At 63.8% G+C, this 56,318-nt stretch carries 48 protein-coding genes, 1 tRNA gene and 1 pseudogene; 30 read left to right on the plus strand and 20 right to left on the minus strand.

Going from position 1 to position 56,318, the window contains the following annotated elements; genetic code table 11:
- The first annotated feature begins 159 nt into the window (after nucleotides 1–159).
- Entirely contained in the window at nucleotides 160–402 is a 243-nt protein-coding gene (tusA, locus tag RR51_RS16465; protein ID WP_003248727.1) for a sulfurtransferase TusA, read from the plus strand.
- A 60-nt stretch (nucleotides 403–462) separates the two neighbouring features.
- Nucleotides 463–1,605 (plus strand): 4-phosphoerythronate dehydrogenase PdxB, encoded by a 1,143-nt coding sequence (gene pdxB, locus RR51_RS16470; protein ID WP_039614117.1) that lies wholly within the window; start codon nucleotides 463–465, stop codon nucleotides 1,603–1,605.
- A 176-nt stretch (nucleotides 1,606–1,781) separates the two neighbouring features.
- Here pdxB and RR51_RS31255 read toward each other — a convergent pair whose 3' ends face one another.
- The gene (locus tag RR51_RS31255) at nucleotides 1,782–1,955 is read right to left on the minus strand and encodes a PA1571 family protein (RefSeq protein WP_170978823.1); all 174 of its coding nucleotides are present in this window, start codon (nucleotides 1,953–1,955) and stop codon (nucleotides 1,782–1,784) included.
- 212 nt (nucleotides 1,956–2,167) lie between these two features.
- Between RR51_RS31255 and RR51_RS16475 the strand changes: the two genes are divergently transcribed.
- From RR51_RS16475 to mqo, 4 genes and pseudogenes are all read left to right on the plus strand, one after another.
- On the plus strand, nucleotides 2,168–3,931 hold the full coding sequence (locus tag RR51_RS16475; RefSeq protein ID WP_039614176.1) for an ABC transporter transmembrane domain-containing protein: 1,764 nt from the start codon (nucleotides 2,168–2,170) through the stop codon (nucleotides 3,929–3,931).
- Nucleotides 3,932–4,696: 765 nt separating this feature from the next.
- A pseudogene (locus RR51_RS31955) lies at nucleotides 4,697–4,807 on the plus strand (hypothetical protein); the annotation flags it as partial.
- 228 nt (nucleotides 4,808–5,035) lie between these two features.
- Nucleotides 5,036–5,740 (plus strand): methyl-accepting chemotaxis protein, encoded by a 705-nt coding sequence (locus RR51_RS31960; protein WP_371053073.1) that lies wholly within the window; start codon nucleotides 5,036–5,038, stop codon nucleotides 5,738–5,740.
- A 192-nt stretch (nucleotides 5,741–5,932) separates the two neighbouring features.
- Nucleotides 5,933–7,507 carry a malate dehydrogenase (quinone) gene (gene mqo, locus RR51_RS16485; RefSeq protein WP_039614119.1) on the plus strand — a complete coding sequence of 525 codons (1,575 nt, stop codon included), beginning with the start codon at nucleotides 5,933–5,935 and terminating at the stop codon, nucleotides 7,505–7,507.
- Nucleotides 7,508–7,646: 139 nt separating this feature from the next.
- Here the strand turns inward: mqo and RR51_RS16490 are convergent.
- Together RR51_RS16490 and RR51_RS16495 are read right to left on the minus strand one after the other, a co-directional pair.
- Nucleotides 7,647–7,723, minus strand: a tRNA-Pro gene (locus RR51_RS16490).
- An 80-nt stretch (nucleotides 7,724–7,803) separates the two neighbouring features.
- The gene (locus RR51_RS16495; protein WP_013971697.1) at nucleotides 7,804–8,025 is read right to left on the minus strand and encodes a YgdI/YgdR family lipoprotein; all 222 of its coding nucleotides are present in this window, start codon (nucleotides 8,023–8,025) and stop codon (nucleotides 7,804–7,806) included.
- Nucleotides 8,026–8,213: 188 nt separating this feature from the next.
- Between RR51_RS16495 and moaB the strand changes: the two genes are divergently transcribed.
- The gene (gene moaB / locus RR51_RS16500) at nucleotides 8,214–8,753 is read left to right on the plus strand and encodes a molybdenum cofactor biosynthesis protein B (RefSeq protein ID WP_013971698.1); all 540 of its coding nucleotides are present in this window, start codon (nucleotides 8,214–8,216) and stop codon (nucleotides 8,751–8,753) included.
- A 22-nt stretch (nucleotides 8,754–8,775) separates the two neighbouring features.
- Entirely contained in the window at nucleotides 8,776–9,963 is a 1,188-nt protein-coding gene (locus RR51_RS16505; protein WP_052261074.1) for a molybdopterin molybdotransferase MoeA, read from the plus strand.
- Here RR51_RS16505 and RR51_RS16510 read toward each other — a convergent pair.
- Nucleotides 9,952–11,199, minus strand: coding sequence for a glycosyltransferase family 4 protein (locus tag RR51_RS16510; protein WP_039614121.1), 1,248 nt, complete (start codon nucleotides 11,197–11,199; stop codon nucleotides 9,952–9,954). The genes RR51_RS16505 and RR51_RS16510 overlap by 12 nt on opposite strands.
- A gap of 405 nt (nucleotides 11,200–11,604) precedes the next feature.
- Between RR51_RS16510 and yegS the strand changes: the two genes are divergently transcribed.
- Nucleotides 11,605–12,492, plus strand: a complete 888-nt coding sequence (gene yegS, locus RR51_RS16515; protein WP_039614122.1) for a lipid kinase YegS — start codon at nucleotides 11,605–11,607, stop codon at nucleotides 12,490–12,492.
- Here yegS and RR51_RS16520 read toward each other — a convergent pair.
- From RR51_RS16520 to RR51_RS16535, 3 genes are all read right to left on the minus strand, one after another.
- The gene (locus tag RR51_RS16520) at nucleotides 12,476–13,135 is read right to left on the minus strand and encodes a response regulator (protein ID WP_039614123.1); all 660 of its coding nucleotides are present in this window, start codon (nucleotides 13,133–13,135) and stop codon (nucleotides 12,476–12,478) included. The genes yegS and RR51_RS16520 overlap by 17 nt on opposite strands.
- Nucleotides 13,125–14,021 (minus strand): sensor histidine kinase, encoded by an 897-nt coding sequence (locus RR51_RS16525; RefSeq protein ID WP_039614124.1) that lies wholly within the window; start codon nucleotides 14,019–14,021, stop codon nucleotides 13,125–13,127. The genes RR51_RS16520 and RR51_RS16525 overlap by 11 nt, the downstream gene beginning before the upstream one ends.
- Before the next feature lie 375 nt (nucleotides 14,022–14,396).
- A complete protein-coding gene (locus RR51_RS16535; protein ID WP_039614126.1) occupies nucleotides 14,397–14,906 on the minus strand; it encodes a hypothetical protein in 510 nt (169 codons plus the stop codon).
- Between the two features lie 350 nt (nucleotides 14,907–15,256).
- Here RR51_RS16535 and RR51_RS16540 point away from each other — a divergent pair, with 350 nt between their 5' ends.
- Together RR51_RS16540 and RR51_RS16545 are read left to right on the plus strand one after the other, a co-directional pair.
- Nucleotides 15,257–16,192 carry a chemotaxis protein CheV gene (locus tag RR51_RS16540; RefSeq protein WP_015269524.1) on the plus strand — a complete coding sequence of 312 codons (936 nt, stop codon included), beginning with the start codon at nucleotides 15,257–15,259 and terminating at the stop codon, nucleotides 16,190–16,192.
- 56 nt (nucleotides 16,193–16,248) lie between these two features.
- The gene (locus RR51_RS16545) at nucleotides 16,249–17,052 is read left to right on the plus strand and encodes an MOSC domain-containing protein (protein WP_039614127.1); all 804 of its coding nucleotides are present in this window, start codon (nucleotides 16,249–16,251) and stop codon (nucleotides 17,050–17,052) included.
- Nucleotides 17,053–17,181: 129 nt separating this feature from the next.
- On the opposite strand, the gene RR51_RS16550 is transcribed toward RR51_RS16545, so the two are convergent.
- A complete protein-coding gene (locus tag RR51_RS16550; protein WP_015269526.1) occupies nucleotides 17,182–19,107 on the minus strand; it encodes a transglycosylase SLT domain-containing protein in 1,926 nt (641 codons plus the stop codon).
- Nucleotides 19,108–19,328: 221 nt separating this feature from the next.
- Between RR51_RS16550 and RR51_RS16555 the strand changes: the two genes are divergently transcribed.
- Nucleotides 19,329–21,257 carry an ATP-binding cassette domain-containing protein gene (locus RR51_RS16555; RefSeq protein WP_024086579.1) on the plus strand — a complete coding sequence of 643 codons (1,929 nt, stop codon included), beginning with the start codon at nucleotides 19,329–19,331 and terminating at the stop codon, nucleotides 21,255–21,257.
- A gap of 125 nt (nucleotides 21,258–21,382) precedes the next feature.
- On the opposite strand, the gene RR51_RS16560 is transcribed toward RR51_RS16555, so the two are convergent.
- On the minus strand, nucleotides 21,383–21,823 hold the full coding sequence (locus RR51_RS16560) for a universal stress protein (protein ID WP_013971709.1): 441 nt from the start codon (nucleotides 21,821–21,823) through the stop codon (nucleotides 21,383–21,385).
- Nucleotides 21,824–21,933: 110 nt separating this feature from the next.
- Between RR51_RS16560 and RR51_RS16565 the strand changes: the two genes are divergently transcribed.
- The 7 genes from RR51_RS16565 (at nucleotide 21,934) to RR51_RS16595 (ending at nucleotide 30,386) form a co-directional block, all read left to right on the plus strand.
- Entirely contained in the window at nucleotides 21,934–22,371 is a 438-nt protein-coding gene (locus RR51_RS16565) for a hypothetical protein (RefSeq protein WP_039614128.1), read from the plus strand.
- A gap of 635 nt (nucleotides 22,372–23,006) precedes the next feature.
- Nucleotides 23,007–25,154: a fatty acid oxidation complex subunit alpha FadB gene (gene fadB, locus RR51_RS16570; protein WP_039614129.1), complete on the plus strand. Its 2,148-nt coding sequence runs from the start codon at nucleotides 23,007–23,009 to the stop codon at nucleotides 25,152–25,154.
- 31 nt (nucleotides 25,155–25,185) lie between these two features.
- A complete protein-coding gene (gene fadA, locus RR51_RS16575; RefSeq protein WP_013971712.1) occupies nucleotides 25,186–26,361 on the plus strand; it encodes an acetyl-CoA C-acyltransferase FadA in 1,176 nt (391 codons plus the stop codon).
- A gap of 77 nt (nucleotides 26,362–26,438) precedes the next feature.
- Nucleotides 26,439–26,690 (plus strand): DUF1653 domain-containing protein, encoded by a 252-nt coding sequence (locus tag RR51_RS16580; protein WP_039614130.1) that lies wholly within the window; start codon nucleotides 26,439–26,441, stop codon nucleotides 26,688–26,690.
- Between the two features lie 100 nt (nucleotides 26,691–26,790).
- Entirely contained in the window at nucleotides 26,791–29,400 is a 2,610-nt protein-coding gene (gene topA, locus RR51_RS16585) for a type I DNA topoisomerase (protein WP_013971714.1), read from the plus strand.
- A 186-nt stretch (nucleotides 29,401–29,586) separates the two neighbouring features.
- Nucleotides 29,587–30,102: a DUF6586 family protein gene (locus RR51_RS16590; protein ID WP_013971715.1), complete on the plus strand. Its 516-nt coding sequence runs from the start codon at nucleotides 29,587–29,589 to the stop codon at nucleotides 30,100–30,102.
- Between the two features lie 50 nt (nucleotides 30,103–30,152).
- Nucleotides 30,153–30,386 (plus strand): hypothetical protein, encoded by a 234-nt coding sequence (locus tag RR51_RS16595; protein WP_004376430.1) that lies wholly within the window; start codon nucleotides 30,153–30,155, stop codon nucleotides 30,384–30,386.
- A 49-nt stretch (nucleotides 30,387–30,435) separates the two neighbouring features.
- On the opposite strand, the gene sulA is transcribed toward RR51_RS16595, so the two are convergent.
- Nucleotides 30,436–30,912: an SOS-induced cell division inhibitor SulA gene (gene sulA / locus RR51_RS16600; RefSeq protein WP_039614131.1), complete on the minus strand. Its 477-nt coding sequence runs from the start codon at nucleotides 30,910–30,912 to the stop codon at nucleotides 30,436–30,438.
- A gap of 13 nt (nucleotides 30,913–30,925) precedes the next feature.
- Entirely contained in the window at nucleotides 30,926–31,534 is a 609-nt protein-coding gene (gene lexA / locus RR51_RS16605; protein WP_004376420.1) for a transcriptional repressor LexA, read from the minus strand.
- Between the two features lie 215 nt (nucleotides 31,535–31,749).
- Here lexA and RR51_RS16610 point away from each other — a divergent pair, with 215 nt between their 5' ends.
- The 4 genes from RR51_RS16610 to nagZ (RR51_RS16625) all read left to right on the plus strand — a co-directional run bounded on the left by RR51_RS16610 (nucleotide 31,750) and on the right by nagZ (RR51_RS16625) (nucleotide 35,242).
- On the plus strand, nucleotides 31,750–32,463 hold the full coding sequence (locus tag RR51_RS16610; RefSeq protein ID WP_013971718.1) for a TetR/AcrR family transcriptional regulator: 714 nt from the start codon (nucleotides 31,750–31,752) through the stop codon (nucleotides 32,461–32,463).
- Between the two features lie 40 nt (nucleotides 32,464–32,503).
- The gene (locus tag RR51_RS16615) at nucleotides 32,504–33,028 is read left to right on the plus strand and encodes a L,D-transpeptidase (RefSeq protein ID WP_039614132.1); all 525 of its coding nucleotides are present in this window, start codon (nucleotides 32,504–32,506) and stop codon (nucleotides 33,026–33,028) included.
- Nucleotides 33,029–33,050: 22 nt separating this feature from the next.
- Nucleotides 33,051–34,049, plus strand: a complete 999-nt coding sequence (gene nagZ / locus RR51_RS16620; protein WP_177328668.1) for a beta-N-acetylhexosaminidase — start codon at nucleotides 33,051–33,053, stop codon at nucleotides 34,047–34,049.
- A 194-nt stretch (nucleotides 34,050–34,243) separates the two neighbouring features.
- Nucleotides 34,244–35,242, plus strand: coding sequence for a beta-N-acetylhexosaminidase (gene nagZ, locus RR51_RS16625; RefSeq protein WP_161795748.1), 999 nt, complete (start codon nucleotides 34,244–34,246; stop codon nucleotides 35,240–35,242).
- A 126-nt stretch (nucleotides 35,243–35,368) separates the two neighbouring features.
- Here the strand turns inward: nagZ (RR51_RS16625) and RR51_RS16630 are convergent, their stop codons facing one another.
- The 3 genes from RR51_RS16630 to mfd are packed head-to-tail and all read right to left on the minus strand — an operon-like array spanning nucleotide 35,369 to nucleotide 42,713.
- Complete coding sequence (locus RR51_RS16630) at nucleotides 35,369–38,677, minus strand: DEAD/DEAH box helicase (RefSeq protein WP_082044711.1); 3,309 nt, start codon at nucleotides 38,675–38,677, stop codon at nucleotides 35,369–35,371.
- A gap of 4 nt (nucleotides 38,678–38,681) precedes the next feature.
- Nucleotides 38,682–39,254 (minus strand): CsiV family protein, encoded by a 573-nt coding sequence (locus RR51_RS16635; RefSeq protein WP_039614135.1) that lies wholly within the window; start codon nucleotides 39,252–39,254, stop codon nucleotides 38,682–38,684.
- 9 nt (nucleotides 39,255–39,263) lie between these two features.
- A complete protein-coding gene (gene mfd / locus RR51_RS16640) occupies nucleotides 39,264–42,713 on the minus strand; it encodes a transcription-repair coupling factor (RefSeq protein WP_039614136.1) in 3,450 nt (1,149 codons plus the stop codon).
- A gap of 167 nt (nucleotides 42,714–42,880) precedes the next feature.
- Between mfd and RR51_RS16645 the strand changes: the two genes are divergently transcribed.
- The 3 genes from RR51_RS16645 (at nucleotide 42,881) to sthA (ending at nucleotide 47,135) form a co-directional block, all read left to right on the plus strand.
- Nucleotides 42,881–44,344 (plus strand): glyceraldehyde-3-phosphate dehydrogenase, encoded by a 1,464-nt coding sequence (locus tag RR51_RS16645; protein WP_031324543.1) that lies wholly within the window; start codon nucleotides 42,881–42,883, stop codon nucleotides 44,342–44,344.
- A 195-nt stretch (nucleotides 44,345–44,539) separates the two neighbouring features.
- Nucleotides 44,540–45,538, plus strand: coding sequence for an FAD:protein FMN transferase (locus RR51_RS16650; RefSeq protein WP_039614137.1), 999 nt, complete (start codon nucleotides 44,540–44,542; stop codon nucleotides 45,536–45,538).
- Between the two features lie 202 nt (nucleotides 45,539–45,740).
- Entirely contained in the window at nucleotides 45,741–47,135 is a 1,395-nt protein-coding gene (sthA, locus tag RR51_RS16655; RefSeq protein WP_013971726.1) for a Si-specific NAD(P)(+) transhydrogenase, read from the plus strand.
- A 42-nt stretch (nucleotides 47,136–47,177) separates the two neighbouring features.
- Here the strand turns inward: sthA and RR51_RS16660 are convergent, their stop codons facing one another.
- Complete coding sequence (locus RR51_RS16660) at nucleotides 47,178–47,900, minus strand: glycerophosphodiester phosphodiesterase (protein WP_013971727.1); 723 nt, start codon at nucleotides 47,898–47,900, stop codon at nucleotides 47,178–47,180.
- 31 nt (nucleotides 47,901–47,931) lie between these two features.
- Entirely contained in the window at nucleotides 47,932–48,516 is a 585-nt protein-coding gene (locus RR51_RS16665) for a PilZ domain-containing protein (protein ID WP_004376405.1), read from the minus strand.
- Between the two features lie 93 nt (nucleotides 48,517–48,609).
- Between RR51_RS16665 and RR51_RS16670 the strand changes: the two genes are divergently transcribed.
- The 3 genes from RR51_RS16670 (at nucleotide 48,610) to RR51_RS16680 (ending at nucleotide 51,854) form a co-directional block, all read left to right on the plus strand.
- Nucleotides 48,610–49,860, plus strand: coding sequence for a lipoprotein-releasing ABC transporter permease subunit (locus RR51_RS16670; protein WP_015269543.1), 1,251 nt, complete (start codon nucleotides 48,610–48,612; stop codon nucleotides 49,858–49,860).
- A gap of 7 nt (nucleotides 49,861–49,867) precedes the next feature.
- Entirely contained in the window at nucleotides 49,868–50,551 is a 684-nt protein-coding gene (gene lolD / locus RR51_RS16675; protein ID WP_169774647.1) for a lipoprotein-releasing ABC transporter ATP-binding protein LolD, read from the plus strand.
- A 61-nt stretch (nucleotides 50,552–50,612) separates the two neighbouring features.
- A complete protein-coding gene (locus RR51_RS16680) occupies nucleotides 50,613–51,854 on the plus strand; it encodes a lipoprotein-releasing ABC transporter permease subunit (RefSeq protein WP_013971731.1) in 1,242 nt (413 codons plus the stop codon).
- 134 nt (nucleotides 51,855–51,988) lie between these two features.
- Here RR51_RS16680 and RR51_RS16685 read toward each other — a convergent pair whose 3' ends face one another.
- Both RR51_RS16685 and cinR read right to left on the minus strand, forming a co-directional pair.
- Nucleotides 51,989–53,341, minus strand: coding sequence for a heavy metal sensor histidine kinase (locus RR51_RS16685; protein WP_039614138.1), 1,353 nt, complete (start codon nucleotides 53,339–53,341; stop codon nucleotides 51,989–51,991).
- Nucleotides 53,338–54,018 carry a two-component system response regulator CinR gene (cinR, locus tag RR51_RS16690; protein ID WP_039614139.1) on the minus strand — a complete coding sequence of 227 codons (681 nt, stop codon included), beginning with the start codon at nucleotides 54,016–54,018 and terminating at the stop codon, nucleotides 53,338–53,340. Before cinR ends, RR51_RS16685 begins: the two co-directional genes overlap by 4 nt.
- 264 nt (nucleotides 54,019–54,282) lie before the next feature.
- Between cinR and queF the strand changes: the two genes are divergently transcribed.
- Complete coding sequence (gene queF, locus RR51_RS16695; protein WP_039614140.1) at nucleotides 54,283–55,113, plus strand: NADPH-dependent 7-cyano-7-deazaguanine reductase QueF; 831 nt, start codon at nucleotides 54,283–54,285, stop codon at nucleotides 55,111–55,113.
- A gap of 125 nt (nucleotides 55,114–55,238) precedes the next feature.
- Here queF and RR51_RS16700 read toward each other — a convergent pair whose 3' ends face one another.
- On the minus strand, nucleotides 55,239–55,502 hold the full coding sequence (locus tag RR51_RS16700; protein ID WP_039614141.1) for a DUF4404 family protein: 264 nt from the start codon (nucleotides 55,500–55,502) through the stop codon (nucleotides 55,239–55,241).
- Between the two features lie 122 nt (nucleotides 55,503–55,624).
- A complete protein-coding gene (locus RR51_RS16705; protein ID WP_039614142.1) occupies nucleotides 55,625–56,188 on the minus strand; it encodes a phosphonoacetaldehyde phosphohydrolase-related protein in 564 nt (187 codons plus the stop codon).
- Nucleotides 56,189–56,318 lie beyond the last annotated feature (130 nt).

Genomic DNA, 56,318 nt, shown 5'->3' on the forward strand with positions numbered 1-56,318 from the left:
CCTCCCTCCGCAAGACCTCTGCTCGGCCTCCTGAAGTCGCGAAGATCAAGATCAAGATCAAGATCAAGATCAAGAGCAAGAGCAGGGCTTGTCTTCACAGGCGGTGCTTGGACCACGTCGCGCGATGCGCGACAATAGCGATCATTTGCGGAGTCCCCCATGACCGATTTCACCCCTGACGCCATCCTCGACGCCACCGGCCTGAACTGCCCGGAACCGGTAATGATGCTGCACCAGCACGTGCGCAACCTGGCCGCTGGCGGCCTGCTCAAGGTCATCGCCACCGACCCCTCGACCCGCCGCGATATCCCCAAGTTCTGCAACTTCCTCGGCCACGAACTGCTGCAGCAGCAGGAAGACGCCGGTACCTTCCTGTACTGGATCCGCAAGAAAGCCGACTGAACCGCTCTGGAACACGCCCGGCGTTGCGCCTACACTGCGTTCCCCAGACAGGAGAGCGCCATGCTGATAGTTGCCGACGAGAACATCCCGCTGCTCGATGCCTTCTTCCAGGGTTTCGGCGAAATCCGCCGTTACCCCGGCCGAAGCCTCGATGCCGCCAGCGTAAGGGACGCCGAGATTCTACTGGTGCGCTCGGTGACCAAGGTCGACCGCCAGTTGCTCGAAGGCAGCCGCGTGCGCTTCGTCGGCACCTGCACCATCGGCACCGACCACCTCGACCTGAACTACTTTGCCGAAGCCGGCATCCACTGGAGCAGCGCACCGGGCTGCAATGCCCGCGGCGTGGTCGATTACGTGCTGGGCTGCCTGCTGACCCTGGCAGAACTGGATGGCGTCGCACTGCCCGAGCGCGTGTATGGCGTGGTGGGCGCGGGTGAGGTGGGTGGCCGCCTGGTGCGGGTGCTGCACGGCCTGGGCTGGAAGGTACTGGTATGCGACCCGCTGCGCCAGGCCGCCGAGGGCGGTGACTACGTCAGCCTCGAGACCATCCTGCAACAGTGCGATGTCATCAGCCTGCACACCCCCTTGCAGCGTGGCGGCGAGCACCCGACCTGGCACCTTCTGGGCCAGGCGCAGCTGGCGCAGTTGCGCCCCGGTGCCTGGCTGGTCAACGCCAGCCGTGGCCCTGTAGTGGACAACGCCGCCCTGCGCGAATTGCTGCTGGACCGCGAAGACCTGCATGCGGTGCTGGATGTGTGGGAGGGTGAGCCGCAGGTCGACCTGCAACTGGCCGACCTGTGCACATTGGCTTCGCCGCACATTGCCGGCTACAGCCTCGACGGCCGCCAGCGTGGTACGGCGCAGATCTACCAGGCGCTGTGCCGCTTCCTCGGTGTGGATGAACAGGTGCAACTGGCCGACCTGCTGCCCCGGCCGCCGCTGGCGCAGATCGAACTGGATGCCAGCACCGACCCGGCCTGGGCCTTGGCCACCCTTTGCCGCGCAGTGTACGACCCACGCCGCGACGATGCCGATTTCCGCCGCAGCCTCAGCGACGACCCGCAGCAGCAGCGTGCAGCGTTCGACCAGTTGCGCAAGCAGTACCCGCCACGGCGCGAGATCGAGGGGCTGGCGGTGCGCTTGCGCGGGGAGTCGCCGCAGTTGGCGCAGCTGGTCAGTGCCTTGGGTGGGGTGTTGGTCTGACAGCCTTTTGAAAGCTGTGCCGGCCTCTTCGCGGGTAAACCCGCTCCCACAGGTAGCCCGCTGACCTCAAGGCTTGTGTTGTCCCTGTGGGAGCGGGTTTACCCGCGAAAGGGCCGGTACAGGATTCAGGCAAATAAAAACCCGGCGCAAGCGCCGGGTTGCAAGGAATTCGCCGATCAACCTTTACGTACGCGCTCTACCCGGCTTTCTTCCAGGGCCTTGCAGGCCTTCTGGATCATCTGCTCGGTGATCGGTACTTCGCGCCCCTGGGCATCGATGATCGAACCGCACACCTGCGGCTGAGGGGTAGTCCGGGGCTTCTGGTTGTCGCTGCCATGCTGCAAGCTCATGTATTGTCTCCTCATCAGGTTCAAGCGCAGGTTAACCCTGTGCCGTGACTGGCCTGTGACAGTACCTGCAGGGTCACGGCAGGCACAGTCCAACAGAAACGGCAGTAAAGCTCCATAGCCTGGTTAGACCGATAGGCTATAGCAACCCTGCAAGGGTTCCACAGGCGCGGATGAGTGGTAGGCTGCGGTTTCCCACCATTGTGGTCAGCGCCATGCCCGAATCGGTTTCCCCACGTCAACGCCGCGCCTTGCGCCTGGGTTGGCAGTTTGTCCGTCCTTACCGTCGCCAGGTGCTGCTGGCCTTGCTGGCCCTGGTAGTCACCGCCGCCATCACCCTGTCCATGGGCCAGGGCATCCGCCTGCTGGTGGACCAGGGCTTCATGACCCGCTCCGCGCATCAGCTCAACCAGACCATCGGCCTGTTCCTGCTGCTGGTGTTGGCCCTGGCGGTGGGTACCTTCAGCCGCTTCTACCTGGTGTCGTGGATCGGCGAGCGCTGCGTGGCCGATATCCGTCGAGCCGTATTCGACCACCTGATCGGCTTGCATCCCGGGTTTTTCGAAGACAACCGCAGCTCCGAGATCCAGTCGCGCCTGACCGCCGACACCACCTTGCTGCAATCGGTAATCGGCTCTTCGCTGTCGATGTTCCTGCGCAACGCGCTGATGGTCATCGGTGGTGTGGTGTTGCTGTTTATCACCAATCCCAAGCTCACCAGCATCGTGGTGGTGGCCCTGCCGCTGGTGCTGGCGCCGATTCTGCTGTTTGGCCGCCGGGTACGCAGCCTGTCGCGGCAGAGCCAGGACCGGGTGGCCGATGTGGGCAGCTATGTGGCCGAGACCCTCGGGCAGATCAAGACCGTGCAGGCCTACAACCACCAGGCGCATGACCGCCAGCTGTTCGCCGGCACGGTCGAAGCGGCGTTTGCCGTGGCCCGGCAGCGGATTGCCCAACGTGCCTGGCTTATCACCCTGGTGATCGTGCTGGTACTGGGAGCGGTAGGGGTGATGTTGTGGGTTGGCGGCATGGACGTGATCGCCGGGCGCATTTCCGCCGGCGAACTGGCCGCCTTCGTGTTCTACAGCCTGATCGTAGGCAGCGCTTTCGGCACCCTCAGCGAGGTGATCGGCGAGTTGCAAAGGGCGGCGGGCGCCGCCGAGCGCATTGCCGAACTGTTGGCGGCGCGCAGTGCAATCCTGCCGCCCGCCGTGGCGCAGGTGCTGCCGCAGCAGCGGGCCAGTGGGCGTATCGAACTGCAGCAGTTGGTGTTCGCCTACCCGTCACGGCCCTCGGTGGCGGCTGTCGATGGCCTGAGCCTGACCATCGAGCCGGGGCAGACCGTGGCACTGGTGGGCCCGTCGGGGGCGGGCAAGTCGACCTTGTTCGATTTGTTGCTGCGCTTCTACGACCCCCAGCAGGGGTGCATCCTTCTCGATGGCAAGGCGATCACCGAACTTGACCCCGATCACCTGCGCCAGCAGTTCGCCCTGGTGGCACAGAACCCCTCGCTGTTTCGCGGCACGGTCGAGGCCAACATCCGCTATGGCCGGCCCGAGGCGACCCTGGCCGAGGTCGAGGCAGCCGCCCGGGGTGCCCATGCCGACGCATTCATCCGGCAATTGCCGCAGGGCTACCAGACGCCGCTGGGCGAGGGCGGCATCGGCTTGTCCGGCGGGCAGCGGCAGCGCCTGGCCATTGCCCGTGCGTTGCTGGTCGATGCGCCGATCCTGTTGCTGGACGAAGCCACCAGCGCACTCGACGCACAAAGCGAACACCTGATCCAGCAGGCGCTGCCCAGCCTGATGGCCGGGCGCACCACACTGGTGATCGCCCATCGTCTGGCTACAGTCCAGCATGCCGACCGTATCGCGGTCATCGACAAGGGCCGGCTGGTGGCGGTGGGGACGCATCGCCAGTTGATCGAAGAGAGCCCGCTTTATGCGCGGCTGGCGGCCTTGCAGTTCAACACGGGGTAGCTTGCAGTGGCCTTGTAACATTTCTGTAGTATTTGCCTGAGAGTATCTAGCTCAACTGTTGCGTAAGTGCTCGACCTGGCTGCCATTGCTTGATGGCAGCCTTTTTTTGGCCTGCCCGCAATCGGGCTGCGTTGCGCCTTGTTGCCAGCTTGCGCGGCCCTCCGGTCTTCCTCCTGCTTTCCGAGATCCAAGATGTTGCGTAAATCCCTCAGAGTGCAAATTCTCTCCCTGCTCGGCGGCAGTCTGGTGGCGATGTTGCTGATCGCCCTGGTGTGCTTCCAGTTCCTTTCGTCCAGCGTGCGCGGCTATGCCGAGTTGGTCGATGGGCCGCTGCGGGCCTCGCAATTGATCGACGAAGCCAACCTGCAGTTCAAGATCCAGGTGCAGGAATGGAAGAATGTGCTGTTGCGCGGGCGCCAGCCGACTGACATGGACAAGTACTGGCAGCAGTTCCAGGCTCGCGAGCAGCAGGTGCAGCAACTGCTCGGGCAATTGATCGACAGCAGCGACGCCAGGCTCAAGGCGCCGCTGCAGCAACTGCGTGACAGCCACCGGCAGTTGGGCCAGGCCTATGCGCAGGGTCGCCAGGCATTCCTGGCGGCGGGCGGCGACCCGGTGGCCGGCGACCAGGCGGTCAAGGGCGTGGACCGCGCCGTCAGCGAGCAGATGAGCGAACTGGTCGAGCAACTGCGTGCCGAAGCCCGTCAGCACGCCGCCAGCCTGAGTGCCGGTGCCGAGCGCACGGTATGGCTGGGTCTGCTGGTGATGCTGGCTTCGGCCGTGTTGGTGGGGCTGCTCAGCCTGTGGCTGGTCAACCGCAGCCTGATCGAACCGATCCGCCAGTTGATCGAGTATGTCGCGCAGCTGAGCCAGGGCCGCTTTGCCGCCCGGGTAGACAGCCGCCGTGAGGACGAACTGGGCCGCCTGGCGCGGGCCGCCAACACCCTGCGCGATTTCCTCGCCGACACGGTCGGCCGGCTGCAGGACAACGCCCAGGAACTGGAAGGGGCCAGCGGCCAGCTGCGCAGCATCGCCGGCGACATGGCCCGTGGTACCCACGACCAGTTTCAGCGCACCGACCAGGTGGCCACGGCCATGCACGAGATGTCCGCCACCGCCCAGGAAGTCGCCCGCCACGCCGCCGAGGCCGCCCGCGCGGCGGACGATGCCGACCACAGTGCCCAGGCGGGCGAGCAGGTGATGCAGCAGACCATCGACATCATCGGCGCGGTCAACCGCGAAATTGCCGGCACGGCGGCGGTGATTCGCGACCTTGAGCATGACAGCGCGCGCATTGGCAAAGTCCTTGAAGTGATCCGCGGCATTGCCGAGCAGACCAACCTGCTGGCGCTCAACGCGGCCATCGAAGCGGCCCGTGCCGGCGAGGCCGGGCGAGGTTTTGCGGTCGTCGCCGATGAAGTGCGCAGCCTGGCCCAGCGCACGGCGGCGTCGATCGCCGAGATCCACCAGATCATCGAGGCGGTGCAGTCGGGGGCGGTGGAGGCGGTCAAGGCCATCGAAAGCGGCCAGCAGCGCAGCGAGGAGGGTGCCGAGCAGGTGCAGCAGGCCGGGCAGATGCTGCAGCGCATCACCCTGGCAGTGGAAGCGATCCGCGACATGAACCGGCAGATCGCCACGGCGGCCGAAGAGCAGACCAGCGTGGCCGAGGACATCTCCTGCAACCTGATCGAAATCACCCGCATCGCCACGGCCAACCAGCAGGCGGTGCAGCATACCGAACAGGCGGGGCAGCGCCTGCATGGGTTGTCGGGGCAGCTGGGTGAAGTCACCTCCCGCCTCAGCGCCTGACGCGGCTCTTGTGGGAGCGGCGCCAGGTTGGCTACTGGGGAAACCCGCCACTTCCACTGCTTCATTCCATGCTCTCTGGCGGATTGCCGCCATCTACCCCGTCGCCCGCCCCCTGTATTCACTGCTCCAGTCCCAGTTGGCACGTTCCCTGCTCAAGGCGGCGCGCGTGTATACAACAACTGGATAACATCAATGAAGAAATTCCTGCTGACGTTCCTCTGCCTGGGCGTCATCGGCTGCTCCAAACCCGCGGAACCGGAAAAGACCGTCGACGTGCTGCTGATCGGCGGTGGCATCATGAGTGCCAGCCTGGGTACCTACCTCACCGAGCTGGAGCCCTCCTGGAAGATCGACGTCTACGAGCGCCTGGACCAGGTGGCCGAAGAAAGCTCCAATGCCTGGAACAACGCCGGCACCGGTCACTCCGCGTTCTGCGAGTTGAACTACACCAGTGTGGGCAAGGACGGCAATATCGATATCAGCAAGGCCGTGGGGGTCAACGAGCAGTTCGAGGTTTCCAAGCAGTTCTGGGCCTACCAGGTCGAGCAGGGCGTGCTGAGCAACCCGAAGTCGTTCATCAACAACGTGCCGCACATGAGTTTTGTCTGGGGTGACGACAACGTCGCCTTCCTGCACAAGCGCGTCGACGCCCTGCAGCACAGCTCGCTGTTCCGCGGCATGGAAATCTCCGAAGACCACGAGCAGATCCGCAAGTGGGCGCCGTTGGTGATGGAGGGCCGGGACCCGGGGCAGAAGGTCGCCGCCACGCGCATGGCCATCGGTACCGACGTGAACTTTGGCGAAATCACCCGCCAGTTGTTCGCGGCGATGACCCGCAACCCCAATGTGTCGCTGAACCTGCGCCATGAGGTGCGTGACATCGTGCGCAACGACGACGGCACCTGGCATGTGCGGGTGGCCGATCTGGCCAACGGCGGCGAGGAAAAGGCCGTCAACGCCCGCTTCGTGTTCATCGGTGCCGGTGGTGGCGCGCTGAAGCTGCTGCAGAAGTCGGGCATCCCTGAAGCCGAAGGCTATGCCGGCTTCCCGGTCGGTGGTCAGTTCCTGATGACCGACAACCCCGACCTGGTCGCCCGCCACCAGGCCAAGCTGTACGGCAAGGCCTCGGTTGGCGCGCCGCCGATGTCGGTACCGCACCTGGACACGCGGATGATCGATGGCAAGCAGGTGCTGCTGTTCGGCCCGTTCGCCACCTTCTCCACCAAGTACCTCAAGCACGGCTCGCTGCTGGACATGTTCGCCTCGCTGAACAGCCACAACGTGCTGCCGATGGTCAATGCCGGTATCGACAACATCGACCTCAGCACCTACCTGATGGGGCAGCTGATGCTCAGTTTCGATGACCGCATGAACGCGCTGCGCGAGTACTTCCCCAACGCCAAGAACGAAGACTGGAAGCTGCTGCAGGCCGGCCAGCGGGTGCAGGTGATCAAGAAGGACCCGGTCCTGGGCGGTGTGCTGCAGTTCGGTACTGAAGTGGTGGCGGCGCAGGACGGCAGCATCGCTGCGTTGCTGGGAGCTTCGCCGGGGGCCTCGACAGCGGCGCCGATCATGCTGACCGTGCTGGAAAAGACCTTCAAGGACCGTATCCAGTCGCCAGCCTGGCAGGCCAGGCTCAAGGAAATCGTGCCGAGCTATGGGCAAAAGCTGAACAACAACCTGGCGCTGACCAACCAGACCCGGGCATGGAGCAGCGAGCGCCTGCAGTTGCTGTATGTGCCGGTGGAGGCCGAGGTGTCGCACTGACCTGCACAAATTGCTGGGGGCTGCCTTGCAGCCCTTTCGCGACACAAGGCCGCGCCCGCAAGGGGGGGCGCGCTGGGGCCGGGCAACTTTTCAACGCACAACAAAAAGCCCGCACAAGGCGGGCTTTTTGATGAGGATTTGGTCGGAGAGACAGGATTCGAACCTGCGGCCTTCTCGTCCCGAACGAGACGCGCTACCTGGCTGCGCTACACTCCGATGAAGGAAATCCTACTGCATACTTTTTTTGCACGCAAGCCCTTGTTGTTAAAAGGGCCTTTGCAAAAAACAGGCTGCGATCAGAGCTCTTTGACGGTGCGGATCTGGTCCTTGTTCAGGCGCGTGCGCTTGCCGTCCAGCTGCTCGAATTCGTAGAAGCCCGAGTCTTCATCGTACTTCGGTGTGTCGGTGGCCTGGATTTCGCGACCGTCGTTCAGGGTAATGACGGTTGGCGATGCGCAGCCAGCGAGCGCGCCCAGGCCCAGGGCGAGCAGGAAGGCGGGTAGGGTCCGTTGAATCATCGTGTTTCTCCAGTGCGATGGTGCTAGATGACATTAAGACGCAGGGCGTCCACGCAAGTTCCGTCTACAGTGCAGCATAGCGGCAAACCTGTGGCATTGATCGAGGGCAAGGGCCACGGGCGTCAAGCTGTGATGGGCGCGTGCTGTGTTATAACTGCGGCCATCCCATCTTCTTGTGACGGACCCCCATGAAAGCCAAGGCAGATACCCCCTTCGTGCCGCTGAACATCGCCGTGCTCACAGTCAGCGACACCCGCACCTTCGACACCGATACCTCCGGCCAGATGTTCGTCGACCGCCTGAGCGCGGCTGGCCATCGCCTGGCCGAGCGCGTGCTGCTGAAAGACGACCTGTACAAGATTCGCGCCCAGGTCGCCACCTGGATTGCCGATGACAGCGTGCAGGTGGTGCTGATCACCGGCGGCACCGGCTTTACCGGCCGCGACAGCACGCCCGAGGCCGTGGCCTGCCTGCTGGACAAGCAGGTAGAAGGCTTTGGTGAGCTGTTCCGGCAGATTTCCGTGGCTGACATCGGCACCTCCACCGTTCAGTCGCGCGCCCTGGCCGGGCTGGCCAACGGTACCCTGGTGTGCTGCCTGCCGGGTTCGACCAACGCGGTGCGCACCGGTTGGGACGGTATCCTCGCCGAGCAGCTGGATGCCCGCCATCGCCCGTGCAACTTCGTGCCGCATCTGAAGCAGGCAGCGGCCTGCGACAGCCGTGGCTGAGGTTACCCAGGCCCGGCCGCTGATGCCGGTAGAGCAGGCCTTGGAGCAGTTGCTGGCATTGGCCGAAGCGGCACCGATCCGTGACACCGAGAACCTGCCACTGGCCGAGGCCGAAGGCCGTGTGCTGGCCACCCACCTGGTGGCCTCGCTCGACCTGCCGCCTTGGCCGAACAGCGCCATGGACGGTTACGCCCTGCGCCTGGCCGACTGGCAGGGCGAACCGCTGCCGGTCAGCCAGCGGATTTTCGCCGGCCATGCGCCGCAGCCGCTGCAGCCGGGTACCTGCGCACGCATCTTCACCGGGGCGCCGCTGCCCGAAGGTGCCGACTGCGTCGAAATGCAGGAAAACACCGAAGTGGCGGAGGATGGGCGGGTACGCTTTCTCGAAGTGCTGAAGACCGGGCAGAACATTCGTCCCCAGGGCCAGGAAACCCGCAAGGGCGAACAGGTGATGAGCGCCGGCACCCGGCTGGGGCCGATCGAGCTGGGCCTGGCCGCGACCTTGGGCCACGGCCGGCTGGATGTGGTGCGCAAGGTGCGGGTGGCGGTGTTGTCCACCGGTGACGAACTGGTCGAACCTGGCCTGCCGCTGGGGCCGGGGCAGATCTACAACAGTAACCGCCGACTGCTGGTCAGCTGGTTGCAGCGGCTGGGCTGCGAGGTGGTCGATGCGGGCATCCTGCCGGATGACCTGGCACGCACCCGCACCAGCCTGGCCGAACTGGGCGATGTCGACCTGATCCTGTCCACCGGCGGTGTCTCGGTGGGTGAGGCCGACTACCTCGGTGCCGCCCTGCGCGAAGCCGGCGAGCTGGCTTTGTGGAAGCTGGCGATCAAACCGGGCAAGCCGCTGACCTTCGGCCACTTCCAGGGCGTGCCGGTAATCGGCCTGCCGGGTAACCCGGCCTCGACCCTGGTTACCTTCGGCCTGCTCACCCGGCCGTACTTGTTGCGGCGTCAGGGCGTGACCGATGTCACGCCGTTGCGCTTTGACATGCCGGCCGGCTTTGACTGGCCCAAGGCCGGCACGCGCCGCGAGTACCTGCGCGCCCGCATCGAGCAAGGCCAAGTGCGTATCTACAAGAACCAGAGTTCGGGCGTACTGCGCAGTGCGGCCTGGGCCGAGGGGCTGGTAGAAGTGCGTGAAGGCAGTACACCGAAGCAGGGTGACAGCGTGCCCTTCATTCCCTTCAGCGAACTACTTGGCTGAACGGCCCAGCCAGGCACTGGCCAGCGGCGCGGCCTCGACCGGTGCCGCCAGGGCCAGGCGCATGTGCACGTTCTCCAGTTGCTGGGCGGCCACGCTCCAGTCGTGGCGCTGGCGGGCAAACTGGCGCCCGGCGTCGCTCAACTGGCTCATGCGCCAGGGCTGGTTGAGCAACTGGGTGATCAGCAGCGCCAACTGGTCGCCATCCTCACTGCCCAAGTAGTGCTCACCGTTGTTCGCGGCCAGGCCTGAAACGCCCTTGCCGGTGGTGATTACCGGCAAGCCGGCGGCCATCGCTTCGAGGATTTTCACCTTGGAGCCACCGGCATAGCGCAGCGGTGCGAAGAACAGTGCCGAACGCCGCTGCAGTTCACGCAGGTCGGGGCGGTAGCCGAACCATTCGATGCGTGGGTCGTTCCAGTGCAGTTTCCAGCTCGCCGGCATGGCATGCCCGGCAATCGCCAGGCGTACCGCCGGGTTGCTCATCCATACCTGCGGCATGATGTCTTCCAGCGCCCATTCGATGGCCTCCAGGTTGGCGCCATATTCGAAGTTGCCAACAAACAGCAGGCGCTGGCTGTGCAGCGCCGGTTGCACGTGCTGGTAGAAATCACAGTCCACGCCATTGACCACCACGTTCACCGGGCGCCCGCTGATTTGCGTTATCAGCTCGGCATCGTGGGCGCTGACTGCCACCAGTTCGGTGGGTTGGTGCAATACCCGCTGTTCCCAGCGTCGATAACGCCAGCGGTCGAAGGCGTTGAGCGGGCGCAGCCACAGCGGCAGGCGATCGTGGTTGGCGCCCCCCATCACTGATTCCAGGGTGTGCTCGCTGAGCATGTACGGCAGCCCGCGTGCTTGCAGGGCTTTTTCGAAGGGCTGGAAACTGTAGCTGTGCTCGATCTGGATCACGTCCCAGGGCTCGTCCAGCAATTGCTCGAAGCGGTGCCGCAGGCAAGGGGCCAGACCATTGATAATTGCGCGCATGGGGTAAGCGATGATCGGCGAGGCCAGCAGGTTGAGCGGGCTGTGCAGAGGGCGGCGGGGCAGCACGATCAGGCGCTCGAGCAGCGGTTCCAGGGCCTCGCGGGCGGCATCGTCGAGGGGGATCTTCGATTGCACCAGCAGGGTAATCCGGTGGCCCCGCTGTGCCAGTGCGCGTATCAGGTGGTATTGCCGGGTCTTGCTGCCGCTGGTGGTCGGCCAAGGCAGGTACGGCAGTGTCCAGAGAATGCGCATGACCCGAAATCCTCGCTAAAGGCTGCGGATAGCAAGACGCGCCCTTGGGCAGCAGTGGTAGAACCACTGCCGGGGCGCGTCCATGGCAAGAAAGTGTATCTGCTGAGCATAGCCGTGCATTGCCAGGCGTGTGGGAAAAGACCGGCCAACGCTTGTCGGTTGACGTCCGGCCCACACGGTCAATTTTGTGGGAGCGGCCTTGTGTCGCGATAGGGGCGCGAAGCGGCCCCACATTTTCAGCTTCGCTGCGGAGATTGCCGGGGCCGCTCTGCGGCCCTATCGCGACACAAGGCCGCTCCCACAAAAATTGATCGCGCTGGCCTGCTATTTTTGGGAGCGCATGCAACGATCCGCGATTGCGGAGGGTCGAGATCTGGGTTGATCACTTCACGGAGGCGCACAAACATGCGAGCGGGCAAGGCAATGCTGATCCTGCATGGCAAGCAGGCGATGAATGAAGACTTGCGCAGCGCCGTGCATGATCTGCGCGACAGCGGCTGGGTGCTGGATGTGCGGGTCACCTGGGAGGCCGGTGACGCCCAGCGCCTGGTCACCGAGGCGCTGGCCGCCGGCTACGACCACATCGTCGCCGGAGGTGGGGATGGCACGCTGCGTGATGTCGCCGAGGCCATGGGGCTGGCAGGTACCCAGGCCAGCCTGGCGTTGTTGCCGCTGGGCACGGCCAACGATTTTGCCAAGGCCGCCGGCATACCCCTGGAGCCTGCCACGGCCCTGGCCTTGCTGAACATACCCGCACGGCCGATAGACCTGGGCCAGGCTGGTGACCAGCTGTTCCTCAACATGGCCACGGGCGGTTTTGGCAGCCAGGTTACGGCCAATACCTCCGAAGACCTGAAGAAAGTACTGGGTGCGGCCGCCTACCTGTTCACCGGGTTGTCGCGCTTCAGCGAACTGCAGGCAGCCTCGGTAGAGCTGCAAGGGCCAGGCTTCGACTGGCAGGGTGACCTGCTGGCGCTGGGGATCGGCAATGGCCGCCAGGCCGGGGGTGGGCAAATGCTGTGCCCCGAGGCCCTGGTGGACGACGGCTTGCTCGATATCGCCATCCTGCCGGCACCACAGGAGATGGTTGGGGCGCTGCGTGAGCTGTTGGCTGGCAACGGGTTGTTAGTCAGGGCCAGGTTGCCCTGGGTGGAGATCAAGTGCTCGCAGGGGCTGGACATCAATCTCGATGGCGAGCCAGTGCAGGCCGAAAAGTTACGCTTCCAGGCCAAGCCCGCTGCACTGCGGCTACACCTGCCGGAGGGGTCTCCGTTGCTCAGTCGTCCAGGCTGATGATTTTCTCGCGCACGGCGAACAGCACCAGGCCGGCCACGTCATGGATTTGCAGGCGTTTCATGACCTGCGAGCGGTGGGTTTCCACGGTCTTGATCGACAGGCCCAGGCCGGTGGCGATTTCCCGGGTGGACTTGCCACGCACGATCAGGCGCAGGATCTCCAGCTGTCGCGCCGTGAGATTATGCCGCTCGCCAGCTGGTTGCTTGCCCTGCCTGGTGTGCTGCAGCGCCTGGTTGATGACCGTATGGGCGACGGCTGGGCTGAGGTAGCGCTCGCCGTTGCGCACCGCGGCCAGGGCCTGTTCCAGCTCGGTGGCGCTGGTGTCCTTGAGCAGGTAGCCGTGGGCGCCACTCTCCAGTGCCCGCATGATCAGGTCCGGGTCGGTGTGCATCGACAGGATCAACACCTTGCAGGTGCTGCCGCTGGCGCGCAGTTGGGTGAGGGCGTCCAGGCCGCTGGTCGAGCGCATGGAGATGTCCAGCAAGACGATGTCCGGCGTCAGCGTGCGCACCTGTTCGAGCAACTGGCTGCCGTCGTCGGCTTCACCGATCACGTCATAGCCGGGAATGTCGCACACCAGTGCGCGCACACCAGCGCGAATCAGCGAGTGGTCGTCTACCAGCAGCAGTCTACAGGTCATGGGTTGCGGTGCTCCTGGCGCGTTGCTGGGTGCGCGGTGGCCATGGGAACATCGCCTCGATGTGCGTGCCCAGGCCGAGCTGGCTGGTGATGTCCAGGCTGCCCTGCAACGCGGTTACCCGCTCCTGCATACCGGCCAAGCCCCGCTGGCCTGCTTCGGCCGGTTGCCTGGCGGGCACGAAGCCGCGGCCATCGTCTTGGATCGACAACGCCAACCCCTCGGGGGTGCGCTGCAGGCGGATGACCAGATTGCGTGCCTGGGCGTGGCGCAGCATGTTGGTCACGGCTTCCTGGGTAATGCGGAACACGGCCATGGCCACGGCCTCGTCGATGCCCCCCAGGCGCTGGTTGCATGCCAGGCTCCAGTGAACGTCGCTGTTGCCCAGGGTGCGCACCAGGTGTGCGCGCAGGCTGGCTTCCAGGCCCAGGCTGGCCAACTGCCGCGGGTTGAGCAGGGCGGAGACATCGCGCACGTTGCCCAAGGTGTCATCCAGCGTGCTGCGCAGGGCGTCGCAGTGGCCTTGCAGCTCGTCGGGCATGCGCTTCTGCAGCCACTGCAGCTGAAGCTTGGCGGCGGTGAGCAACTGGCCGATGTCGTCATGCAGTTCCCGGCTCAGGTGCTGGCGCTCGCCTTCCTGGACTTTGAGCATGCGCTCGGCCAGTTCCGCCGGGCGCAGGCTGATCGACCTGGCACCCAGGGCCAGGTGCACGGTAGCGCCCAGAGTGGCGGCCAGTTGCAGCACCAGCAGGCTGGCCGGGATCACCTGATCGGCCAGGTACAGCAACAGGTTGGCGACCAGCGAGGCAATGCACAGCCCGACAGTCGCCCAGCGCAGCAGGGTAGTACGGGAGCAGCACAGCAAAGAAGTCTTCAAGCGTGGAAGCATAGGTAGGGAAGCCACTGAAGTATTGCTGATGGAGGCCTTGCACAATCCATGTCAGAGGCTTTGGAGCAGTACTTGCCGTTTTCTTTCAAACACGTGATCTTGCGACCTTGCTGCAGGCCACAAGCGTTTGTGGGGGCGCATATTACCACTTCGCAGTGCATCGGTCGCGGTCGGCTAACGCCATGAAACGCCGATGGGGCGGGCGCGGGAGGGTGGCAAAGTGCCGCTTTGCTTGATCGCGCAACATGCACTTGCCATCGAACTTGTGCACCGTTGATTCAACTTGGCCCCCCGCAACCTGAAAAACCTCGAGAATTTTCCAGGTTCGGCCAGGATGGGCTTGAATAAACGTGCCCGACTGCATTTTGCGCCAGTTCAATAGGTGGCAGATGAGCGGCCGGAGTGCGTGCTGCCCGCCGTCTCGGAATGCGGGTGAATGCACACGCTGCCTTGCTCGTCGCAGGGTGTGCAAGGTTGTGCAAACGTTTGCTGCACGGCCTTGGCCAGTTCACCCAGCAGCACCAACTGCTCGCCGATGTCCAGGTTGAGCCGTCCGGTGCAAGGGTCTACCAGTTCCAGCTGCCAGGCCAGCAAGGTCAGGCAGGCCCCTACCGCGGGCAGGGCTTCGCGCTGCAGGCAACCGACCTGGCAGGCCGGTGCCAGCAATTGCTGCAGGGCGGTGGTGTAATGGGCGACTTCGCGCAGGCCCAGATGTGCGGCCTGTCGAGCGAGGTTGTCGAGGGCATTTTCCAGGCAGTGGCAAGCATCCGGGTCGTTGTCGATCAGTTCCAGATGCTGCAGGCATTCCTGAGCCTGGGTCAGCAGTACCTGCGCATCCAGCAGGAACCCCTGCAGGGCGTTATCGAACGACAAGGCGCTGTCCATCATGATGTCCCCGCGCGTGGGGCTGGCACAGGGGACGGGCACGCCAAAACGATAGCTAGCAAAAGCCTGACTCCATTCATGCAATGAGAATGGCGTCACATTAATGGCTAAAGGATATCGCGAACATCAGGTCGCACCCGATTGTAGCTAAGGGTTTCCCTGATAAGGGCCTCAGATGGGGAACTTTTGCTGTCCCGCTGAATCACCCGCGCTTCCCGCAGTAAAGCATGATGGTAAAGTGATATCAATTGCCTTCACGGCATTTTCCCGCAAGGGTCAAGGTGTGCGTGAAGCCGCCGATACAGGGTGGATGATTTCACTTTTTCCGACTCAAGCCTGGGGGCTTTCCAATGGCTGGCATTCTCGACACAGTAGACCAACGCACGCAACTGGTGGGTGAGAACCGCCTGGAAATCCTGATGTTTCGCCTGGCCGGCCGCCAGTTGTTCGCGATCAACGTGTTCAAGGTGCAGGAAGTGCTGCAGCTGCCCAAGTTGACCCTGATGCCCCAGCGCCACGCTTTCGTCTGCGGTGTGGTCAACCTGCGCGGCCAGACCCTGCCGGTGATCGACCTGTCCCAGGCGATCGGCATGCGCCCGCTGCAGCCGGGGCCGGACAGCACCATCATCGTCACCGAATACAACCGCTCGGTGCAGGCTTTCCTGGTGGGCGGTGTCGACCGTATCGTCAACATGAACTGGGAGGCGATCATGCCGCCGCCGTCCAGCGCCGGGCGCCAGCATTACCTGACGGCCATCACCAAGGTCGATGACAAGCTGGTGGAAGTGATCGACGTGGAGAAGGTGCTGGCCGAGATCGTGCCCTACAACGCCCGGGTTTCCGGCGACAAACTCGCCGACCCGGTGCTGGCCCGGGCCCGCGGCCGCGAAGTGCTGCTGGTGGACGATTCCAGCGTGGCCCTGGCGCAATTGCGCGACACCCTGTCCCAGCTGGGCGTGAAGCTGCACGTGGCCAGTGATGGCCTGAAGGCGCTGCGCATGCTCAAGGGCTGGGCCGACGCTGGTGAGGATGTGTGCGAGAAGCTGCTGATGGTGTTCACCGACGCCGAGATGCCGGAAATGGATGGCTACCGGTTGACCACCGAGATCCGTGGCGATGCCCGTTTGCGCCAGCTGTACGTGGTGTTGCACACCTCGCTGTCGGGTAGTTTCAACGAATCCATGGTGAAGAAGGTGGGCTGCGACAACTTCCTGTCCAAGTTCCAGCCCGATCGCCTGGTCGACGTGGTCAAGCAACGCCTGTTGCTGGATGCCGCTACCGCGTGATCCCGCCCCCTGCGGGGTATAAGCTTGGCGTTTTGGCATGACGCGAGGCGGCAGGGATGTTTCTCAGTGAGCTGTATCGGTACCCGGTGAAGTCCGGGCAGGCGCAACGCCTGCAGGCTTCAGCGGTTGGGTTGCTGGGGTTGCAGGGTGACCGGCGCTGGATGGTGGTGGAGGAAGAAAATGGACGCTTCCTTACCCAGCGCGCCTGGCCTCATCTAGGCCAGATCAAGGCAAGTGATGATGACAGCGGCCAGTTGCTGCTGGAATCACCTGGGCAAACTCCCTTGCGGGTACCTGTGCCACCTGCCGATGACGCCCTGCGCGGCGTGAGCATCTGGCGCGATACCCTGCGCGTGCCGGATGCGGGCGATGCGGCGGCAGCCTGGCTGAGCCAGCTGCTGGGCAAGGCCGTGCGCCTGGTGCATTGCCCGGAGCAGCGCGCGCGTTACTTGCCCAATGGCTATGGCTTCAACAGTGACCGGGCGGCGTTCCCCGACGGTTTCCCGTTGTTGCTGATCAACCAGGGATCGCTGGAAGAACTCGACCGCCGTATCGGCCGGCCCATGGAGGTGCTTCGCTTTCGGCCCAACCTGGTGGTGCAGGGGGCCGAACCGTTTGCCGAAGATGGGTGGAAGCGGATCCGTATCGGCAGCCTGGAATTTCGCGTGCTCAAGCCCAGTGTGCGCTGCATCTTTACCACCATCGACCCGGCTACCGGCGAGCGTACCGAGGACCGCGAGCCGATGGCCACGCTCAGGACCTTCCGTGAGAAGGAGGGGGATGTGCTGTTCGGGCAGAACCTGGCGGTGGATGGCAGTGGGCGGTTGGAGGTAGGGATGAAGGTCGAAATCCTGGAGTAGCTGTGTTGCCTGTGCCGGCCTCTTCGCGGGTAAACCCGCTCCCACAGATACTGCACCGCATTCAGGACCGGTGAAATATCTGTGGGAGCGGGTTTACCCGCGAAGAGGCCGGCGCAGGCTCACCAGTAATCACATGTCATCGAAGTACCGCTCATGCCAATCCACCAGCGGCTGCGGCGAGTTCAGCTTCTGCCCGTAGATCACCGAATACGACAGTACGTTCTGCACATACTGGCGCGTTTCGTCGAACGGGATCGACTCCACCCACACATCGAAGCTCAGGTGCTTGGCGCCTTTGAGCCACTGTCGCACGCGCCCCGGCCCGGCATTGTAGGCTGCCGAAGCGAGTACCCGGTTGCCGTTGAACTGGCTGTGCACCTGGCTCAGGTAGGCCGCACCCAGCTGGATGTTCTTGTCCGGGTTGAGCACCTGCGCCGGTGATGCCAGCGGGATACTGAACTTGCGCGCGGTTTCCTTGGCCGTGGCCGGCATCAACTGCATCAGGCCGCTGGCACCGACCGGGGAACGGGCATCCTCCATGAACGCGCTTTCCTGGCGGGTAATGGCGAATACCCAGCTTGAATGCAGGCCGCGGACCTTGGCCTCGCGCACCAGGGTGTCGCGGTGGGCCATCGGGAAGCGGATGTCCAGGTCGTCCCAGTACTGCGCCTGGCTGATGGTGCGAATGGCCGGGAAGTACCAGCGCAGGTCGTAGCCCAGGCGCGCCTGGGCGACCATTTCGTCGCGGCTGAAGTGGCGGCTGACGTGGTACCACTCGCGGCGACCTTCGACGATCTGGCCACGGGCGTGGAACTCCAGGGCACGGCGGATGCCCGGGGTGTTGCGGACTTTGTTGACCAGCTGTGGGCTGAGCACCAGCGGCTTGTTGTTCAGCTGGTAAGGGGTTTGTGCCCGGTCGGCAGCGAGGAAACCGTAGAAGTCACGCTCGCGCGCCACGGTCTTGTACAGCAGCGGGATCTGTGGGTTGTTCGGCTGTGCCAGCTCCAGGCTGCGCGCCTGCCAGTACTTCCAGCGGCTGCTGTTGGCCAGGTCCTGGGGCAGGCGGCGGGTCAGCTCGTAGGCGTCTTCCCAGCGGCCCAGGCGCAGCAGCAGGCGCAGGCGCCATTCGCTGACGGTGTTGTCACGCAGCTCGGGGTCGTAACGGGTCATCAGGTCGAGCGCGCGCGGGTCGTAGCGGCGCGCCAGGGTCAGGCCGATTTCGCGGGCGATGGCCACCTTCTCGTCGCGTGAAAAGTGCATACGCTGGGCGTAGTCGTCGAGCAGCGCCATGGCCCGCTCCGGGTCCTGTCGGGCAAGGCGGCGCAGGCCGAGGCTGACCACGTCGGACATGGCTTCGTTGGCCGGGGTGAAGCGCGACGGCTGGTTGAGCAGCTCGGGTTTCTGCGCCACATCTACCAGCAGGCGCCCCTGCGGCGCGAGGGTGGTCAGGGTCTTGACCAGGTTGTTGGCCAGGCCGTAGTTGCGCGCCTGGGCCGCCAGCTTGGTGCGTTGCCAGCGCTTGGCCTCGGTCAGTTGGCCCTCGGCCGCCCACATGCCGAACAGTGTGTCGCAGGTAGCCGGCTGCGACTTGCCGACGTTCCACAGTTTGTCGGCCGTGGCAAAACCCTCGGCGCGCAGGCCGTGGCTGAGCTGGTACTGGCCGTTGAGGCAGTCCAGTTCGGTGAAGTTGAGCTTGGGGTCGTAGTACTTGACGAAAGTGTTCCATTCGCCGCGTTCGGCCAGCCAGCGCAACCAGCGCAGTTTCATCCAGTTGGCCTGGGGCAGGTCGCCATGCTTGGCAAGGAAGCCTTCGATTTCCTGATTGCTCGCGGTTTTCAGGCGGGCGGTGAGTTCGTCGTAGGCCAGGTAGGGCGTCAGCGGGTAGTCGCTGAGGGCCTGGGCATAGCGCAGATAGGGGCCTTTGTCGCCTTTGGCCAGCGCGCGCTTGGCCTCGTCATAGTACTGGCGTTGCAGGGTAAGATCGGCGGCCTGCGCCGCGCAGGTGGCGGCGGTGAGCAGCAGGCAGGATGCAATATGTAACAGGCGGCTGCGCATGATACGTCCGGGCAGTTGAACCATGGGGAAGTGACGGCGGAGCCAGCACTGTTGGAAGCTATTGCCTTAGCTTAGCTGTTTGCCGGCGGCGGGTGAAAGCACTGTGCTTGTATCGGGATATTAAGTTCGACCAGATGTCGCAAAGCCCTTGCCGGATGGCCAGGCGGATGCCGTCGAGGGCCAAGTCAGGTAGAATGCGCGCCCGATTTATGGAGACCAACATGACCCTGCTCAAATTCAGCGATGTGTCCCTCGCATTCGGCGCCATGCCGCTGCTGGACAAAGTGTCCTGGCAGATCGCTCGTGGCGAGCGGGTGTGCATCATCGGCCGCAACGGCACCGGCAAGTCGAGCATGCTGCGCCTGGTCAAGGGCGAGCAGAAGGGCGACGACGGCGAAATCTGGCGTGCCCCGGGCCTGAAGATCGGCGAGCTGCCGCAGGAGCTGCCGGTGGCCGACGAGCGCACGGTGTTCGATGTGGTGGCCGCAGGCCTGGATGGTGTGGGCGATCTGCTGGCGCAGTTCCATCACCTGAGCCTGAACATCCAGGGTGATGAAGACCTGGAAAAACTCATGCACGTCCAGCACGAGCTGGAAGCCCGTGACGGCTGGCGCCTGCAGCAGGTGGTGGAAAGCACCCTCAGCCGCCTGCAGCTGCCGGCCGACAAGACCCTGGCCGAACTGTCCGGTGGCTGGCGCCGCCGCGTGCTGCTGGCCCAGGCGCTGGTGTCGGAGCCCGACCTGCTGCTGCTCGACGAGCCGACCAACCACCTGGACATCGGTGCCATCGCCTGGCTCGAAGAGGCCCTGCGCGGCTTCAATGGCGCGGTATTGTTCATCACCCACGACCGTTCGTTCCTGCAGAACCTGGCCACCCGCATCCTGGAACTGGACCGCGGCGGCCTGATCGACTGGAACGGCGACTATGCCAGCTTCCTGGTGCACAAGGAGGCCGCGCTGGCCGCCGAGGAAACCGCCAACGCGTTGTTCGACAAGCGTCTGGCCCAGGAAGAGGTATGGATTCGCCAGGGCATCAAGGCCCGCCGTACCCGCAACGAAGGCCGCGTACGCGCACTGAAGGCCCTGCGCGTGGAGCGCAGCGAGCGCCGCGAGCGCCAAGGCAAGGCCAATATCCAGATCGAGGCGGCGGAAAAGTCCGGCAAGCAGGTGATGGTGCTGGAAAACGTCAGCTTCCATCACCCGGAAGGGCCTGTGCTGGTCAAGGACTTCTCCATGGTTCTGCAGCGTGAGGACCGCATCGGCCTGCTGGGCGCGAATGGTACCGGCAAGACCACGTTGCTAAAGCTGATGCTCGGTGACCTGGAGCCGACCGCAGGCAAGGTCGAGCGCGGCACCAAGCTGGAAGTGGCCTATTTCGACCAGATGCGCCACCAGCTCGACCTGGAAAAGACCGTTATCGACAACCTGGCCGAAGGCCGGGACTTCATCGAGATCGACGGCCAGAACCGCCATGTGCTGAGCTACCTGGGCGATTTCCTGTTCAGCCCTCAGCGTGCCCGTACGCCGGTCAAGGCGCTCTCGGGTGGCGAGCGGGCACGGCTGTTGCTGGCCAAGCTGTTCAGCAAGCCGGCCAACCTGCTGGTGCTTGACGAGCCGACAAACGACCTGGACGTGGAAACCCTCGAGCTGCTCGAGGAGGTGCTGTCCAACTACAAGGGCACCGTGCTGATGGTCAGCCACGACCGGGCCTTCCTCGACAACGTCGTCACCAGCACCCTGGTGTTCGAAGGCGAGGGCAAGGTGCGTGAATACGTCGGTGGTTACGAGGACTGGATTCGCCAAGGGGGCTCACCGAAGCTGCTGGGCGTGACCGAGAGCAAGGGCGGCAAGTCCGAGCTCAACAGCGCGGTGGTGGAGAAGGTAGAGGCCAAGCCGGCGCCTGCGCAGGTTGCAGTGGTGGCTGATGGTTCGAAGAAGAAGCTCAGCTACAAGCTGCAACGTGAGCTGGAAATGCTGCCGGGGCAGATCGACGAGCTGGAGCAGCGCATGGCCGAGGCCCAGGAAGAAGTGAATGCGGCGGGCTTCTATCAGCGGCCGATTGCGGAAACGTCGGCAGTGCTGGCGAAGATCGAGAAGCTGCAGGGTGAGCTGGATGTGCTGGTGGAGCGCTGGGCCGAGCTGGAAGGCTGATCGGCGTTAGCCTGGCCCGGCCTCTTCGCGGGTGAACCCGCTCCCACAAGGACCGCACCGCTGTTGAGCGCGGTGCAGTACCTGTGGGAGCGGGTTCACCCGCGAAAGGGCCGGCACCGGTTGAATCATTCCTTCTTCTGCAAGCGCACCGCCAGTACATCGCAGGGCGCCCCATGCAGCACGTCATTGGCCGTGGACCCCAGCAGCAACGCCAGGCCATGACGGCCATGGCTGCCGACCACGATCAGGTCGCACTTCTGGTCCTTGGCCAGCTGGTGGATTTCCTGGCGCGGCTGGCCATAGGTCAGGTGCGAGTCGCCGCGGTGGATGTCCGGGTATTTGTTGAACAGGCGGTCCATGCGCTCCTTGGCCTGGTCGAACTGCTGCTGTTGCAGCTGCGACAGGTCCATCGGCACGTCGCCGCCGAACGCCATGGCCATCGGCTCGACGATGTGTACCAGCGAAACCTTGGCATTCGACGGCGCGGCCAGCGCCATGGCGCGCTTGATCACCGGGTCGCATTCTTCGGTCAGGTCGACGGCGACCAGAAGATGTTCGTAGGACATGAGCGGAACTCCTGACAATCGCGATAGAAGAAGTATGGTCGCTTTCGGGCGGGTCTTCCGTGAAAAATGGCTAACCAGCTCATTTGCAACGTTTTATGGGAACTACTGATATGACGGTATTGCTGGTGGTGTCAATCCTCGCGCTGATTCTCAGCCCGCTTTCCTGGCTGCGCACCTCGCGCAAGCAGAGCGAGCAGATGAAGCTGCGCCTGGAGGCTCGGCGCATGGGTTTGGCCATGCAGCTGGCGCCGCAGCAGTGGCCACACTGGCTGGAAAAGCAGCCGCCAAGCCCGTGCCCGCAATACCACCGGGCCCGTCGCCGCGGGCATGAGGACAGCTTCTGCTTCTGGCAGATCACCCCGGGGGTGTGGTGGAACCAGTGGCGTGAACCCTGCGAGGAACCACGCTTCATGGAGGCCTTGGCACGCTTGCCTGCGAGTGTCTACAAGGTCGAGGCCGATGCCCGGATGATCGCGCTGTACTGGACCGAGCGGGGTGATACCGCTGTGTTGCAGGATATTGCCCACGTCCTCGAAACCCTGGCCTGAAATTTGCTTTTGCGCGGCCCCTGTGGGAGCGGGTTTACCCGCGAAAAAGGCGACTCGGTGGATGGCACCGGCTTTGCCGGTGTTCGCGGGTAAACCCGCTCCCACAGGGCCCCGCTAAGCCCTCCCATTGGTCTTCTCATCCGAAGGCAAGCACATAACGACAAAGCGGCGGCTTGGCCGACCCCTGAAGGGGTAGGGTGCCAAGTCGCCGCTTTGCGTTCTGCTGCGCAGAAAAGGCCAGGCAGGCCGGGTATGCATTCAAGCAAGTGCCAGTGTAGCCGTTCAAGGCCGCCGCGCAAGGCAAAAGCTGCAGCATTCTTCTGCGGTTCATGGTCAATCGCTGACATGAATGGCCAGCAATCACTGTCATCACGTTTTGTACCGGGACGCTACAAAATGACCGGAAAGTCGTGTTTTCACCTTGCTCGCGAGCATTTGACAACGCCGATCTTTTCGGAGAATGTGTGCACACCCAAATCAAACGGGCGTATGAATTGAGCGTTTGTATGTCATGACGCCAAGCCATACTTCCGACTAGCGCGCTGACGGGTGTGCCTGGGGCAGGGCAGCTAGGCCTGCTTTTGCTGCAGCGATCGGCGTGTACAGTTCAGCTTCCATATCGTGGAGATCAGTTGATGATTTACGAAGGTAAAGCCATCACGGTTAAGGCTCTTGAAAGTGGCATCGTCGAGCTCAAGTTCGACCTCAAGGGTGAGTCCGTCAACAAGTTCAACCGCCTGACCCTGAACGAACTGCGCCAGGCCGTCGATGCCATCCAGGCCGACGCCTCGGTCAAGGGCGTGATCGTCAGCAGTGGCAAGGACGTGTTCATCGTCGGCGCCGACATCACCGAGTTCGTCGACAACTTCAAGCTGCCCGAGGCCGAACTGGTCGCCGGCAACCTGGAAGCCAACCGCATTTTCAACGCCTTCGAAGACCTCGAAGTGCCGACCGTCGCCGCCATCAACGGCATCGCCCTGGGCGGCGGCCTGGAAATGTGCCTGGCCGCCGACTACCGGGTCATGTCCACCAGCGCCAAGATCGGCCTGCCGGAAGTCAAGCTGGGTATCTACCCGGGCTTCGGCGGCACCGTGCGCCTGCCGCGCCTGATCGGTTCGGACAACGCCATCGAATGGATCGCCGCCGGCAAGGAAAACCGTGCCGAGGACGCCCTGAAAGTGGGTGCCGTCGACGCCGTGGTCGCGCCTGAACTGCTGATGGCCGGTGCCCTTGACCTGGTCAAACGCGCCATCAGTGGCGAGCTGGACTACAAGGCCAAGCGCCAGCCCAAGCTGGAAAAGCTCAAGCTCAACGCCATCGAGCAGATGATGGCCTTCGAGACTGCCAAGGGCTTCGTCGCCGGCCAGGCCGGCCCTAACTACCCAGCCCCGGTCGAAGCCATCAAGACCATCCAGAAGGCTGCCAACTTCGGTCGTGACAAGGCCCTGGAAGTGGAAGCCGCAGGCTTCGCCAAGCTGGCCAAGACCTCGGTTGCCGAAAGCCTGATCGGCCTGTTCCTCAACGACCAGGAACTCAAGCGCAAGGCCAAGGCGCATGACGAAATCGCCCACGACGTGAAGCAGGCCGCCGTGCTCGGCGCCGGCATCATGGGTGGCGGCATTGCCTACCAGTCGGCGGTCAAGGGCACCCCGATCCTGATGAAGGATATCCGCGAGGAAGCCATCCAGCTGGGCCTGAACGAGGCCTCCAAGCTGCTCGGCAATCGCGTCGAGAAGGGCCGCCTGACCCCGGCCAAGATGGCCGAGGCACTCAACGCCATTCGCCCGACCCTGTCCTATGGCGATTTCGCCAATGTCGACATCGTCGTCGAGGCCGTGGTCGAGAACCCGAAAGTCAAGCAGGCCGTGCTGGCTGAAGTGGAAGCCCAGGTGAAGGACGATGCGATCCTCGCTTCCAACACCTCGACCATTTCCATCAACCTGCTGGCCAAGGCGCTCAAGCGCCCGGAAAACTTCGTCGGCATGCACTTCTTCAACCCGGTGCACATGATGCCGCTGGTGGAAGTCATCCGTGGCGAGAAGTCCAGTGAAGTGGCGGTTGCCACCACCGTGGCCTACGCCAAGAAAATGGGCAAGAACCCGATTGTGGTCAACGACTGCCCGGGCTTCCTGGTCAACCGCGTGCTGTTCCCGTACTTCGGCGGCTTCGCCAAGCTGGTAAGCGCCGGTGTCGACTTCGTGCGTATCGACAAGGTCATGGAAAAGTTCGGCTGGCCGATGGGCCCGGCGTACCTGATGGACGTGGTCGGCATCGACACCGGCCACCACGGCCGCGACGTGATGGCCGAAGGCTTCCCGGACCGCATGAAGGACGAGCGCCGCTCGGCCGTTGACGCACTTTACGAGGCCAACCGCCTGGGCCAGAAGAACGGCAAGGGCTTCTACGCCTACGAAACCGACAAGCGCGGCAAGCCGAAGAAGGTCGCCGACGCCACCGTGCTCGACGTGCTCAAGCCGATCGTCTTCGAGCAGCGTGAAGTCACCGACGAAGACATCATCAACTGGATGATGATCCCGCTGTGCCTGGAGACCGTGCGCTGCCTGGAAGACGGCATCGTCGAAACCGCTGCCGAAGCCGACATGGGCCTGGTCTACGGCATTGGCTTCCCTCCCTTCCGCGGTGGTGCGCTGCGCTACATCGACTCGATCGGTGTGGCCGAATTCGTTGCCCTGGCCGATCAATACGCCGACCTGGGGCCGCTGTACCACCCGACCGCGAAGCTGCGTGAAATGGCCAAGAACGGCCAGCGCTTCTTCAACTGAGCGGTCAACGAGCTAGAGCGAGAGATTTGATATGAGCCTGAATCCAAGAGACGTGGTGATTGTCGACTTCGGTCGCACGCCGATGGGCCGCTCCAAGGGTGGCATGCACCGCAATACCCGCGCCGAAGACATGTCGGCGCACCTGATCAGCAAGCTGTTGGAACGCAACGACAAGGTCGACCCGAAAGAAGTCGAGGACGTGATCTGGGGCTGCGTCAACCAGACCCTCGAGCAGGGCTGGAACATCGCCCGCATGGCCTCGCTGATGACCCAGATCCCGCACACCTCCGCGGCGCAGACCGTCAGCCGCCTGTGCGGCTCGTCGATGAGCGCGCTGCACACCGCCGCCCAGGCGATCATGACCGGCAACGGTGATGTATTCGTGGTCGGTGGCGTGGAGCACATGGGCCACGTCAGCATGATGCATGGCGTCGACCCCAACCCGCACCTGTCCTTGCATGCTGCCAAGGCTTCCGGGATGATGGGCCTGACCGCGGAAATGCTCGGCAAGATGCACGGCATCACCCGTGAGCAGCAGGACCTGTTCGGCCTGCGTTCGCACCAGCTGGCCCACAAGGCCACGGTAGAAGGCAAGTTCAAGGATGAAATCATCCCGATGCAGGGCTACGACGAGAACGGCTTCCTGAAGGTGTTCGATTTCGACGAAACCATTCGCCCGGAAACCACCCTCGAAGGCCTGGCGTCGCTGAAGCCGGCGTTCAACCCCAAAGGCGGTACCGTCACTGCCGGTACCTCGTCGCAGATCACCGACGGTGCATCGTGCATGATCGTCATGTCCGGTCAGCGCGCCATGGACCTGGGTATCCAGCCATTGGCGGTCATCCGTTCCATGGCGGTGGCTGGTGTCGACCCGGCAATCATGGGCTACGGTCCGGTGCCATCGACCCAGAAAGCCCTCAAGCGTGCTGGCCTGACCATGGCCGACATCGACTTCATCGAGCTCAACGAAGCCTTCGCTGCACAGGCCCTGCCAGTGCTGAAAGACTTGAAAGTACTCGACAAGATGGATGAGAAGGTTAACCTGCACGGCGGCGCCATTGCCTTGGGCCACCCGTTCGGTTGCTCCGGGGCACGGATTTCCGGCACCCTGCTCAACGTCATGAAGCAGAATGGCGGTACCCTGGGGGTGGCGACCATGTGTGTCGGCCTCGGCCAAGGTATCACCACTGTCTTCGAACGCGTCTGATCGCGTAGCGGGACAGCGACCGGGGCCTTGTGCCCCGGTTTTGTTTTTTACAGGTTTTATTCAAGAGGGTGTGCAACATGCAGATACAACCAGGCGTATACCGGCATTACAAAGGGCCTGAGTACCGTGTCTTCAGTGTTGCGCGACACTCCGAGAGCGAAGAGTGGATGGTGTTCTACCAATGCCTGTATGGTGATTACAGCTTCTGGGTGCGGCCACTTTCGATGTTCCAGGAGTCCGTCGAGGTTGACGGCGAGCAGGTGCCACGCTTTGCTTTGGTCAAGGCCGAAGAGGGGCTGCCCGGGGTGCTGGGCAAGTCGCACGAGTGATAGTCCGAACTTGACCTCACACTTTTGCCACTATATATAGCGGTGCCGCGTCTGGCACCTGACGCGTTTTTCATCTTCAGATTCAGGAATACTCCGATCCATGGGCAAATCGCTGGTCATTGTGGAATCCCCGGCCAAGGCCAAGACCATCAACAAGTACCTGGGCAACCAGTACGTGGTGAAGTCGAGTATCGGCCATATCCGAGACCTCCCCACCAGCGGTTCGGCCAGCGCCAGCAAAGAGCCAGCCGCCAAGCGTGGCAAGGCCGCGGGTGAGGCTCCGGCCCTGTCGCCGAAGGAAAAGGCCCGCCGCCAGCTGGTGGCACGCATGGGCGTCGACCCCGACCACGGCTGGAAGGCCAAGTACGAGATCCTGCCTGGCAAGGAAAAGGTGATCGAAGAGCTGCGCCGCCTGGCGAAGGACGCCGACACCATCTATCTCGCAACCGACTTGGACCGCGAAGGGGAAGCCATTGCCTGGCACCTGCGCGAGGCCATCGGCGGCGACGACACCCGCTACAAGCGCGTGGTGTTCAACGAAATCACCAAGAAGGCCATCCAGGAAGCCTTCTCGCAGCCGGGCGAGCTGGATATCGACCGGGTCAACGCGCAGCAGGCGCGGCGTTTCCTCGACCGCGTGGTCGGCTACATGGTTTCGCCGCTGCTGTGGGCCAAGATCGCCCGTGGCCTGTCCGCCGGCCGTGTACAGTCGGTGGCGGTGAAGCTGGTGGTGGAGCGCGAGCGTGAAATCCGCGCGTTCATCCCGGAAGAGTACTGGGAAATCCACGCCGACCTCGGCACCGCCAAGAACGCCAAGGTGCGTTTCGAAGTGGCCCGCGAGAAGGGTGAGGCCTTCAAGCCGCTGAACGAAGCCCAGGCCATGGCCGCGCTGGAGAAGCTCAAGGCTTCCAGCTACAGCGTGGTCAAGCGCGAAGACCGCCCGACCAGCAGCAAGCCGTCGGCACCGTTCATTACCTCCACCTTGCAGCAGGCCGCCAGCAACCGCCTGGGCTTCGGTGTGAAGAAAACCATGATGATGGCCCAGCGCTTGTACGAAGCCGGCTACATCACCTACATGCGTACCGACTCGACCAACCTGTCGGCCGACGCCCTGGATATGGCGCGCAGCTACATCGAGCGCGAGTTCGGCAAGCAGTACCTGCCCGAGGCACCGCTGGTGTACGGCAGCAAGGAAGGCGCCCAGGAGGCGCACGAAGCGATTCGTCCTTCCGACGTGAACACCCACCCGAGCAAGCTCAGTGGCATGGAGCGTGACGCCGAGCGCCTGTATGAGCTGATCTGGCGCCAGTTCCTGGCCTGCCAGATGCCGCCGGCGCAGTACCTGTCCACCAGCGTCACCGTGGCTGCAGGCGACTTCGAGTTGCGTGCCAAGGGCCGTATCCTCAAGTTCGACGGTTACACCCGTGTGCTGCCGCAACAGAGCAAGCCTGGCGAAGACGACGTGTTGCCGGAAATGGTCCAGGGCGAAGCGCTGAAGCTGATCCAGATCGACCCGAGCCAGCACTTCACCAAGCCACCGGCGCGCTTCACCGAAGCCAGCCTGGTCAAGGAAATGGAAAAGCGCGGCATCGGTCGCCCGTCGACCTATGCGGCGATCATTTCGACCATTCAGGACCGTGGCTATGTGACCCTGCACAACCGCCGCTTCTATTCCGAGAAGATGGGCGACATCGTCACCGAGCGCTTGTCCGAAAGCTTCTCCAACCTGATGGACTACGGCTTTACCGCCGACATGGAAGAGAACCTCGACGACGTGGCCCAGGGCGAGCGTGACTGGAAGAACGTGCTCGACGAGTTCTATGGCGATTTCAGCAAGAAGCTGCAGACTGCCGAGTCCAACGAAGACGGCATGCGTGCCAACCAGCCGACCATGACCAACATTCCTTGCAAGGAATGTGGCCGGCCGATGATGATCCGCACCGCCTCCACCGGCGTGTTCCTCGGTTGCTCGGGCTACAGCCTGCCGCCGAAAGAGCGCTGCAAGGCCACCGTCAACCTGGTGCCGGGCGACGAGATTGCCGCCGACGACGAGGGCGAATCGGAATCTCGTGTGTTGCTGGGCAAGCACCGCTGCCCGATCTGCGCCACGGCGATGGATGCCTACCTGCTGGACGAGAAGCACAAGCTGCACATCTGCGGTAACAACCCGGATTGCGCTGGCTACGAGATCGAGGAAGGCAACTACCGCATCAAGGGTTACGAAGGGCCGAGCCTGGAGTGCGACAAGTGCGGCAGCGAGATGCAGTTGAAGACCGGCCGCTTCGGCAAGTTCTTCGGTTGCACCAACCCGGCGTGCAAGAACACTCGCAAACTGCTCAAGAGCGGCGAGGCGGCGCCACCGAAGATGGACAAGGTGGACATGCCGGAGCTCAAGTGCGAGAAGGTCGACGATACCTACGTGCTGCGTGATGGCGCTTCGGGGCTGTTCCTGGCCGCCAGCCAGTTCCCCAAGAACCGCGAAACCCGCGCACCGCTGGTGCTGGAGATCGTGCCGCACAAGCATGAGATCGATCCGAAGTACCACTTCCTGTGCGATGCGCCGCAGAAAGACCCGGAAGGCCGTCCGGCGGTGATCCGCTACAGCCGCAAGACCAAGGAGCAGTATGTGCAGTCCGAGGTTGATGGCAAGCCGACCGGCTGGAAGGCGTTTTACGACGGCAATGCGTGGAAGGTTGAAGACAAGCGCTGATCTGTCAGTGCTGTAATTGGGGCCGCTTCGCGCCCCTTCGCGGGCTTGCCCGCTCCTACAGGTACAGCGCAAGCCTTGGGCTTGAAGCAATTCTGTGGGAGCGGGCAAGCCCGCGAAGGGGCGCAAAGCGGCCCCAATCATTTATGATGCAGCTATCCGCCTTGCAGCCTTAGGGAGGTCACTGAAATGGCCCAGGAACTCTACACCCGCACCAATCAGAAACTGTTCTTTGCCGGCCTCGCCCTAGAGTCCATGGCCAAGGCCGAACAAAGCCAGGCCATGAATGCACAAGGCCTGGTCCAGGCCGAACGCGAGTCGGCGCTGTTCCATCTCTACGGCGCATTGCTGGGCCTGTGTCATGAAATTGGTGGCTTCTACCGCCTGCCAGTTGTTGCAACTGTCGAGCAGGCACTGGCTGACGACGCCCTGAACGGTATTGCCATCCCGGAAGTGGCCGAGCTGTTGGAGCTGGCCCGCCAGCGCGAAACCTGGCTGGCACAAATGCTTGGTGCTTATGCCGATTTGTTCCGACCACCGGTCGCGAAAAAAACGCCGAAAACCGACGTTACCCAGCCATTGATCCAGGCGGTCAATCTCGATGAGCCCGAGCATCCTGCGCTGTCGCGTGCTGAACTGGAAAGCTGGCGCAGCGACCTCAAAGGCCTGGTGAGACGTTTCCGTGACGCGTTGAGTGAGTGCTGATAGCTGCTACGGCTGGTACAATGCTGGCCTTTCGCGGAGAACTGCCATTTATGTCTACGTCGTTTCTGGAAATTGTCGAGTTGCCTGATGGCCGCATCGAACTGCGTCGCGCCGAGGATGAGGGCTCTCTGGTAACCCTGGATTTCTCGGAAGACGCCAAGGCGTTCCTGCAGGGTCAGCATGTGGAAGTGGCCAAGGCCATGCTCAGCGTGGGCGTGCAGATGGCCGGACGCCTGATGGATGGCGAGCTTGAGCGTGATGAAGGGCCGCGTGTGCTGCACTGAGGTGCAGCAGGGCATCAGGTTTCATGCAGTGACAGGCAAAGCCTGAACATCAGCCGAGGCGGATGTTCAGGCTTTGTGCGTTTCCGGCACCGGCAGCGCGCAGCAATTGCTGGCGCGCAGTGGCGTTGACATTGCCCAGCCAGCTGACGACGGTGTGGCTGCGGCCCAGACGCAAGGCTTCGCAGGCCAGTTGAAGCGGGCTTTGATTGCCACGAGGTTGCAGCAGCAGGATGCGTTCACGGTTGAGCCCGGCATCGCGCAGCCAGGCCTGGGTCAGGCTCGACGGCGGGGCGATCAGGGTCAGCCAGCGGGTCTCGTCCTCTTCGCTCAGTTCGCGCAGCACGGGTGCCAGCAGGCTTTGGCAATGCCCGGGGGCTCCGCGCAGCGACAGTTCGCTGAACAGCTCGGGCTGGCTGCTCTTGCGCGCCACTTCGCTGGTTTTCAGGCCAGGCAGTACGGGCTGGGCGAGGAATGCTTCGAACAATGGCAACTGAGCTTGCTCGGGTACGTGAATGAACTGCTGCATGACGCCTCCTGGATCAGCGGCGAATGACGCCGACGCTCAAGCCCTCGATCACCAGCTCCTGTTCTTTCAGGTCGACTTCGATGGGGGCGAATTCGGGGTTTTCGGCAAGCAGCCACACCTTGCTGCCTTCGCGCTTGAAGCGCTTGACGGTGACTTCGTCGCCGATGCGGGCCACGACGATCTGGCCATTGCGGGCTTCGCGGCAGGTGTGTACCGCCAGCAGGTCGCCATCGAAGATGCCGACGTCCTTCATGCTCATGCCGTGTACGCGCAGCAGATAGTCGGCCTGGGGGTGGAAGAAGTCGGGGTTGATGTTGCAGGATTGCTCGATGTGCTGTTCGGCAAGGATCGGCGCGCCGGCGGCAACCCGGCCGATGATCGGCAGGCCGCTTTCTTCGGCCTTGGCTTCCAGGCCGGGGATGCGAATACCACGGGAGGCGCCCGGGGTCATCTCGATCGCGCCCTTGCGGGCGAGGGCCTTGAGGTGCTCCTCGGCGGCGTTGGGCGACTTGAAGCCCAGCTCCTGAGCAATCTCGGCGCGCGTCGGCGGGAAGCCGTTGTCTTCCAGGCAACGCTTGATGAACGCGAGAATTTCGGCTTGGCGTGGCGTCAGTTTCAACATGGTGAGCGCTCTGTCTTTTTGTACAGTGACTGGGATTATATACAGTACTGGATGCGCTGCAAGCCAAAACCTGCAATAAACAGCAGCAATGGCGCTTGCAGCCACCCGCCTGGCGTTTTTAAATGGCGACCGACCGGTCACCGAGCCTTGACAGAAACAGGGCTGAAACGTATGTTTCAAACACCTGTTTGTCTGGCGGAGTAGTCGGAGTAGTCATGGCCCAATCGGAAACCGTTGAACGCATTCTCGATGCTGCCGAGCAGCTGTTCGCGGAAAGGGGGTTCGCAGAAACCTCGTTGCGGCTGATTACCAGCAAGGCCGGGGTCAACCTGGCGGCGGTCAACTATCACTTTGGCTCCAAGAAAGCCCTTATCCAGGCAGTGTTCTCGCGTTTCCTCGGGCCGTTCTGCGCCAGCCTCGAACGTGAGCTGGAGCGGCGCCAGGCCAAGCCTGAGCACAAGCCGAGCCTCGAGGAGCTGCTGGAAATGCTGGTCGAGCAGGCTTTGGCCGTGCAGCCGCGCAGCAACAACGACCTGTCGATCTTCATGCGCCTGCTGGGTCTGGCCTTCAGCCAGAGCCAGGGCCACCTGCGGCGTTACCTGGAGGACATGTACGGCAAGGTGTTCCGCCGCTACATGCTGCTGGTCAACGAGGCCGCGCCGCGCATTCCGCCGCTGGAGCTGTTCTGGCGCGTGCACTTCATGCTTGGTGCTGCCGCCTTCAGCATGTCTGGTATCAAGGCCCTGCGGGCGATTGCCGAAACCGATTTCGGCATCAATACCTCGATCGAGCAGGTAATGCGCCTGATGGTGCCGTTCCTGGCTGCGGGCATGCGTGCCGATAGCGGTGTAACCGACGACGCCATGGCCGCCGCGCAGCTGCGCCCGCGCACCAAGACCAGCGCAGGCGCCACCACCGCCAAGGCCTGAAGGCTGGGCGGGGCAGGGCGCTTCGGCTAAGCTAGCGCCCATGCCTGACCTCGACTTCCTGCACATTTCCCTCGCCGATCAGCGCCTTTATGGTTTTGCCGATGGCCAGCTGCGCGTACGCCTGCCGGTTTCAACGGCGCGCAACGGCGCCGGCGAGCGCAACGGCTCGGGTTGCACGCCGTGTGGCTTGCACCAGGTGCGAGCGAAGATCGGCGCGGGCTTGCCGCTGAATGCGGTATTGGCCGGGCGGCGCTGGACCGGCGAGGTGTGGTCGCCGGCCTTGCATGCGCAATACCCCGGCCGGGACTGGATCCTCACCCGCATCCTCTGGCTTAGTGGCTGCGAGCCGGGTGTCAACCGCCTGGGTGCGGTCGACACCTTCCGCCGTTATATCTACCTGCACGGCACCCCGGATACGGAACCCTTGGGCGTAGCGCTGTCCCATGGATGCATACGCCTGCGCAATACCGATTTGCTAAGCCTGTTCGAGCAGGTGCCGGCTCATTGCCCGGTGCGCATCGAGCAGGCCGCCTGCCCCCAGTGGGCTTCTCTCAGTCTTCAATGAAGGATTACCCATGACTGTCAGCCTGCAAGGCTCCCTGATGGTGGATATCGCCGGTAAATGGCTGACCGCCGAAGACCGTCACCTGCTGCGCCAACCTGAAGTGGCTGGCCTGATCATTTTTGCCCGCAACATCGACAGCCCGCGCCAGGTGCGTGAACTGTGCGCGTCGATCCGTGCCATCCGGCCCGACCTGATCCTGGCGGTGGACCAGGAGGGCGGCCGGGTGCAGCGCCTGCGCCAGGGCTTTGTGCGCCTGCCGGCCATGCGAGCGCTGGCCGACAATGACAACGCCGAGTACCTGGCCGAGCAGTGCGGTTGGTTGATGGCGACCGAGGTGCTGGCGGTTGGCCTGGACCTCAGCTTTGCCCCGGTACTCGACCTGGACCACCAGCGCAGCGCCGTGGTGGGCAGCCGCGCCTTCGAGGGTGACCCGCTGCGTGCCACGCAACTGGCCGGGGCGTTCATCCGTGGCATGAATGCGGCGGGCATGGCGGCTTGTGGCAAGCACTTCCCGGGGCATGGCTGGGCCGAAGCGGACTCGCATGTGGCCATCCCGACCGATGAGCGCAGCCTCGAACAGCTGCGCCAGGCCGACCTGGTGCCGTTCACCCGCCTGAGCGGGCAATTGGCGGCAGTGATGCCGGCGCATGTCATCTACCCGCAGGTCGACAACCAGCCGGCTGGCTTCTCGCGGCGCTGGTTGCAGGACATCCTGCGTGGGGAGCTGGGTTTCGACGGGGTGATCTTCAGTGACGATTTGTCGATGGCCGGCGCACATGTTGTCGGGGATGCGGCGAGCCGCATCGAAGCAGCACTGAGCGCCGGTTGTGATATGGGGCTGGTTTGCAATGATCGGGCGGCTGCGGAGCTGGCACTGAGTGCGGCACAACGCATGAAGGTAAAACCTTCGCCACGCATCGCAGGCATGCGCGGGCAAGGGTTTGCGCGGACTGACTATCGTCAGCAGCCTCGTTGGCAGCAGGCATTGTCCGCGTTGAAGGACGCTCAACTGGTCGACTGACGAGGCTCCACCCTGCTCGGTCCGAGACAGGATCCTGCGTTTTCGATGTGCGTATTGCGTGAGTACACCGGGAAATGTGCCCCGGTGTACCAGGCAGCACGCATTCCAGAGACTCGGGCAAAGCGGAGATTTCTCCGCTTCGCCCGTAATGGGTTTCTGATATTCGATTAGAGGATTTTGTAATGACAGTTTGTATGCAGGGGGCCTTGATGGTCGATATCGAAGGCACAGGGCTGACGCCTGAGGATCGTCGGTTATTGGTTCAGCCTGAAGTAGCTGGTTTGATCATCTTTGCTCGTAATATTGCCCACCCGCGTCAGGTGCGGGAGCTGTGCGCTTCGGTACGTGCTTTGCGCCCTGACCTGATCATTGCGGTCGATCAGGAAGGTGGGCGGGTGCAACGCTTGCGTGAAGGGTTCGTCAGGTTGCCATCCATGCGGCAGATCGCCCAGAGCGATAATGCCGAGCGTTTGGCCGGGCATTGTGGCTGGTTGATGGCAACCGAGGTGCTGGCGATCGGGCTGGATTTGAGTTTTGCTCCAGTGCTCGATCTGGATCATGGGCGCAGTGCAGTCATTGGTGCACGTGCCTTCGATGGTGATCCTGAGCGTGTCACTCAGCTGGGTGGGGCGTTCATCCGTGGCATGACTGCAGCGGGCATGGCAGCCTGCGGCAAGCATTTTCCTGGGCATGGCTGGGCTGAGGCCGATTCGCATGTGGCCATTCCCGTAGATGATCGCAGCCTGGATGAACTGCGCAAGACGGACCTGGTGCCATTTACCCGATTGGCACGCCGGCTGTCGGCAGTGATGCCTGCACATGTGATCTATCCCCAGGTCGATAGTAAGCCCGCCGGTTTTTCGAGGCGCTGGCTTCAGGACATTCTCAGGGGGGAGCTTGGCTTCGATGGCGTGATTTTCAGTGATGATCTGTCCATGGCCGGTGCCCATGTGGTCGGAGATGTTGCTGGTCGCGTCGAGGCTGCTTTCGGTGCGGGATGTGACGTGGCCCTGGTATGTAATGACCGGGCTTCGGCAGAGCTCGCACTGCTGGCTGCGCAGCGCTTGAAAGTCAAGCCATCGCCGCGCCTTGCTCGGATGCGAGGCTTCAGTTTTGCGCGCACTGACTATCGCCAGCAGCCGCGGTGGCTGGAGGCGTTGGGGGCGTTGCGGGAGGCGCAGTTGGTCGATTGACCGCGCCGGCCCCTTCGCGGGCATGCCCGCTCCCACAGGTACGGCACCGCCCTTGAGGGCACTGATATCCCTGTGGGAGCGGGTTTACCCGCGAAGGGGCCGGTACAGGCAGCGAAGGATTCTGGGCTACCGCCCGCGCTTCCCGGGCAGCGGCGCAAACAGCGCTTCGATCTCTTCATCCCCCAGCCGCCATTGCCCGGCCTGCCCGCCATCCAGCAGGCTCGCCGCCAGCGCCGCCTTCTCCTGCTGCAACAGCTGGATCTTTTCTTCCACCGTTCCCCGGGTGATCAGCTTGAACACGAATACCGGCTTGTCCTGGCCAATGCGGTAGGCGCGGTCGGTAGCCTGGTTTTCGCTGGCCGGGTTCCACCAGGGGTCGAAGTGGATCACCGTGTCCGCGGCTGTCAGGTTCAAGCCCACGCCACCCGCCTTGAGGCTGATCAGGAACACTTCGCTGTCACCCTGCTGGAACTGCTGCACCGGCGTGCGCCGGTCGCGGGTGTCGCCGGTCAGCAGGCTGTAGCGAATCTTGCGCTTCTCCAGTTCCTGCTCGATCAACGCCAGCATCGAGGTGAACTGCGAGAACAACAGCACCCGGCGCCCTTCGCTCAACAACTCTTCGAGCATTTCCAGCAACGCGCCCAGTTTGCCCTTGTCGGCCTGGTTGCCTTTGCTTTCCACCCCTTTGACCAGGCGCAGGTCGCAGCATACCTGGCGCAGCTTGAGCAGGGCGTCGAGGATGATGATCTGGCTGCGCGCGGCGCCATTGCGGGCGATTTCATCGCGGACTTTCTTGTCCATGGCCACCCGTACGGCCTCGTAGGTGTCACGCTGGGCATCGCTAAGCTCGACCCAGTGCACCATCTCGGTCTTGGCCGGCAGCTCGGTCGCCACCTGCTCCTTGGTGCGGCGCAGCAGGAACGGGCGGATGCGGCTGGCCAGGTGGGCCATGCGCTCGCTGTCGCCGTGGCGCTCGATCGGTGTGCGGTAGTCCTGGTTGAAGCGCTTCAGGTCACCCAGCCAGCCAGGCATGAGGAAGTGGAAAATCGACCACAGCTCGCCGAGGTTGTTTTCCATTGGCGTGCCGGTCAGGCAGACGCGCTGATTGGCCCGCAGCTCGCAAACCGCGAGGGCGGCCTTGCTGGTGCTGCTCTTGATGTTCTGCGCCTCATCCAGCACCAGCACATGCCAGGCATGGGCGCGCAGTTGCTCGAGGTCGCGCGGCACCAGGGCATAGGTGGTCAGGACCAGGTCGTATTCGTGCAATTTGGCGAAATGCTTGCTGCGCCCCGGGCCTTGCAGGGCCAGCACGCGCAGCCCGGGGGCGAAGCGCTGGGCTTCGTCCAGCCAGTTGGGCACCAGGCTGGTCGGCATCACCGCCAGGGCCGGTGCGCTCAGGCGCCCGGACTGTTTCTCCAGCAGCAGATGTGCCAGGGCCTGCAGGGTCTTGCCCAGCCCCATGTCGTCGCCGAGGATGCCGCCGGTGCCCATCTCGCGCAGCGCCTGCAGCCAGTTCAGGCCTTGTTGCTGGTAAGGGCGCAGGCTGGCCTGCAGCCCGGACGGCGGTTCTACCTGCAAATCACGGGCATCGCGCAGGCGGCGGCCCAGGTCGCGCACATGCTCGCCACCCTCCCAATGCAGGGGCAGGCCTTCGATGTCGTTCAGGCGTGCGGCATCGGCGCGGTCCAGGCGCAGGGACGGGCCTGCGGCGTCTTCGTGCAGGTACAGTTCGCCCAGGGTGCCCATCACTGCCTTGATACGGCCATAGGGCAAGGCAACGCGCAGGGCCGGGGCATCGAGGCGACCACGGTTGAGGTCGATCAGCAGGTGCTCGTCGTCACTGCGCCGGGCCAGTTCGCTGGGGCGCAGCAGTTCCGGGTTGCTGCGCAGCAGCTGCAGCACGATCGGCAGCAGGCTGTGGCGCTGGCCATCGACCACGATGCCCAGCTCCAGGTCGAACCATTCATGGCCGGGCGCTTCGTCGATGGTGGCGTACCAGTCATCCACCTCCTGCAGGTTGAAAGCGAAGTCACGGTGGATGTCGATGTCCCAACCTGCTTCGCGCAGGCGCGGCAGGCCTTCTCGGGCAAAGCGCAGCCAGGCTTCGTCATCGGGCAACTGGAGCATCTCGCCGGCACTGTCTGGCAGGGCCTTGCTCTGCCGGGTGGCGGCCTTGAAACCGAGGTCGCGCAGCACCTTGCGCAGCGCCTGTTCGACCTGGGGCTGGCGGCGGATTCGCTGGCAGGTATCGCCGACCAGGCGGGTCAGCGGCTTGTCGTCGCTGCCGCTGGTTCGCAGGCCGTCGTAGTCGAATGCCAGCGCGGCACGGTGTTGCATCTGCCGTTGCATGCGGCCGGTCTTGGGCATGTAGGCGCTGAATTCGAGGCTGCCCAGGGTCAGGTACGGCCTGGGTTGCAGGTCGTCAATGAGTTGTTCGTCCAGCGTGGTCGGCGTAGGGAGTTGGTGGTTCAAGGCGTTGAGCTTGTGGCTGAGGGGCACGACAAGGTGTTCCGGAACGTCAGGAGCGATGGTCAGTTGCAGGGCAATATGCGGATCGAGGCTGTGCTCGAGCTTGCCCACCACGCTGCCGGTGAAATCGAAATAGTAAAGTGGCAGCAGCGCAATCACGCAGTTCAGCGGCGTTTCACCGTGGTACCAGATGCCCCGATAGTGACCATTGTCCAGCCGCACCCAGCGAAACTCGGCCGCAAGCGTAGGGCCCTCGCGCAGCAGGGGCTTGTTTTCGTCAAAGAGCATGCGGCCGGTATCCAGCGCGCGCTGGAACAGTTCGCCGCCTTCCCGGCCTTTGAGCTGGTAGCCGCGGTCCTGGCTGCCGGCCTGATTGAGCGCCGAAAGCAGGCGCAAGATGCGGATATCGTCTTCCTTGACGAAGCGCGGGGGTTCGTAAAGGAAATCGTAGAGTGACTGCACACGGCTATAGCGAACGCCCTGGTCTTCGCGAGTGCCTTTGCGTACCCGCAGCGCGCAGCCGGGCTCGTCGGTCAGCCTGAGTTGGTAGCAAACCATGCGCCCACGTTTGTCTTGGGTTTCGGCAGGCTCCTGCGCAGGCTGTTCGAGACCTTTCAGCCAGCGCTGCAGATCGGCCGGTAATGCGTCACCATGACTTTTTATCGTTGCCTGTTGTCCGCTAAGGACGAACAGCGCGGCGGCGCAATGCTTGCAGTTATGCCCCACGGGGCAGCTGCACTGGCCGCGTACATGGCAGCGGCCAGCCAGGGCGGTGAGGGTTATCTTCTGCCGATAAGGGCTGCCCTCGCTGCCACGACAGCTGGCTTCGACGAGTGCGCCGATGCAGCTTTCGATCTCTACCCGGTCTTCCCGGGCGTAACGCTCGCCGCGTTGCAGGACCGGGCCGGTGAACGACTGGGTCCAGTTCGGGTACTCGCGCAGCAACTGGAGAGCGTCACGGCTCATTGCATCACTGCTCCATCATCTCCGGGTCCATTACCGGCATTTTAGGCGTACCTGGTGGTGTCACCTTCAGCAGCACCGCCAGGTGCCCACCATCGAGGAAGGTCAGCTGGCCGCCCTTGACGTTGCTGTTGCTCTGCTTGAACTGCTCGCTTTGCAGCACGCTGCCGTTACCGTCCAGCTGGTTGACCCAGAAATTGGCCTCGACCGCGATGAAACGGCCCTCGGCGATGCTCAGGTTGCCTTCGATGGGGAAGTGGCCGAACTGCTCGGCGCCTTCACCCAAGGCGATGCGGCTGGGCTCGCTGCCCACTTGCTGCTGCCAGGCCTTGTGCAGCAGCACGGTGTAGTCGGCGGTGGCTTCCAGGCGGGTGGCTTCGTCTTCCAGCGCCAGGCGACGCTCGGCGTCCTTCTCCAGGCGCGGAGCGCCAGCGCTCCAGTCTTCGGGGGCAAACGGGCTGGTGAAGGCGGGCACGCTGTTCTGCCGCACCAGGATCATTTCTACCTGATATAGGCCTTCGGCGAAGGCGGCCGGGGCGAACAGCGCCAGCAGCAGGGTCAGGCAACGGATGGCACGCATGGGTCTTCCTTAGGCAGGCTGTGGGGTCAGGCGCTCGAACAGCGCCTCCAGGGTATTGAAACGTTCGTCGGGGCGTTCCATGGGCACCAGGAAACGGAACTGGGTGGCGCCTTCGAACTTGTAGCGTTTGGGCTGGCCCTGGATCAGCTTGATCAGGGTCAGCGGGTCGACCGGGGTCTCGGCCTCGAACTCGATCTTGCCGCCGTTGGGGCCGGCGTCGACTTTCTTGATGCCGAGCTTTTCCGCGTGCAGCTTGAGCGAGGTCAGGCGCATCAGGTTCTTGGTCGGCTCGGGCAGCAGGCCGAAGCGGTCGATCATTTCCACCTGCAGGTCCTTGAGGCCTTCTTCATCGGCAGCCGAGGCAATGCGCTTGTACAGGATCAGCCGTGCATGCACGTCGGGCAGGTAGTCCTCGGGGATCAGTGCCGGCAGGCGCAGGTTGATTTCCGGTCCGCCGCCCAGCGGCTGCTCAAGGTTGGGCTGGGTGCCCTTGCGGATCGCCTTGACCGCGCGTTCGAGCATTTCCATGTACAAGGTAAAGCCCACCGCCTGGATCTGCCCGCTCTGGCCTTCGCCCAGCAGCTCACCGGCGCCGCGAATCTCCAGGTCGTTGGTGGCCAGCACGAAGCCGGCACCGAGGTCCTGGGTGTTGGCGATCGCCTCCAGGCGTTTTTCGGCGTCGGCGCTGACCTTCTGCCGGGTTGGCGTCAGCAGGTAGGCGTAGGCCTGGTGGTGGCTTCGGCCAACACGGCCGCGCAACTGGTGCAGCTGGGCCAGGCCGAACTTGTCGGCGCGCTCGATGACGATCGTGTTGGCGCTGGGCACGTCGATGCCGGTTTCGATGATGGTCGAGGCCACCAGCACGTTGAAGCGCTTGTGGTAGAAGTCGCTCATCACCTGTTCCAGCTCGCGCTCGCGCATCTGCCCGTGGCCGATGCCGATGCGCGCCTCGGGCACCAGTTCGGCAAGCTCGGCGGCGCATTTCTCGATGGTTTTCACATCGTTGTGCAGGTAGTACACCTGGCCACCGCGCAGCAGCTCGCGCAGCAGCGCCTCCTTGACCGTGCTCTTGTTCTGCTCCATGACGAAGGTGCGTACCGACAGGCGGCGCGCCGGTGGCGTGGCGATGATCGACAGGTCGCGCATGCCCGCCACCGCCATGTTCAGGGTACGCGGGATCGGCGTGGCGGTGAGGGTGAGGATGTCCACTTCGCTGCGCAGGGCCTTGAGCTGTTCCTTCTGGCGCACGCCAAAGCGGTGCTCTTCGTCGATGATGGCCAGGCCCAGGTCCTTGAAGCGTACATCGTCCTGCAGCAGCTTGTGGGTGCCGATGAGGATGTCGATCTTGCCTTCGGCCAGCTCGGCGGCGGCGTTGGCCACTTCCTTGGCCGACTTGAAGCGGCTCATCACCTCCACGGTCACCGGCCAGTCGGCGAAGCGGTCGCGGAAGCTGTTGTAGTGCTGCTGGGCGAGCAGGGTGGTGGGTACCAGCACGGCCACCTGGCGGCCGCTGTGTACGGCGATGAACGCTGCGCGCATGGCGACTTCGGTCTTGCCGAAGCCGACGTCGCCGCACACCAGGCGGTCCATCGGCTTGGGCGCCAGCATGTCGGCACGCACGGCTTCGATGGCAGCCTGTTGATCCGGGGTTTCCTCGAACGGGAAGCCGGCGCTGAAGGTGGCGTAGTCGGCGGACGGGTCGGCAAATGCATAGCCTTTGCGCGCGGCGCGGCGGGCATAGATATCGAGCAGTTCGGCGGCGACGTCGCGCACTTGTTCGGCGGCCTTGCGCTTGGCTTTCTGCCAGGCCTCCGAGCCCAGCCGGTGCAGCGGTGCCAAGGCATCGTCGCTGCCAGTGTAGCGGGCGATCAGGTGCAGGTTGGCCACCGGCACGTACAGCTTGGCACCCTCGGCATACTCCAGGGTGAGGAATTCGGCGGCCTGGCCGTCGATTTCCAGGGTGGCCAGGCCCAGGTAACGGCCCACACCATGGTCGATGTGCACCACCGGCGCGCCTTCGCGCAGCTCGGTCAGGTTCTTGATCACCGCGTCGTTGGCGGTTTCGCCGCGCTTGTCGCGGCGCCGGCGCTGCATGACCCGCTGGCCGAACAGCGGGCTTTCGGCGATCAGGGCCAGGCCTGGGTCGTCCAGCAGCAGGCCTTCGTCCAGTGGGGCGATGGTGATTGCCAGGCGTTCGCTGCCGGTGATGAAGTCGGCCCAGCCGTCGACGGTATGCGGGCGCAGTTTCAGCCGCTCGAGCAGCTCCAGCAGCACTTCGCGGCGGCCCGCCGATTCGGCGGTGAACAACACCCGGCCGGGGAACTGGTCGAGGAAGTTGGCCAGTTCGGCCAGGGGCTGGTTGGCCTTGGCTTCGATTGCCAGGTTGGGCAGGGCGCGTGCCGGGAAGCGCTCGCGACCCACGCCCGGGTCGAGGTCTTCGGTGCTGACCACTACCCGTGGCCATTGCTTGAGCCGGGCAAAGCAGTCTTCCACCGGCAGGAACAGCTCGGCCGGCGGCAGCAGCGGCCGGCTCAGGTCGCCACGGCGGTCTTCATAACGCCCGCGCACGTCGTTCCAGAAGTGTTCGGCGGCCTGTTCCACGCCGGGCAGCGAGAATACCTGGGTGTCGGCCGGCAGGTAGTCGAACAGGGTCGAGGTCTCTTCGAAGAACAGCGGCAGGTAGTACTCGATGCCGGCGGGGATGATGCCGCTGGCCAGGTCCTGGAAGATCGCGCTGCGGCGGAAGTCGACATCGAAGCGTTCGCGGAAGCGCGCCTTGAAGCGGGTCACTTCCTCTTTCTGCATCGGGAACTCGCGCGCCGGCAGCAGGCGCACCGAATCCACCTTGTCGATCGAGCGCTGGGTCTCGGGGTCGAAGGTGCGCAGCGTCTCGATCTCGTCATCGAACAGGTCGATACGGTAGGGCAGCTTGCTACCCATCGGGAACAGGTCGATCAACGCGCCGCGCACGGCGAACTCGCCATGCTCGTAGACGGTGTCGACGCAGCGATAGCCACTGGCCTCCAGGCGCAGGCGCATCTGCTCCACGTCGATGGTCTGGCCCACGTCCAGCACCAGGCTGCTGCCCAGCAGGAAGCGGGTCGGCGCCAGGCGGTGCAGGGCGGTGGTGACCGGCACCACGAGGATGCCGTGGCTCAGCTCGGGCAGGCGGTAGAGGCTGGCGATGCGCTGGGAAATGATGTCCTGGTGCGGCGAGAACAGGTCGTAGGGCAGGGTTTCCCAATCAGGGAACGGCAGCACCGGCAGGTCCGGGGCAAAGAAGCGAAGTTCCTGTTCCAGACGATCGGCAGCCTGGCTGTCGGCAGTCAGCAGCAAAGTGAAGCGGCCCGCGCTGCTGGCGGCCTCGGCGATGGCCAGGCTGAGGGCGGCACCGGGTAGATTGCCCCAGGTTTGTTTGCCGGCCGTGGCCGACATTTGCGGTAGGCGCAGAACTGACACGGGAGATTGCACTCCAAGCGTTGCGGCAAAGAGATCGATTGTACCGGTGACGGTGCCGGCTGTCAGGTTCGAAAGGGCATGAACGCTGGCTTGCGTGGCCGCGACAGGCGCTCATTGCCCGTAACGCGTTGGGGCGTCATAATGTAGCCCCTTTTTTCTGTCCCTACATGTGGAAGGTTCCCGTGACTCAGAAGCCCGACCAGTGTCTTGGTGAGTGGATCGATCGTGAAGCCCTGGCTGAAGCGATGATCCCGCTTATCGGTCAGCTCTACCGCAACAACAACGTGGTGAGCTCGATTTATGGCCGTAGCCTGATCAACCGTTCGGTTATCTCGATCCTCAAGGCGCACCGCTTTGCGCGTCATCGTCAAGCCGACGAAACCGAACTGTCCGTCCACGAGACATTCCCCCTGCTCAAGGCCATGAGCGAGCTGAAACTGGGCGCCGCTTCGGTCGACCTGGGCAAGCTGGCCAACAAGTTCAAGCAGGAAGGCAATGGCCGCACTGCCGAGCAGTTCGTCCGTGAAGAACTGGCCGAGGTGGTTGGCCAGCAGAACGCTTCGGCGCGCAAAGGCACCGACGTTGTCCTGTACGGCTTCGGCCGCATCGGCCGCCTGCTGGCGCGCATCCTGATCGAGAAGACCGGTGGCGGCGACGGCCTGCGCCTGCGCGCCATCGTCGTGCGCAAGGGCGCCGAGAACGACCTGGTCAAGCGTGCCAGCCTGCTGCGCCGTGACTCGGTGCACGGCCCGTTCGATGGCACCATCACCATCGACGAAGCCAACAACACCATCACCGCCAACGGCAACCTGATCCAGGTTATCTACGCCAAGAGCCCGAGCGAAGTCGACTACACCCAGTACGGCATCGAAAACGCGCTGATCGTCGACAACACCGGCGTATGGCGTGATGCCGACGGCCTGGGCCAGCACCTGGCCTGCCCGGGCGCTGCCCGCGTGATCCTCACCGCACCTGGCAAGGGCGCGCTGAAGAACATCGTGCACGGCATCAACCACGGCGACATCGCTGCCGATGACAAGATCATCTCGGCCGCTTCCTGCACCACCAACGCCATCGTGCCGGTGCTCAAGGCCATCAACGACCAGTACGGCATCGTCAACGGCCACGTCGAAACCGTTCACTCGTTCACCAACGACCAGAACCTGATCGACAACTTCCACAAGGGCAGCCGCCGCGGCCGCGCCGCGCCGCTGAACATGGTCATCACCGAAACCGGCGCCGCCACTGCTGCCGCCAAGGCACTGCCAGTGCTGAAGGGCAAGCTGACCGGCAACGCCATTCGCGTACCGACGCCGAACGTTTCGATGGCCATCCTCAACCTCAACCTCGAGAAGGCCACCAGCCGCGACGAGATCAACGAGTACCTGCGCCAGACCGCCATGCACTCGGAACTGCACAAGCAGATCGATTACGTCAGCTCGCAGGAAGTGGTTTCGACCGACTTCGTCGGTTCGCGCCACGCCGGTGTGGTTGACGCCGAAGCGACCATCTGCAATGACAACCGCGTTGTTCTGTACGTCTGGTACGACAACGAATTCGGTTACAGCTGCCAGGTGGTTCGTGTGATGGAAGAGATGGCCGGTGTGAACCCGCCAGCGTTTCCGCACTGATACGCTTGTAAGGCAATGAAAAAACGGGAACCTTCGGGTTCCCGTTTTTTTATCCAGAATTTGTGTTGCCTGTGCCGGCCTCTTCGCGGGTAAACCCGCTCCCACAGGGCCGCGTCGTCCGTGAGGGCAGTGGTATACCTGTGGGAGCGGGTTTACCCGCGAAGAGGCCGGCACAGGCAACCGAGAGCCCGAACCTTGCGCACAGCCTTGCTGTTCATCCTCATGCTGCTCACCGCCTGCAACCAGGGCCCCACCTTGGAGCGCCTGGGCGGCCCGACCATGGGCAGCAGCTACAGCATCCAGTACGTGCGCGAACCCGGCGGCCCGGCGCCGGTTCAGGTGCAGGCGGCAGTGGAAACCATCCTGCACGACATCGACCAGCACTACTCGACCTACCGCGGCGACTCCACCATCAGCCGTTTCAACCAGTTGCCCGCCAACCAGTGCCTGGTGCTGCCGGCCGACATGCTCGAGCTGGTCAGCCTTGGTCAGCACCTGGCCGGGCAGAGCGGCGGCGCCTTCGACCTTACCGTCGAACCCTTGCTCGACCTGTGGGGCTTCGGCCCCCAGGCCCGTCACGAACAGGTGCCCGACCCGTCGGCCCTGGCCCAGGTGCGCCAGCGCGTGGGCTACCGGCACTTGCACATCGACGGCCAGGCCCTGTGCAAGGACGCCCCGGTGCAGCTCGACTTCAACAGCATCGCCGCCGGCCATGCCGTCGACCTGATCGCCGCGCGCCTGCAGGCCATGGGCGTGGCCAACTTTGTCGCCGAAGCCACCGGCGAGCTCAAGGCCGCCGGCCGCAAACCGGATGGCAGCCCCTGGCGCATCGCCCTGGAGCTACCCCGCGAAGATCGCCAGATAGCCCGCCAGATCATCCCGGTCAACGGCCTTTCGGTATCGACCTCGGGTGACTATCGGCACTATTTCGAGGAGAATGGCCGGCGCTATTCGCACACCTTCGATGCCCGCCTCGGGCGCCCGGTGCAGCACGACCTGGCCGCAGTCACCGTGCTCGATGCCTCGGCGCTGCAGGCCGACGGCTATTCGACGCTGCTGTTGATCCTGGGCCCGGAACGTGGCTGGGATTTTGCCGTGGCGCATGGCCTTGCCGCGGTATTGGTGACTCGGGCCGAGGGTGGCTTCGTCTCCCGAGCTACGCCCGCATTCGAACGGGCAGTGAAAGGCGAGTGAAAGCACAAGCAGGGATGATCGCCGCCAGGGAATGGTTCACACATGTAGTGCGGGCGAAATTGGCCTACGACGCGACCAAGGGTTAATGTGCGCGGCGTTCACGCTTGATTAGACTGCACCCGAATTTTCTCATGGCGCCCCGGCGGCATGATCGCGCCCCGCGAGCGACCGTAGCTTGCGGGCCAGTTCTGAAGGAGTACGCATGGCTGTCTACAACTACGACGTAGTGGTGCTGGGTTCCGGCCCGGCCGGGGAAGGTGCGGCAATGAACGCCGCCAAAGCAGGGCGCAAGGTGGCGATGGTCGATAGCCGTCGCCAGGTCGGGGGCAACTGCACCCACCTGGGCACCATCCCGTCCAAGGCACTGCGTCACTCGGTGCGGCAGATCATGCAGTTCAACACCAACCCGATGTTCCGTGCCATCGGTGAGCCGCGCTGGTTCTCGTTCCCCGACGTGCTGAAAAGCGCCGAGAAGGTCATCGCCAAGCAGGTAGCGTCGCGCACCGGCTACTACGCACGTAACCGCGTGGACGTGTTCTTCGGCACCGGCAGCTTCGCCGACGAGCAGACCGTCGAAGTGGTCTGCCCGAACGGTGTGGTGGAAAAGCTCAACGCCAAGCACATCATCATCGCCACCGGCTCGCGCCCGTACCGCCCGGCCGATATCGACTTCCACCACCCGCGCGTCTACGACAGCGACACCATCCTCAGCCTCAGCCACACCCCACGCAAGCTGATCGTGTACGGAGCCGGCGTGATCGGTTGCGAATACGCCTCGATCTTCAGCGGCCTGGGTGTATTGGTAGAGCTGGTAGACAACCGTGGCCAGTTGCTGAGCTTCCTTGACTCGGAAATTTCCCAGGCGCTCAGCTACCACTTCAGCAACAACAACATCACCGTGCGCCACAACGAAGAGTATGAGCGCGTCGAAGGCCTGGACAACGGGGTGATCCTGCACCTGAAGTCGGGCAAGAAGATCAAGGCCGACGCCTTGCTGTGGTGCAACGGCCGTACCGGCAACACCGACAAGCTGGGCCTGGAAAACATCGGCATCAAGGTCAACAGCCGCGGCCAGATCGAGGTCGACGAGGCCTACCGCACCAGCGTGCCGAACATCTACGGTGCCGGCGACGTGATCGGCTGGCCAAGCCTGGCCAGCGCTGCCCATGACCAGGGCCGTTCGGCAGCTGGCAGCATCGTGGACAATGGCAGCTGGCGCTTCGTCAATGATGTGCCGACCGGTATCTATACCATTCCGGAGATCAGCTCGATCGGCAAGAACGAGCAGGAACTGACCCAGGCCAAGGTGCCGTACGAAGTGGGCAAAGCCTTCTTCAAGAGCATGGCCCGTGCACAGATCGCCGGCGAGCCGCAAGGCATGCTGAAGATCCTGTTCCACCGCGAAACACTGGAGGTGCTGGGCGTACACTGCTTCGGCTACCAGGCTTCGGAAATCGTCCATATCGGCCAGGCTGTGATGAACCAGCCGGGCGAGCTGAACAACCTGAAGTATTTCGTCAACACCACGTTCAACTACCCGACCATGGCCGAAGCCTATCGGGTAGCTGCCTACGATGGCCTGAACCGGCTTTTTTGAGCGGCTCCGACCGGTGGCCTGAGCCGGTCGGAGAGACCGATTTCAACCCTGCCCGAGGGTGGTCCTGGCCAAACCGGGAAAGTCTGTAATCAGGCTGTCCACACCGAAGTCAGCGAGCCGGCGCATCAGTGCCGGTTCGTTGACCGTCCACACCGACACGTGCAAACCCTGGGCCTGGGCTTTCAGCAGGCGCTCGGGGGTGCACAGCGTCCAGTTCAATGCCAGCAGGTTGCAGCCATAGTTCTGTGCCACCTTCAATGGGTCGAGCCAGGCGTATTCGGCTACCAGCCCGCGTTTGACGTCCGGCACCAGCTCCAGGGCGGCACCCAGCACTTCGCGTGAGCTGGAGGTAATGGTCACCTTGTCCAGCAGGCCGTACTGCTGGGCCAGTTCGCGGATCGCCAGCACGGTGGTCGCGGCGCGGGTACGCGAGGCGCTTTTCACTTCCAGCTGCCAATGCTCGAACGGGCACTTCTGGAACAGTTCTTCCAGCCTCGGAATCGGGCAGGGCTGGACATGGCCCGGGCCGCCTTTGCGGGCATCTATCTTGACCAGGTCTGCGGCCGGGTGCTCGACCACCTTGCCGCGTTTGCCGGTGGTGCGCTTGAGGGTAGGGTCGTGGATCACCATCAGCTCGTTGTCGGCCGACAGGTGCAAGTCCAGCTCGCAGCGGGTCACGCCATGGGCGAGGCATTGCTGGAAGCTCTTCAGGGTATTCTCGGGCGCTTCGCCCTTGGCGCCGCGGTGGCCGTAGATCAGGGTCACGTTCGTTCCTTCAAATCAGAAAAAAATGGGCTCAGGAGGCGGGGTCGTTCTGTTCCAGCTGCTGGCGCCGTTGCTGCTGCTGGCGTTGCAGGATGTAGCGGGCCAGCAATTGCCGTTGGGCGTCGGTCATGTCGGTGAATTCGGTGCCGATCTCGAAGCCGCCCTCCGGGCGCGGGTCGCAATGGGTGACCTTGCCGCGCAGCAGCAGGCCGTGGGCGCGCGGCATCAGCACCATCTTCACCTTCACCCGGGTGCCGGGGGCAACCGCTGTGGCTTGTGCGAACTCGATGCCGCCTTCGGAAATGACCACCGGCTGGGGCTGGCCAACTTCGCCGAGCAGGGTCTGGGCAACTACTGCGCTAAGCAGGTCGAGGCGTTTGTTCTGCGCACGAAGGAAAGCGGCGAGGGTGCGGTCCTTCTCGCTCAGCTGGCGCAGCAGGTGCTGCGACTCGAAGTCGGACAGGTGCAGCTCGCTGAGCAGGTTGAACAGAGGCGAATCATCTTGCAACACATCTGGGTCAAGGGCTTCGGCCGCGCTGAGGGGGCTGATTTGAAGTGCGATCCGATCTTCGATGCGGTAGTATTCGCGGCGATCTTCTTCGTCTAATGTCGTCATGGCGAACCCAAGGTAGCGGCGGTGGTCCGAGTGTAAAGCCGCCGTAGGCGCCTCGCCACAAGGACGTTCCCTTTCATCCGAACAAGCCCCGACATGTTCAGACCTCTTTTCGCATTCATCGGCACGCGTTATACCCGTGCCAAACGTCGCAATCACTTCGTCTCGTTCATTTCCCTGACCTCGATGATCGGCCTCGCCCTGGGCGTGGTGGTGATGATCGTGGTGCTCTCGGTCATGAACGGTTTCGACCACGAGATGCGTACCCGCGTGTTGGGCATGATCCCCCATGCCACGCTGGAGAGCGGCCAGCCCATTGCCGACTGGCCGGCCCTTGCCCAACAAGTAAAGCAGAATCCGCAGGTGGTGGCGGTTGCGCCCTTCACCCAGATGCAGGGCCTGCTGACCCACGAAGGCAAGGTGCAGAAGGTGCTGCTCAACGGCATCGACCCGGCCCGCGAGCGCGAAGTGTCGATCATCGACAAGTTCGTCCTGCAAGGCCGCCTGGACCAGCTGGCGCCAGGCGAGTGGGGCATCATGATCGGCGACAAGGCCGCGGCCAAGCTGGGCGTGGGCATCGGCGACAAGCTCACCTTCGTCGCCCCCGAGGTCAGCGTGACCCCGGCCGGCATGTTCCCGCGCATGAAGCGCTTCACCGTGGTCGGTACCTTCCACGTGGGCGCGGGCGAAATCGACGGCTACCTGGGCCTGACCAACATCAGCGACCTGTCCCGGCTGCACCGCTGGAAGCCTGACCAGGTCCAGGGCCTGCGCCTGAAGTTCGACGACCTGTTCCAGGCGCCGCGGGTGGCCTGGGACATCGCCCAGCGCCTGGGTGACCAGGAGTTCTACAGCCGTGACTGGACCCGCACCCACGGCAACCTGTACCAGGCGATCCGCATGGAAAAGGCCATGATCGGCCTGCTGTTGCTGCTGATCGTGGCGGTGGCGGCGTTCAACATCATTTCCACCCTGGTGATGGTGGTCAACGACAAGCGTGGCGACATCGCCATTCTGCGTACCTTGGGCGCCACGCCTGGGCAGATCATGCTCATCTTCATGGTCCAGGGCACGGTGATCGGGGTGATCGGTACCCTGATCGGCGCCGTGGTCGGGATCGTCGCCGCGCTGAACGTGAGCGCGGTGATCGCCGGCATCGAGAAACTGATCGGGCACAAGTTCCTCAACGCCGACGTGTACTTCATCGATTACCTGCCGTCGCAGATCCAGGCCCAGGACGTATACATGGTCTGTGGTGCGGCGCTGGTCCTGAGTTTCTTCGCCACCCTGTACCCGGCCTGGCGTGCGGCCCGCACCCAGCCTGCAGAGGCGCTACGTTATGAGTGAGTCGCGCATGAGTGATAAAGCCGTTCTGAGTTGCCGCAACCTGGGCAAGTCCTACGACGAGGGCCCGGAGTCGGTGCAGGTGCTGTCCGGGCTCAACCTCGAGCTGCACGCCGGTGAGCGGGTAGCCATCGTGGGTAGCTCCGGCTCGGGCAAGAGTACCTTGCTCAACCTGCTGGGCGGCCTCGACCGGCCGACCCAGGGCAGCGTCTGGCTGGCCGGCGAGGAGCTGTCGGCACTGGGCGAGCGCGCCCGTGGCCTGTTGCGCAACCGCGAGCTGGGCTTTGTCTACCAGTTCCACCACCTGCTGCCGGAATTCACTGCCATCGAGAACGTGTGCATGCCATTGCTGATCGGCCGCACGCCCATCCCCGAGGCCCGTGAGCGTGCCGAGGCGCTGCTCAAGCGTGTTGGCCTGGCCCACCGCTTCAACCACAAGCCGGCCGAGTTGTCCGGTGGTGAGCGCCAGCGGGTGGCGATTGCCCGGGCACTGGTCAACCGCCCCGGCCTGGTAATGCTCGACGAGCCGACCGGCAACCTCGACCACCACACCGCCCAGGGCATCCAGGAGTTGATGCAGGAGCTGTCCAGTGCGTCGCGCACGGCGTTCCTGGTGGTCACCCACGACCTCAATCTGGCGCGCCAGATGGACCGTGTATTGAAGCTCGACGACGGCCACCTGGTGGCGATCTGATCGACTGCACGGGGTGGCCGGTGCCGCCCCGTTTTCCTGTTTTCATTGGGTGTTTTCGTACATGTTCAGACCCTTGCCCATCTTCATCGGCGCGCGCTACACCCGAGCCAAGCGCCGCAACCACTTCATCTCGTTCATCTCGATGACCTCGATGATCGGCCTGTCGCTGGGCGTGCTGGCGATGATCGTGGTGCTGTCGGTGATGAACGGTTTCCAGCGCGAAATGAGTTCGCGCATCCTCGGCCTGGTGCCGCATGCCGCCATCCTCGGCGTGCAGCCGCTGGACGACTGGCACAAGGTCGCCGACGCGGCCATGCGCGACCCGGCGGTGATGGCGGCAGCGCCGATTACCGAAATGGAAGGCATGCTGTCGTACAAGGGCGCGATGCAGCCGATCCAGGTCGGCGGTATCGACCCGGCCGAAGAGGGCAAGGTCTCGATCGTCGGCCAGCATATCGTCCAGGGCCGGCTGCAGGACCTGCAGCCGGGAGAGTTCGGCGTGGTCATCGGTGAGCTGACTGCGCGGCGCTTTCGCCTTAATACCGGCGACAAGCTGACCCTGATCGTGCCGGAAATCAGCAAGGAGCCGGGCGGCATCACCCCGCGCATGCAGCGCCTGACCGTGGTCGGTATCTTCAAGGTTGGCGCCGAGCTGGACGGCTCGCAGGCTTACATTCACGTCGCCGATGCCGGCGCCATGCAGCGCTGGGCGCCGGGCCAGGTGCAGGGCGTGCGCCTGAAGCTGCACGACCTGTATGCCGCACCGCAGGTGTCAAAGGCCATCGCTGCCGGGCTGGGTGATGCCTACCGTGCCGATGACTGGTCGCATACCCAGGGCAGCCTGTTCAGCGCCATGAAGATGGAAAAGACCATGATCGGCCTGCTGTTGCTGATGATCATTGCGGTGGCAGCGTTCAACATCATCGCCACCCTGGTGATGGTGGTGAACGACAAGGGGCCGGACATCGCTATCCTGCGCACCCTGGGCGCCACGCCGGCGCAGATCATGGGCACGTTCATGGTCCAGGGCAGCCTGATCGGTATTGTCGGGACACTGATCGGTGGCGTGCTTGGGGTGGTTGCGGCGTTCAACGTCAGCCAGATCGTCGGTTGGCTGGAGCGGGTGAGCGGGCAGCACATCTTTACTTCGGATGTGTACTTCGTCAGCAGCTTGCCGTCGCAGTTGCAGTGGGGCGATGTGGCGATCATCTGCACTGCCGGGTTGGTGATGAGCTTCCTGGCGACCATTTACCCGGCTTATCGGGCATCGCAGGTGCAGCCGGCGATTGGCCTGGCGGTTTAATGTCTACTTCAGGTTATTGAGCGGCTCTGTGGGAGCGGGTTTACCCGCGAAGAATCCAGCACGGTGCATGGCACCGGCTTCGCCGGTGTTCGCGGGTAAACCCGCTCCCACAGGGTGGCGTGCCAGCCCCGATGTCACTGGTCTTCAGTGAAATCGATCACGAATCGCGTCCACCCATACGCACACTCTGCCCTGATGCGCCCACCATGGGCCTGCACGATCGACCGGGTAATTGCCAACCCCAACCCGGCATGCTCGCTACTGCCTTCCCGCCGCGCCGGGTCCACCCGGTAGAAGCGGTCGAACAGCCGCGGTAGCGCCGCCGGCTCGATAGCCGCTCCGGTATTGGCCACGCCAATCCTCGGCCCTGGCCCCAATGTCACCTTTATCTGCCCACCCGACGGGGTAAAGCGCAAGGCATTGTCCAGCAAGTTGGACAGCGCCCGGCGCAGCATATGCCGGTCGCCCTGCAGCAGCGCCTCACCCTCGCGCAGCATCTGCACGCCGCTGTCCTCTGCCAGCGGCGCGTAGTACTCCAGCAGCGCATCCACCTCCTCATGCAGCACCAGCGGTGCTTGCCCCGGCACCAGCAGGCCATGGTCGGCCTTGGCCAGGAACAGCATGTCGTTGATCATCTGCGCCATCCATTGCAGTTCCTCGAGGTTGCCGTGCAGGGCTTCGCGGTACTCTTCGAGGCTGCGCGGGCGGGTGAGGGTGACCTGGGTGTGGGTCAGCAGGTTGGACAGCGGGGTGCGCAGCTCGTGGGCGATGTCGGCAGAGAATGCCGACAGGCGCTGGAAGGCATCGTCCAGGCGCTGCAGCATGGCGTTCATGGCCGTCGCCAGTTCGGCCAGCTCTTCGGGCATCTGTGCCACCGGCAGGCGGGTGGTGAGCGAGCGCGCCGACACGCTGGCAGCCACCTGGCCCATCTGTCGCAACGGGCGTAACCCGCGGCGTGCAGCCCAGGCACCGAGCAGCGCAGTGGCCAGCGCCGAAAGGCCCACCGTCAGCCAGATCAGCCGCTGCATGCCCTCCAGGAAGTGCTGGTGATGGGTGATGTCGAGATACACGGTCAGTTGTGGCGACTGCGGGGCGCCTTGCGCCAGGTGCACGGCCAGGCTGCGGTAGTCGATGCCTTGCGCATGCAGGGTTGCCAGCCCGTCGGGCAGCGGTGTCCGGGGCAGGCCTGTGCGGCTTTCGAACCAGGTGGCGCCGTCGCTGCCGTTGATGCGCAGGGCCAGGTCGGCCTGGTGGCCCAGTTCATCGCGCAAGGCGGGCAGGCGCGCCTGCAGCTCGGCCGGGGTGGTGATGCCGGCCAGCTGGGTGCGGAACAGCGACAGGCGCGAGTCCAGCAGTTGCTGGTCCAGTTCGACGAAGTGCTGCTCGCTGGCCCGGCTGAATATCAGGCCGGCACCGAGCGAGACAGCGGCGGTGCAGGCGGCGAACAGCAGGGCCAGGCGGCTGCCGAGGGAGACCCGACGCATCACTCCGCACGCTCTTCGAGTACATAGCCCATGCCGCGTACGGTATGGATCAGCTTGTTGTGGTGTGGGTCGTCGATCTTCAGGCGCAGGCGGCGGATCGCCACTTCGATCACATTGGTGTCGCTGTCGAAATTCATGTCCCACACCTGCGAGGCGATCAGCGATTTGGGCAGCACCTCGCCCTGGCGGCGCAGCAGCAGTTCAAGCAGGGCGAACTCCTTGGCGGTCAGGTCGATGCGCTGGCCGGCGCGCTCGGCGCGGCGGCGGATCAGGTCCAGGCGCAGGTCGGCCAGGCCCAGGGTGGTGTCCTGACTGGGGCTGGTGCCCCGGCGTAGCAGGCTGCGCACCCGCGCCAGCAGTTCGGAGAAGGCGAACGGCTTGACCAGGTAATCATCGGCGCCCAGCTCCAGGCCGTGCACCCGGTCCTCCACGGCATCGCGGGCGGTGAGAAACAGCACCGGGGTGTCCAGGCCGGCCTGGCGCACGGCCTGGAGGATCTGCCAGCCGTCACGGCCGGGCAGCATCACGTCGAGAATCAGCAGGTCGTGGTCACCGGTCAGGGCGAGGAACTGGCCGGTCTCGCCGTCGGTGGCCAGTTCGGTGGCGAAGCCGGCCTCGTTCAGGCCCTGGCTCAGGTACTGGCCGGTACGGGCCTGGTCTTCGACGATCAGCAGTTTCATTGGGTGAATTGACTCCAGCAAACGGCACAAAACCCTGTGGGAGCGGGTTTACCCGCGAAGAATTCAACACGATGCATGGCACCGGCTTTGCCGGTGTTCGCGGGTGAACCCGCTCCCACAGGGATTGGGTGATGCTGAGATGATACGTGACGATGCACCGGCTTGCCCCAAACTGACGAAGATGTAATCCCGCTGACTTGCGCTCCAAGGCGGGGTGCAAAACCGGTAGACTAGGGGCAATTTCGAACCTTCAGGTCAGTTTCCATGCATCCCGCTGCCGAACATTCCCCGCTGGGCAAGTCCAGCGAATACATTGCCACCTATTCCCCGGAGCTGCTGTTCCCGATCCCGCGTACCGCCAAGTGGGCCGAGCTGGGCGTTACCGCCCAGACCTTGCCGTGGCAGGGTGTGGATTACTGGAACTGCTTCGAGCTGAGCTGGCTGCTGCCATCTGGCAAGCCGGTGGTGGCGATCGGCGAGTTCGCCATCCCCGCCGATTCGCCGAACATCATCGAGTCCAAGTCGTTCAAGCTGTATCTGAACTCGTTGAACCAGACGGTGTTCGCCTCGCTTGGCGAGCTGCAGGCGTGCCTGGAGAAAGACCTGTCCGCCGCCGCCGGCAAGCCGGTGGGCGTGAAAGTGCGCACCCTGGCCGAGGTCGAGGCCCAAGGCGTGGTGGCCTTGCCGGGGCAGTGCATCGATGAGCTGGACGTTGCCATCAGCAACTACGAACAGCCGCAGCCAGAGCTGCTGCGCTGCAACCCGGAGCAACAGGTGGAAGAAACCCTGCACAGCCACCTGCTGAAGTCCAACTGCCCGGTCACCGGTCAGCCGGACTGGGGCAGCGTGGTGGTCGAATACAAGGGCAGGGCGCTGGACCATGCCAGCCTGCTGACCTACCTGATCAGCTTCCGCCAGCATGCCGACTTCCACGAGCAGTGTGTGGAACGGATCTACCTGGACTTGAAGAACCTGCTGCAGCCGGAGCATTTGACGGTGTATGCGCGCTATGTGCGCCGGGGTGGGCTGGATATCAACCCTTACCGCAGCACGGGGGTGATCAGCCCGGACAACAAGCGCCTGGTTCGGCAGTAAGTTCAAGTACGCCGGGGCCGCTTTGCGGCCCATTCGCAGCACAAGGCTGCTCCTACAGGGAGACGCATAACCCCAGTAGGAGCAGCCTTGTGCTGCGAATGGGCTGCGAAGCAGCCCCGGCTTGTTCAGATCCCCATGCTGTGCAGCGAGTTGGCAATGCTGCGCAGGGTGGCGGTGAGGTCGGGGTGTTCGGCCTCGAAGCGTTCGATCGCCAGGTTCACGCCGTCCACCAGGTTGTTGTCTGGCGTGGCTTCCTCAAGCTTCAGTTGCGCCTCGATCTGGCGCGCTTCTTCGTGCAGCGCGGCCAGCTCCTCGTCCGAAAGCGGCACGTTGCGATCCAGTTGCTCGCGCAAGCTGTTCAGGCGCTCTTGCAATTCGCGGGCAGGCATTGGCAGTTCTCCATCAATGGCTTGGCAAGCCATGGACCTCAGCGAAGCGGCAAAGGTTCTGGCCTGTCTTCAGCGTAATCCACCTGCCGATGCTTTGCATGATCCGCGTCAACGGTGCTGTATCAGGGTTTTTCGCCTTTGCGCCGGCGCTGGGCAATGTCCTGCAGACAGGTCTCCAGCGCTTCCAGGTGGTCGATCACCGAGTGCACGCCCAGGCTGAACAGTTCCAGCGTCGCCTTGCCACGGGCCAGGTCCTGCTCCTGCGGGGTCAAGGCTTGCCATTGCCGCGAGCTGCGGTCGCAGAACGGGCTGCAGGCAGCCAGCCCCACCGTCCACAGCCCCGCGTTCAGGCCAGATTGCAGCAGGCGTGGGTCGCCGCTGACCAGCACGCAGCCGTCCAGGCGTTCGCTGTCCAGCGTCATCAGGGCCTGCCAGCAGGCGTTCGGCGCCGGCCAGCGCACGCCGTTCACCGAATGCCCCGGCAGCCAGGCGGGCAGTACGTGCGCCAGGCGCTTGCTTTGGGGGGCGTCGAGGTCGTCCAGCCAGATGCACGGCACCTGGCGCTGGCGCAGGCTGGCGAGGGTGGCCAGCGCGCCGGGGGCGGGCGAGGGGGTGCCGTTGGCGGCTTGCACCAGGCAGCCGCGCAAGCCGAACAGCACAGCGGTGAAGGCGGGTGCATTGTCCATGGCAACTTCCCTCAAATAGTCCGCAGGCTATTCGGCGATTGTTACCGCCCTGTGACAACCGGCACCGCGCAACAGTTGTTCACAAAATATTGAGCAGAGATGTGTAAAGCTGTTTATCAGCCCGCAAGCC

The organism is Pseudomonas sp. C5pp (genome assembly GCF_000814065.1).
Taxonomy (GTDB): domain Bacteria; phylum Pseudomonadota; class Gammaproteobacteria; order Pseudomonadales; family Pseudomonadaceae; genus Aquipseudomonas; species Aquipseudomonas asiatica.

What these genes read in the sequence shown, in the direction of transcription:
- tusA (WP_003248727.1), top strand. Translation starts at nt 160, where the DNA reads ATGACCGATTTCACCCCTGACGCCATCCTCGACGCCACCGGCCTGAAC.
- pdxB (WP_039614117.1), top strand. Translation starts at nt 463, where the DNA reads ATGCTGATAGTTGCCGACGAGAACATCCCGCTGCTCGATGCCTTCTTC.
- RR51_RS31255 (WP_170978823.1), bottom strand. Translation starts at nt 1,955, where the DNA reads ATGAGCTTGCAGCATGGCAGCGACAACCAGAAGCCCCGGACTACCCCT.
- RR51_RS16475 (WP_039614176.1), top strand. Translation starts at nt 2,168, where the DNA reads ATGCCCGAATCGGTTTCCCCACGTCAACGCCGCGCCTTGCGCCTGGGT.
- RR51_RS31960 (WP_371053073.1), top strand. Translation starts at nt 5,036, where the DNA reads ATGTCCGCCACCGCCCAGGAAGTCGCCCGCCACGCCGCCGAGGCCGCC.
- mqo (WP_039614119.1), top strand. Translation starts at nt 5,933, where the DNA reads ATGAAGAAATTCCTGCTGACGTTCCTCTGCCTGGGCGTCATCGGCTGC.
- RR51_RS16495 (WP_013971697.1), bottom strand. Translation starts at nt 8,025, where the DNA reads ATGATTCAACGGACCCTACCCGCCTTCCTGCTCGCCCTGGGCCTGGGC.
- moaB (WP_013971698.1), top strand. Translation starts at nt 8,214, where the DNA reads ATGAAAGCCAAGGCAGATACCCCCTTCGTGCCGCTGAACATCGCCGTG.
- RR51_RS16505 (WP_052261074.1), top strand. Translation starts at nt 8,776, where the DNA reads ATGCCGGTAGAGCAGGCCTTGGAGCAGTTGCTGGCATTGGCCGAAGCG.
- RR51_RS16510 (WP_039614121.1), bottom strand. Translation starts at nt 11,199, where the DNA reads ATGCGCATTCTCTGGACACTGCCGTACCTGCCTTGGCCGACCACCAGC.
- yegS (WP_039614122.1), top strand. Translation starts at nt 11,605, where the DNA reads ATGCGAGCGGGCAAGGCAATGCTGATCCTGCATGGCAAGCAGGCGATG.
- RR51_RS16520 (WP_039614123.1), bottom strand. Translation starts at nt 13,135, where the DNA reads ATGACCTGTAGACTGCTGCTGGTAGACGACCACTCGCTGATTCGCGCT.
- RR51_RS16525 (WP_039614124.1), bottom strand. Translation starts at nt 14,021, where the DNA reads ATGCTTCCACGCTTGAAGACTTCTTTGCTGTGCTGCTCCCGTACTACC.
- RR51_RS16535 (WP_039614126.1), bottom strand. Translation starts at nt 14,906, where the DNA reads ATGGACAGCGCCTTGTCGTTCGATAACGCCCTGCAGGGGTTCCTGCTG.
- RR51_RS16540 (WP_015269524.1), top strand. Translation starts at nt 15,257, where the DNA reads ATGGCTGGCATTCTCGACACAGTAGACCAACGCACGCAACTGGTGGGT.
- RR51_RS16545 (WP_039614127.1), top strand. Translation starts at nt 16,249, where the DNA reads ATGTTTCTCAGTGAGCTGTATCGGTACCCGGTGAAGTCCGGGCAGGCG.
- RR51_RS16550 (WP_015269526.1), bottom strand. Translation starts at nt 19,107, where the DNA reads ATGCGCAGCCGCCTGTTACATATTGCATCCTGCCTGCTGCTCACCGCC.
- RR51_RS16555 (WP_024086579.1), top strand. Translation starts at nt 19,329, where the DNA reads ATGACCCTGCTCAAATTCAGCGATGTGTCCCTCGCATTCGGCGCCATG.
- RR51_RS16560 (WP_013971709.1), bottom strand. Translation starts at nt 21,823, where the DNA reads ATGTCCTACGAACATCTTCTGGTCGCCGTCGACCTGACCGAAGAATGC.
- RR51_RS16565 (WP_039614128.1), top strand. Translation starts at nt 21,934, where the DNA reads ATGACGGTATTGCTGGTGGTGTCAATCCTCGCGCTGATTCTCAGCCCG.
- fadB (WP_039614129.1), top strand. Translation starts at nt 23,007, where the DNA reads ATGATTTACGAAGGTAAAGCCATCACGGTTAAGGCTCTTGAAAGTGGC.
- fadA (WP_013971712.1), top strand. Translation starts at nt 25,186, where the DNA reads ATGAGCCTGAATCCAAGAGACGTGGTGATTGTCGACTTCGGTCGCACG.
- RR51_RS16580 (WP_039614130.1), top strand. Translation starts at nt 26,439, where the DNA reads ATGCAGATACAACCAGGCGTATACCGGCATTACAAAGGGCCTGAGTAC.
- topA (WP_013971714.1), top strand. Translation starts at nt 26,791, where the DNA reads ATGGGCAAATCGCTGGTCATTGTGGAATCCCCGGCCAAGGCCAAGACC.
- RR51_RS16590 (WP_013971715.1), top strand. Translation starts at nt 29,587, where the DNA reads ATGGCCCAGGAACTCTACACCCGCACCAATCAGAAACTGTTCTTTGCC.
- RR51_RS16595 (WP_004376430.1), top strand. Translation starts at nt 30,153, where the DNA reads ATGTCTACGTCGTTTCTGGAAATTGTCGAGTTGCCTGATGGCCGCATC.
- sulA (WP_039614131.1), bottom strand. Translation starts at nt 30,912, where the DNA reads ATGCAGCAGTTCATTCACGTACCCGAGCAAGCTCAGTTGCCATTGTTC.
- lexA (WP_004376420.1), bottom strand. Translation starts at nt 31,534, where the DNA reads ATGTTGAAACTGACGCCACGCCAAGCCGAAATTCTCGCGTTCATCAAG.
- RR51_RS16610 (WP_013971718.1), top strand. Translation starts at nt 31,750, where the DNA reads ATGGCCCAATCGGAAACCGTTGAACGCATTCTCGATGCTGCCGAGCAG.
- RR51_RS16615 (WP_039614132.1), top strand. Translation starts at nt 32,504, where the DNA reads ATGCCTGACCTCGACTTCCTGCACATTTCCCTCGCCGATCAGCGCCTT.
- nagZ (WP_161795748.1), top strand. Translation starts at nt 34,244, where the DNA reads ATGCAGGGGGCCTTGATGGTCGATATCGAAGGCACAGGGCTGACGCCT.
- RR51_RS16630 (WP_082044711.1), bottom strand. Translation starts at nt 38,677, where the DNA reads ATGAGCCGTGACGCTCTCCAGTTGCTGCGCGAGTACCCGAACTGGACC.
- RR51_RS16635 (WP_039614135.1), bottom strand. Translation starts at nt 39,254, where the DNA reads ATGCGTGCCATCCGTTGCCTGACCCTGCTGCTGGCGCTGTTCGCCCCG.
- RR51_RS16645 (WP_031324543.1), top strand. Translation starts at nt 42,881, where the DNA reads ATGTGGAAGGTTCCCGTGACTCAGAAGCCCGACCAGTGTCTTGGTGAG.
- sthA (WP_013971726.1), top strand. Translation starts at nt 45,741, where the DNA reads ATGGCTGTCTACAACTACGACGTAGTGGTGCTGGGTTCCGGCCCGGCC.
- RR51_RS16665 (WP_004376405.1), bottom strand. Translation starts at nt 48,516, where the DNA reads ATGACGACATTAGACGAAGAAGATCGCCGCGAATACTACCGCATCGAA.
- RR51_RS16670 (WP_015269543.1), top strand. Translation starts at nt 48,610, where the DNA reads ATGTTCAGACCTCTTTTCGCATTCATCGGCACGCGTTATACCCGTGCC.
- lolD (WP_169774647.1), top strand. Translation starts at nt 49,868, where the DNA reads ATGAGTGATAAAGCCGTTCTGAGTTGCCGCAACCTGGGCAAGTCCTAC.
- RR51_RS16680 (WP_013971731.1), top strand. Translation starts at nt 50,613, where the DNA reads ATGTTCAGACCCTTGCCCATCTTCATCGGCGCGCGCTACACCCGAGCC.
- cinR (WP_039614139.1), bottom strand. Translation starts at nt 54,018, where the DNA reads ATGAAACTGCTGATCGTCGAAGACCAGGCCCGTACCGGCCAGTACCTG.
- queF (WP_039614140.1), top strand. Translation starts at nt 54,283, where the DNA reads ATGCATCCCGCTGCCGAACATTCCCCGCTGGGCAAGTCCAGCGAATAC.
- RR51_RS16700 (WP_039614141.1), bottom strand. Translation starts at nt 55,502, where the DNA reads ATGCCTGCCCGCGAATTGCAAGAGCGCCTGAACAGCTTGCGCGAGCAA.
- RR51_RS16705 (WP_039614142.1), bottom strand. Translation starts at nt 56,188, where the DNA reads ATGGACAATGCACCCGCCTTCACCGCTGTGCTGTTCGGCTTGCGCGGC.